The following is a 57024-nucleotide window of genomic DNA, read 5'->3' as shown; positions in this document are numbered from 1 at the left end:
TGCGTGCCTCCGACCCTGCAGAAGCCGAAGCCGCCGCCAAGATCGCCGTTGTGGGAGCCCACTGATGAAGCATGAAGTAGTCGAGAAGAATATCGGCCTGCTGGCCTTCTTCATGGTCATCGCCGTGAGTATCGGCGGCCTGACCCAGATCGTTCCGCTGTTTTTCCAGGACGTGACCAACAAGCCGGTCGAAGGCATGAAGCCGCGCACCGCCCTTGAACTGGAAGGCCGCGACGTCTACATCGCCAATGGCTGTGTCGGCTGCCACTCGCAGATGATCCGCCCGTTCCGCGCCGAAACCGAACGCTATGGCCACTACTCGGTCGCCGGCGAAAGCGTGTGGGACCACCCGTTCCTGTGGGGTTCCAAGCGCACCGGCCCGGACCTGGCCCGTGTCGGCGGTCGTTACTCCGATGACTGGCAACGTGCGCACTTGTACAACCCGCGCAACGTAGTGCCTGAGTCGAAAATGCCGGCGTACCCGTTCCTCGTGGAAAACAAGCTCGACGGCAAGGACACCGCGAAGAAGATGGAAGTCTTGCGCACCCTGGGCGTGCCCTACACCGACGAAGACATTGCCGGTGCAGCCGCAGCCGTGAAGGGCAAGACCGAAATGGACGCATTGGTGGCCTACCTGCAAGGCCTGGGCACCATCATCAAAAGCAAACGGTGATTCTTCATGGATATCGGGATGATTCGTGGCCTGGGCACCGTTGTGGTGATGGTGGCCTTTATCGGCCTGGCGTTGTGGGTGTTCAGCCCCAAGCGCAAGTCGGAGTTTGAAGACGCGACCTTGCTGCCCTTTGCGGATGATCCCGAAGCCATCAAGCACGTCGAGCAAGCTTCTAGGAGTAACAAAGAATGACTACGTTCTGGAGTCTGTACGTCACAGTCCTCAGTCTGGGTACCATCTTCGCCCTGACCTGGCTGCTGCTGTCGACCCGCAAGGGCCAGCGCGCCGAGCAAACCGACGAGACCGTTGGCCACTCGTTCGACGGCATCGAGGAGTACGACAACCCGCTGCCGAAATGGTGGTTCATGCTGTTCGTCGGTACCATCATCTTCGCCCTCGGCTACCTGGCGCTGTACCCCGGCCTGGGCAACTGGAAAGGCCTGCTGCCGGGCTACAACTACCTCGACACCGAAAAGCAAACCCCGTTCGCCAACGGCCAGACCGGCTGGACCGGCGTACACGAATGGGAAAAGGAAATGGCCAAGTCGGACGCCAAGTTCGGTCCGATCTTCGCCAAATTCGCGTCGATGCCGATTGAAGAAGTGGCCAAGGACCCGCAAGCCTTGAAAATGGGCGGCCGCCTGTTCGCCTCCAACTGCTCGGTGTGCCACGGCTCTGACGCCAAAGGCGCCTATGGCTTCCCCAACCTGACCGACGCCGATTGGCGCTGGGGTGGCGAGCCGGCCACCATCAAGGAAACCATCATGAAAGGCCGCCATGCCGTGATGCCGGCCTGGCTGGATATCCTCAAGGAACAAGGTGTCAGCGATGTCGCCGCGTTCGTGGTGACCAACCTCGACGGCCGCAAGCTGCCCGAAGGCGTGAAAGCCGATGTGGCCAACGGCGAGAAACTCTTCGCCGCCAACTGCGTGGCCTGCCACGGTCCGGCCGGTAAAGGCACCCCAGCCATGGGTGCGCCTGACCTGACCCACCCCGGTGCATTCATCTACGGTTCGAGCTTCGCCCAACTGCAGCAGACCATCCGTTGGGGACGCCAGGGCCAGATGCCGGCGCAGGAACAACTGCAAGGCAATGACAAGGTGCACTTGCTGGCGGCGTATGTGTACAGCTTGTCCCATGGGGATAAGAAGGCTGAGGAGCAGTAAAAAATAGCAATTAAAACGGCTCCCTCAGCAAACACTGACCGGGCCGTTTTAATTGCGCTGCATAGCGGTAGGCGATAAGTTTTAAGCCCTACCGATTCAAAGGGGGTCGTTCATGAGTGACAGTGACAGGATACTTCAGCAAAACGATCAGGAAGATATAGTCGACATGTTGCGCATGCCCGAAGACAGCATCGACTTCGATCCTGAGCGCGTAACCATCGTCAATCGGCCGCCGCACAATGAGTTCTGCAATGATGAAGGAACGTGTGCAGCTTCTAAATGAAGCAACGGTTTTGTGGCAAGCCCTAGTGCCAGTTAATGAAAAGAAAGACGATCACACTCTTGTGGTGAGCGGGCTTGCGCCGCTCACCACAACTGCCAAAACCGGCCATACTTCCCAAGTCAATTGATCCAGATCACTTACACCATCAATTGATTTCCCCCAACGCGACCAAAGGTCGCACCCTTTGCACAGCATCGGGGGCGTATCATTAGGCCACTGCAAGACCCCTAATTTGACCCCGGTTGGCACGTACTGGCCGAGGCAAATCTCCACCGCCGTGGGATGCAATGATGAGCGACCAAATACCGGTACATGACGTTACCCCGCCTGCCAAAACTGTCGACCTCTACGCCTCGCGAGAGAAGATCTACACCCGCGCCTTCACTGGCCTGTTCCGCAATCTGCGCATGCTCGGCGGTGCCGGTCTGTTCCTGCTCTACTTCGGCACGGTGTGGCTGAACTGGGGCGGCCACCAGGCCGTGTGGTGGAACCTGCCGGAGCGTAAATTCTTTATTTTCGGCGCGACTTTCTGGCCCCAGGATTTCATCCTGCTATCGGGCATTCTTATCGTCGCGGCATTTGGCCTGTTCTTTATCACTGTGTACGCCGGGCGTGTGTGGTGCGGTTATACCTGCCCGCAAAGCGTGTGGACGTGGATCTTCATGTGGTGCGAAAAGGTCACCGAAGGCGACCGCAACCAGCGCATCAAGCTCGACAAAGCGCCAATGGGCATCAACAAGTTCCTGCGCAAATTCAGCAAGCACAGCCTGTGGCTGCTGATCGGTTTTGTCACCGGCATGACCTTTGTCGGCTATTTCTCGCCGATTCGCGAACTGGTGTTCGACTTCTTCACCGGCCAAGCCGATGGCTGGTCATATTTCTGGGTAGGTTTCTTTACCCTCGCCACCTACGGCAACGCCGGCTGGCTGCGCGAACAGGTGTGCATCTACATGTGCCCGTACGCGCGTTTCCAGAGCGTGATGTTCGACAAGGACACCCTGATCGTTTCCTACGACCCACGCCGCGGTGAACTGCGTGGCCCGCGCAAAAAGGGCGTCGACTACAAGGCCCAAGGCCTCGGCGATTGCATCGACTGCACGATGTGCGTGCAGGTGTGCCCGACCGGTATCGACATCCGCGACGGCCTGCAGATCGAGTGCATCGGCTGCGCCGCGTGCATCGACGCCTGCGACAACATCATGGACAAGATGGAGTACCCACGCGGCCTGATCAGCTACACCACCGAGCACAACCTGTCGGGCCAGAAAACCCACAAGCTGCGCCCGCGCCTGATTGGTTATGCATTGGTGTTGCTGGCAATGATCAGCCTGTTGGTGGCCGCGTTCTTCATGCGCTCGCTGGTGGGTTTCGACGTGAGCAAGGACCGCGTGCTGTACCGCGAAAACGCCGAAGGCCGCATCGAAAACGTCTACAGCCTGAAGATCATGAACAAGGACCAGCGCGACCACACCTACGTGCTCGACGCCGCAGGCTTGCCCGACCTCAAGCTGCAAGGCCGCCGCGAAATCAGGGTGGCCGCCGGCGATATCGTCAGCATGCCGGTCGAGCTGTCGAGTGCGCCGGAACAGTTGCCGTCGAGCACCAACGAGGTGAAATTCATCCTCACCGATGCCGATGACGCCAGCGTCCATATTGAAGCCAAGAGCCGATTCATCGGCCCACAAGTTCGTTAGAAGAGAGCAGAACCATGTCCGTAGCCACTGCCGCAAGCCCCTGGTACAAGCACCTCTGGCCCTGGATCATCATTGGGATCCTGGCCTGTTCGGTGACCTTGACCCTGTCCATGGTGACCATCGCGGTGAACAACCCGGACAACCTGGTCAACGACAACTACTACGAGGCCGGCAAAGGCATCAACCGCTCCCTGGACCGCGAACTGCTGGCTCAGACCCTGCAACTGCGCGCCAAGGTGCACCTGGATGAGCTGACCGGTGAAGTCGAAGTGAACCTCACCGGCAACAGCAACCCGACCACCCTGGAATTGAACCTGATTTCCCCGACGCAGCCGGAGAAGGATCGCAAGATCAACCTGGCCCGCAGCGACAGCGAACCCGGCCGCTACATCGGCCAGGTCACCGACAAGGTCGAAGGCCGTCGCTTCGTCGAATTGCTCGGCGTCGAAGGCGACCACACCTGGCGCATGTTCGAAGAAGAACAGGTCAGCCACGACAAGGACTTGCTGCTGGGCGATGAACCGTTGCAGGGTGCTGAAGACCTGAAAAAATAGCAGCGCCATGACCAGCCCAATCCCCTGCTACCACTGCGCCCTGCCCGTTCCGCCGGGCAGCCGCTTCACCGCAGTGATCCTCGGCGAACGCCGCGAGCTCTGTTGCCCAGGCTGCCAGGCAGTGGCCGAAGCCATTGTGGCCGGCGGCCTGGAAAGCTATTACCAGCACCGTAGCGAAGCCTCGGCCAACCCCGAGGCATTGCCGGTGCAACTGGTGGACGAGCTGGCGCTGTATGACCGCGCCGACGTGCAAAAACCTTTTGTGCGCCACGAAGGCGAACTGGCCGAAGCCACCCTGTTGATGGAAGGCATCAGCTGCGCCGCCTGCGGCTGGTTGATCGAAAAACACCTGCGCAGCCTGCCCGCCGTGGCCGAGGCGCGGCTGAACCTGTCCAACCATCGCCTGCAAGTGCGTTGGGCCGACGGACAACTGCCGCTAAGCCAACTGCTCAGCGAATTGCGTCATATCGGTTACGCCGCTCACCCCTATCAGCCGGACCGCGCCGCCGAGCAATTGGCCAGCGAAAACCGCCTGGCCCTGCGCCAGCTGGGCGTGGCCGGGCTGCTGTGGTTCCAGGCGATGATGGCAACCATGGCCACCTGGCCGGAATTCAATATCGACCTGAGCCCGGAGCTGCACGTGATCCTGCGCTGGGTGGCGATGTTTCTGACAACACCCATCGTGTTCTACAGCTGCGCTCCGTTTTTCAAAGGCGCCATGCGCGACCTGCGCACGCGTCACCTGACCATGGACGTTTCGGTGTCGTTGGCCATCGGCGGTGCCTACTTGGCGGGGATCTGGACCGCGATCACCGGCGTGGGCGAATTGTATTTCGACGCGGTGGGCATGTTTGCGCTGTTCCTGCTGGCCGGTCGCTACCTGGAGCGCCGCGCCCGCGAACGCACGGCGGCCGCCACTGCGCAATTGGTGAACCTGTTGCCCGCCTCGTGCCTGCGGCTCAAGGCCGATGGCCAGAGTGAACGCATCCTGCTCCCTGAACTGGCGCTGGGCGACCGCGTATTGGTCCACCCTGGCGCCGTGCTGCCAGCAGATGGCGTGATCCTCGAGGGGCAATCGAGCATCGATGAGTCCCTGCTGACTGGCGAATACCTGCCGCAACCCCGCCAGGCCGGCGACGCGGTCACCGCAGGCACCCTCAACGTCGAGGGCGCGCTGACCGTCGAAGTGCGCGCCTTGGGCCACGACACGCGCTTGTCCGCCATCGTGCGCCTGCTGGAGCGGGCCCAGGCCGAGAAACCGCGCCTGGCGCAGATCGCCGACCGTGCCGCGCAGTGGTTTCTGTTGTGCTCGCTGATCGCCGCCGCGTTGATCGGCCTGTTGTGGTGGGAGCTGGATGCATCGAGAGCGTTCTGGATTGTGCTGGCGATGCTGGTGGCGACCTGCCCCTGCGCGCTGTCCCTCGCCACCCCCACCGCCCTCACCGCCGCCACCGGCACCTTGCACAAACTCGGCCTGTTGCTGACGCGCGGCCATGTGCTGGAAGGCTTGAACCAGATCGACACGGTGATTTTCGACAAGACCGGCACCCTCACCGAAGGGCGCCTGGCATTAAGAGCCATCCGCCCACTGGGCAGCTTGAGCACGGACCTGTGCCTGAGCCTCGCCGCCGCCCTGGAAAACCGCTCCGAACACCCGATTGCCCGCGCTTTTGGCCGTGCGCCATTGGCCGCCGATGAAGTCATCAGCTCGCCTGGGCTGGGCCTTGAAGGGCGTGTCGGCGAGCGCGTATTGCGCATTGGCCAACCGGGTTTTGTCTGTGAACTCAGTGGTTGCGCGATTCCTGCCGCGCCGGAGGTTTCTGGCCAATGGCTGCTCCTGGGCGACCGCGAAGGCGCGCTGGCCTGGTTCGTCCTCGACGACCGCCTGCGCAGCGACGCGCCGGCCTTGCTCGCTGCGTGCAAGGCGCGTGGCTGGCGCACGTTGTTGCTGTCCGGCGACAGTTCGCCGATGGTCGCCAGCGTCGCCGCCGAACTGGGCATCGACGAAGCCCACGGCGGCTTGCGCCCTGATGACAAGCTGCACGTGCTGCAACAACTGCACAAGGAAGGCCGCAAGGTGCTGATGCTCGGCGACGGAGTCAACGATGTGCCAGTACTCGCCGCCGCCGATATCAGCGTGGCCATGGGCACCGCTACCGACCTGGCCAAGACCAGCGCCGACGCGGTGCTGCTGTCCAACCGCCTGGACGCCCTGGTACAAGCCTTTACCCTGGCGCGGCGCACCCGTCGGGTGATCATTGAAAACCTGCTGTGGGCCGGGCTGTACAATGGCCTTATGCTGCCGTTTGCCGCCCTGGGTTGGATCACCCCGATCTGGGCCGCAGTGGGCATGTCCCTCAGTTCGTTGACCGTGGTGCTCAATGCCCTGCGCCTGACTCGCCTGCCGAGCGCGCCAACGGCCCGAGCCCCCTCAGTAACCCGCCCGCTGCCGGTGTGAGCCGCACGGCCATGGAGTGCAGATGCCAGCTTTATACGTGATGATTCCGGCGGCGCTGCTGTTAGTGGGCGTGGCCATCTACATCTTCTTCTGGGCGGTGGACAGCGGCCAGTACGACGACCTCGACGGCCCGGCCCATAGCGTGCTGTTCGACGACCAGGACCCCAACCACCTGGCCGGCGTCGAAGAGGCCAACCACGCCGAACAACCGCCGAAAGACCCGCCCCATGCTTGAACTGGCGCCACTGCTGGTCTCCGCGCTGATCCTCGGCCTGCTTGGCGGTGGCCATTGCCTGGGCATGTGCGGCGGGCTGATGGGTGCGCTGACCCTGGCGATCCCCAAGGAACAGCGCGGCCGCAGGTTTCAACTGCTGCTGGCGTACAACCTGGGGCGCATCTTCAGCTATGCCGCTGCGGGCGTGTTGATCGGCCTGGCCGGCTGGGCAGTGGCCAACAGCCCGGCGGCGATGTTCATGCGCGTACTGGCCGGGTTGCTGTTGATCAGCATGGGCCTGTACCTGGCTGGCTGGTGGAGCGGCCTGACCCGAATCGAAAGCCTCGGGCGCGGCCTGTGGCGCTATATACAGCCAGTCGCCAACCGTTTGCTGCCGGTGTCCAGCGTGCCGCGCGCCTTGCTGCTGGGCGCGCTGTGGGGCTGGTTGCCGTGCGGATTGGTCTACAGCACCCTGCTTTGGGCGGCGAGCCAGGGCAATGCGCTGGACAGCGGGTTGCTGATGCTGGCGTTCGGGCTGGGAACCTGGCCGGTGTTGCTGGCGACGGGGTTGGCCGCCGAGCGGGTGACGGCGTTATTGCGTAAACGCAGCGTGCGGATGACTGGTGGCTTGCTGGTCATACTCTTCGGTATATGGACGTTGCCCGGTCCGCACCAGCACTGGCTAATGGGCCACTAAATCGCCATGTGGCATAGCGCCGCTCCCCGTTGATGCAAATCAAGATGCCATCCCCGCCACGCCCCTAGACTCGGCCCACTAGCCTATCCGGGGGAACGCCCGCATGCTCGACGCCATTCGTTGGGACACCGATCTGATTCACCGCTACGACCTGGCGGGACCGCGCTACACGTCCTACCCCACCGCCGTACAATTTGACAGCCAGGTCGGCACCTTCGACCTGCTCCACGCCCTGCGCGACAGCCGCAAAGCCGTGCGACCGTTGTCGCTGTATGTGCATGTGCCGTTCTGCGCGAACATCTGCTACTACTGCGCCTGCAACAAGGTCATTACCAAGGACCGTGGCCGCGCCCAGGCCTACCTGCAACGCCTGGAGCAAGAGATCCAACTGGTGGCCTGCCATCTCGACCCGAAACAGCGGGTTGAGCAACTGCATTTTGGCGGCGGCACCCCGACCTTTCTCAGCCACGATGAACTGCGCCAGGTCATGGGCTGCCTACGCCAGCACTTCAATTTGCTGGATGACGACTCCGGCGACTACGGCATCGAGATCGACCCCCGCGAAGCGGACTGGGCCACCATGGGCCTGCTGCGTGAGCTCGGCTTCAACCGCGTGAGCATCGGCCTGCAAGACCTCGACCCCGACGTGCAACGGGCGGTGAATCGCCTGCAGAGCCTGGAGGAAACCCGCGCGGTGATCGATGCAGCGCGCACCCTGCAATTTCGCTCGATCAATATCGACCTGATCTACGGCCTGCCCAAGCAAACGCCGATCAACTTCGCACGCACCGTAGAAGAGGTGATCAGGCTGCAACCGGACCGCCTGTCGGTGTTCAACTACGCGCATCTGCCGGAGCGTTTCATGCCCCAGCGGCGCATCAACACGGATGAACTCCCCTCCCCCGCGTCAAAGCTCTTGATGCTGCAAACCACCATCGAGCAACTGACCCAGGCCGGTTACCGCTACATCGGCATGGACCACTTTGCCCTGCCCGACGACGAGTTGGCCATCGCCCAGGAAGAAGGCACCCTGCAACGCAACTTCCAGGGCTACACCACCCACGGTCATTGCGATTTGATCGGGCTCGGCGTGTCGGCGATCAGCCAGATCGGTGACCTGTACTGCCAGAACAGCAGCGACCTCAACGGCTACCAGAACACCCTGGCCGGCGCGCAGTTGGCCACCAGTCGCGGCCTGGTCTGCACCACGGACGATCGGCTGCGGCGGGAAGTGATTCAGCAGTTGATCTGCAATTTCAGCCTGGCATTCGAGACGATCGAGCAGGCCTTCAACATGGATTTTCGCGGGTATTTCGACGACATCTGGCCGCAACTGACGGCGATGGCGGAGGATGGCCTGATCGAACTCGACGCCCAGGGCATTCGTGTATTGCCGGCCGGGCGATTGCTGGTGCGTTCGGTGTGCATGGTGTTCGATGCCTACCTGGAGCACCAGAACAGGCAACGATTTTCACGGGTGATCTGAACCGACGTTACTTCGACGCCAGCCCCATGGCTTGCATCTGCGCCTCAGGTGACTCGTCTTTCAAGGCCTTGGCCAGTTGCGTCTGAGCGGTAGCGAGACCGCCCTGCAAAGCAGACACCGTGGCTTGCAAGTTACCCACCTTGATCTGGCGCTGCTCGGGCGTCATCGAAGAGTCGGCCATGGCGGCGGAAATCTCGGCCATCTTATCGGCGATCTGCTTTTTCAACTCGCGGATCATCTTCAGTATCTGTTTGATGTTGTCTTTCAGATTACTGTCGTCGATGTCCTGATTGGGATTACTGTTGGCCTTGGAGGCCTGGAACGCAGCACTGGAAATGGTCACCATTACGCCTTCGACCACTTTGGTATCCGGGCTTGCGGTCTTTTCCTCGACCTCTGCAGCCGGCTTCGCGTCCGGCACGGTCGGTACACGAATGGCAGGGTTGTAGGCAGCGATAACAGACATGAGCGGTGGCTCCGACGTGTAGAGATGCCCTTGTATCGACCCCGACACAAAAACCTTTATACCGCTGCCGGTTTTTTGTACAGGCTGGCCTCACGGCCCCCCAGTGCGTTACCCTTACGTCTTATGTGTGTTTTCCCACAAGGATTTAAGAAATGTCCGAGCCAGTCAAACTGCGCGCTCACAGCCAGGCTCATTGCAAGGATTGCAGCCTGGCCCCCCTCTGCTTGCCACTTTCGTTGAATTTGGAAGACATGGATGCGCTGGACGACATCGTTAAACGTGGCCGCCCGCTGAAAAAAGGCGAGTTTCTGTTCCGCCAGGGCGACAAGTTCGATTCCGTTTATGCAGTACGTTCGGGTGCGTTGAAGACGTTCAGCCTGAGCGACAGCGGCGAAGAGCAGATCACTGGTTTCCACTTGCCCAGCGAACTGGTGGGCTTGTCGGGCATGGACACCGAGATTCACCCGGTGTCGGCGCAGGCGCTGGAAACGACATCCGTTTGCGAAATCCCCTTCGAACGCCTGGACGAACTGGCCATCCAACTGCCACAACTGCGCCGCCAGTTGATGCGTGTGATGAGCCGCGAGATCCGTGACGACCAGCAAATGATGCTGCTGCTGTCGAAGAAAACCGCCGACGAGCGCATCGCCACCTTCCTGGTCAACCTGTCGGCGCGGTTCCGGGCCCGTGGTTTCTCGGCCAACCAGTTCCGCCTGAGCATGTCGCGCAATGAAATCGGCAACTACCTGGGCCTTGCGGTGGAAACCGTGTCCCGCGTGTTTACCCGCTTCCAGCAGAACGAGCTGATCGCCGCCGAAGGTAAAGAAGTGCATATCCTCGACCCGATCCAGCTGTGTGCGCTGGCCGGTGGCTCGCTGGAAGGTTGATGCAGACACTTGCGGCCGCGCCAACCGGCGAGGCCGCAGGTATACTTCGAGTCCGTTTCCAGCCCCAGGACTCTTCGACGATGACCTTTGATTCGTTCGACATCAAATCCCTGATCCGCCCCGTCATCGACTTCCCCAAGCCTGGGGTGATCTTCCGTGACATCACGCCGTTGTTCCAATCGCCCCGCGCCCTGCGCCTGGTGGCAGACAGCTTTGCCCATCGTTATGTCGAGGCCGAATTCACCCATATCGGCGCGATGGACGCGAGGGGCTTCCTGATTGGTTCGATCATCGCCTACCAACTGAACAAGCCCCTGATCCTGTTCCGCAAACAAGGCAAGCTGCCAGCTGACGTGCTGGCCGAGGGTTACCAGACCGAGTACGGCGAGGCCTTCCTGGAAGTGCATGCCGACAGCCTGTGCGAGGGCGATTCGGTGCTGATGTTCGATGATTTGATCGCAACCGGCGGCACCCTGATCGCAGCGGCGAACCTGGTGCGGCGCATGGGGGCGACGATCTTCGAAGCGGCGGCGATTATTGATCTGCCGGAGCTGGGCGGTTCGCAGCGCCTGGAAGACATGGGCATCCCGACGTTTTGCCTGACGCAGTTCGCACTGACCGAACAGTGATCAAAGCCCCATCTGCTTGCTGATGATTTCATTCATCACTTCACGGGTGCCACCACCGATGGACAGGATGCGGTTGTCACGATACAGCCGCTCCACCAGGGCGCCGCGCATGTAACCCTGGCCCCCGAGGATTTGCACGGCGTCATAGGTGACACGGTCGGCGGTGTCGGTGGCGAGGTTCTTGGCCATGGAAATCTCTTTGATCACGCTGATGCCCGCGGCCATCTTGACCGCCTGGCGGTAAGTGAATTCCCGTGAAACCTCCACAGCGGTGGCCATCTCCGCCAGGCGATGCTTGATCACCTGGAATTTGCCGATGGGTTTGCCGAAGGCTTCGCGCTGCGCAGCCCATTCGAGGCTTTCCTCCAGCGCCATCTGCGCCGTCATGTTGGCCATCAATGCCAGGGCCAGGCGCTCGCTTTGGAAGTTGCCCATGATGCAGGCAAAGCCCATGTTTTCAGCGCCGATCAGGTTGCCGACGGGCACGCGGCAATCGTCGAAGAACAACTCAGCGGTGTCCGACGCCCACCAGCCCATTTTCTTCAGGGGTTGGCCGACAGTAAAACCGGGGGTGTCTTTTTCGATCAACAGCAGGCTGATGCCGGCAAAGCCCGGCCCGCCCGTGCGCACGGCCACGGTGTAGAAGTCGGCGCGGCTGCCGCTGGTGATGAAGGTCTTGCTGCCGCTGACGCGGTAATGCTCGCCGTCACGAATGGCGCTGGTTTGCAGGCTGGCCACATCCGAACCGCCACCCGGCTCGGTGACCGCCAGGGCGATGATCTTCTCGCCCGACAGTACTTGCGGGGCGACACGCTGGCGAATCTCTGGACGCGCCCATTTGACGATAGGCGGCAGGCCGATATCCAACGACCCCAACCCCGCCACGACGCCACCGGAGCCGCAACGCATCAGCTCTTCGCTGGCCGCCACCTTGGCGAACAGATCGCCTTCATGGCTGCCACCCAGCGTTTCCGGATAGCCGATGCCAAGAATCCCCGCCGCACCCGCCTTGAGGTACAGCTCACGGGAAAAGCTCTCCGCCTCCTCCCACTGTTCGATGCCCGGCAGCAGCTCGCGCTCGACGAAGCGACGCACGCTGTCGCGGACCAATTGGTGGCTGGGGTCGAAGTAGTCCTGATAGGCAGACATCGGCAAGCTCCACGGTGAGGTGGAGCGAAATTACCAAGCGCTTGCTTGGTTATCAAGCCATCCGTCAGAGGGCGATAGGTTTGCGGCCTGCAAAGGAATGCGCCAGCGTCCCGCCATCCACCAACTCCAACTCGCCGCCCAACGGCACGCCGTGGGCGATACGCGAGGTGATCAGGCCTTTGTTGGTCAGCAATTGCGCGATGTAGTGCGCGGTCGCCTCACCTTCCACCGTCGGGTTGGTGGCCAGGATCACTTCGGTAAAAGTGCCCTGCTCTTCAATGCGCGCCACCAACTGCGGAATGCCGATGGCTTCCGGGCCCAGGCCGTCCAGCGGCGACAGGTGGCCCTTGAGCACGAAGTAGCGACCGCGATAGCCGGTCTGCTCCACCGCGTACACATCCATCGGCCCTTCGACAACACACAGCAGCGTATCGTCGCGGCGCGGGTCGGCGCACTGCGGGCAGAGTTCTTCTTCAGTGAGGGTGCGGCACTGGCGGCAGTGGCCGACACCGGTCATGGCCTGGCTCAAGGCCTGGGCCAACCGGGCGCCGCCGCTGCGATCACGCTCCAGCAGTTGCAGCGCCATACGCTGGGCGGTTTTCTGGCCGACACCCGGCAAAATGCGCAGGGCGTCGATCAGTTGGCGAATCAGGGGGCTGAAGCTCATGGGCGAAGGGTCCGACAAAACAACGAGACGCGGTTTATACCCGCGCCCCGGATAAGCGTCAAATGCGCACGACCAACTTGCCGAAGTTGCGCCCTTCCAACAGACCGATAAAGGCTTCGGGCGCCTGCTCCAGGCCCTCGACCACATCCTCACGGAACTTGATCTTGCCGTCACGCACCCACGGCGCCATCGCGCTGAGGAATTCGGGCTGGCGATCACCGTAGTCATCGAACACGATAAAGCCCTGGATACGCACGCGCTTGGTCAGCAAGGTCCGTTGCAGCGCCGGCAGCCGGTCCGGGCCGCTGGGGGGTTGGTGGGCGTTGTAGCCGGCGATGAGCCCACACAGTGGAATCCGGGCCTTGGGATTGAGCAAGGGCACCACGGCGTCGAACACCTTGCCGCCGACGTTCTCGAAATAGATGTCCACACCCTTGAAGCAGGCCTGGGCCAATTCATCGGCGAAGTGTTCGCTTTTGTGGTCGATGCAGGCATCGAAGCCCAACTCATCCACCACGTAGCGGCACTTGTCTGCGCCTCCGGCGATGCCGACCACGCGCAAGCCCTTGAGCTTGGCCACCTGCCCCACCACCGAGCCCACCGCGCCAGACGCCGCGGCGACGACCAGGGTTTCCCCGGTTTTGGGCTGGCCGATGTCCATCAGGCCCATGTAGGCGGTCATGCCCGGCATGCCCAGCACTCCGAGGGCCATGGACGGGCTGGCCAGGCCCTTGGGCACCGGCATCAGATTACGGCCATCGGAAATGCTGTGGCTCTGCCAACCGGTCGAGCCGACCACCAGGTCGCCCACTTCAAATTTCGGATTACGCGACTGCTCGATACGGCTGACAGCCCCGCCGGTCATCACTTCATCGATTTCTACCGGCGCGGCGTAGGACGGTGCGTCGCTCATGCGCCCGCGCATATAAGGGTCCAGGGACAGGTACAACGTCTTCAGCAGGACCTGGCCGTCGGCCAACTCCGGCAAATTCACGCGTTCCAGGCGGAAGTTTTCCGGAGTCGGTGCGCCCTGAGGGCGTGAGACCAGGACAATGCGCTGGTTCAGGGTCGGTTCTTGAGGCATGAAGGGGCTCCTTTATCGAATCCATCGGTATAGGGTGCAGACCATGCGTGCCGTGCCAGGGTTCGATCAGATTTGGCACAAACAAAAATGCCAGGCACGAGGCCTGGCATTGGAGTCTAGCTAACGCTACCGGATCAGAACGGCAGCTTCATGCCCGGTGGCAATTGCATGCCAGCGGTCACGCCACCCATTTTTTCCTGGCTGTTGGCTTCGATCTTGCGCACGGCGTCGTTGACGGCCGCGGCGAACAAGGCTTCGAGCATTTCCAGGTCATCTTCACCGACGCCAGGCAATACGCTTGGGTCGATGCTCACACGCTTGATGTCGTGACGACCGGTCATCACCACGCTGACCATATCGCCACCGGCTTTACCGGTGACTTCGGCGTTGGCCAGTTCTTCCTGCATCTTGGCCATCTTTTCCTGCATCTGCTGTGCCTGCTTCATCAGGCCGGCCATGCCACCTTTCATCATGGGAATCACCTCAAAGTACGTGGATCAAGTTAGTAGCCCGGTTTATGACGCCTGGGGCACCGGGGCTTCGACAGGTTCAATAGTATCGTGACGGACGACCGCACCGAACTGTTGCATCATTTGCTGGATGAGCGGATCACCATGGATCGAGTCCTCGGCCTCACGCTGGCGGTTGATACGCCGGCGGGTCGCGGCCTGGGCCGGGGTTTCCTGCTCGGGCTTGATCAGCTCGATGGCAATGGTCAGCGTGCGCTCATGGTACTGGTTCAGTGCGTCATTCAGGCGACGTTGCTGGGTCGCGTTGAACAGGGCGCTGTGGGCCGGGTCCAGGTGCAACAGCCAGTGATCGCCGTCGATGGAAATCAGCGTGCAGTTGGCGGCGATGCTACCGGTCATGCCGGAAATCGGCAGCTTCGGAAATAATTCCAGCCATTGCAGGGCCAGGCCGGTGGCCGGCGCGGCAGCGGGTTCCGCCTCGGGCTCGGGGGCCGGTTCGGCGGTGTGTTCGCTGGCTAGGTCGTCCAGGTAGCTGTAGGCCGAATCCATGTCCGGCTCGATGTAGTCTTCGTCCAGCGGCGGTTCGTCGTCGAGGTCGATGCCCGGCGTGGCGGCTTCCACCTGGGCCACGGTCGGCTCGGGAACCGGCGCGGACACCCATTCCGGGGCGTCCGGCACCACACTGTCCGGGGTCGGCGTGGGCATAGGGGTCAGCTCGGGCTGCTCGCCGGTGGTTTCCAGCAAAGGCTCCACGGCGGGCGCTTGCTCGGCTTCGACTTCAGCTTCAACCGGATCATTCCAGGGCAGGTCGACGACCGGCTCAGGCTCGATAACCGGTTCCGGCTCGACCACCAGCGCAGCGACCACAGGCTCAGGCTCGGGCACCGGCGCGACTGGCGCAGGCGCAGCCACCACTGGCGCGACCACCGCCGCGCCAGCCACTGGTTTGGCGGAATCAACTGTGGCCTGGCTGATCCCCACTGGCTTTAGCGGCTGTCTCGGCGCATCGGCCGAATCGGCGGGCCGGAACGCCAGCATCCGCAGCAGCACCATTTCAAAGCCGCCACGCGGGTCGGGCGCCAGGGGCAGGTCACGGCGGCCGATCAGGCCCATTTGGTAATAGAACTGCACATCTTCGGCCGGCAATGCCTGGGCCAGGGCCAACACGCGGTCACGGTCGCCATGGCCGTTGTCGACACCCTCAGGCAGGGCCTGGGCGATGGCGACACGGTGCAGCACATTGAGGATCTCCGAGAGCACACCGTTCCAGTCCGGGCCTTGCTCCGACAGGTGACGCACGGCTTCGAGCAACGCCTTGGCGTCGCCTTCGATCAACGCGTGCAGCACATCGAAAACCTGACCGTGGTCGAGGGTGCCGAGCATGGCGCGCACATCGGCAGCCATGACCTTGCCTTCACCAAAGGCGATGGCCTGGTCGGTGAGGCTCATGGCGTCACGCATCGAGCCATCGGCGGCGCGGCCAAGCAGCCACAGCGCGTCGTCTTCGAACGGTACGTTCTCGACGCCCAGCACGTGGGTCAAATGCTCGACCACGCGCTCGGGGGTCATGTTTTTCAGGGAGAACTGCAGGCACCGCGACAGAATCGTTGCAGGAAGTTTCTGCGGGTCGGTGGTGGCCAGGATGAATTTGACGTAGGGCGGCGGCTCTTCCAGGGTTTTCAACAGGGCGTTGAAGGAATGGCTGGAGAGCATGTGCACTTCGTCGATCAGGTAGACCTTGAAGCGGCCGCGACTCGGCGCGTACTGGACGTTGTCGAGCAGCTCGCGGGTGTCTTCGACCTTGGTGCGGCTTGCGGCGTCGATCTCGATCAGGTCGACAAAGCGCCCTTCGTCGATTTCCTTGCACACCGAGCAGGTGCCGCATGGCGTGGAAGTGATACCGGTTTCACAGTTCAGGCATTTGGCGATGATGCGCGCAATGGTGGTCTTGCCCACCCCTCGCGTACCGGTGAACAGGTACGCGTGGTGCAGCCGCTGGCTGTCCAAGGCATTGATCAGAGCCTTGAGCACATGGGTCTGGCCGACCATTTCGCGGAACGAGCGCGGACGCCATTTACGTGCAAGAACCTGATAACTCATCGAAAACCGTCGCAACTGGGAAACAGAAGCCGGTAATGCTAGCGGAGCAAGGGGGAAATTGCATCCGGCACGCTTGCCTAATCTGACTAAGCTCTTGTGACTGGCCCCAAAAAGGCCTGAACCCGGAGAGCTTATGCGCGCAGTCCTGGGCGTTTTATGGATGATTGCCACGGCCAGCCTTGCAGCGCCCGCACCGCTGCGTTTCTCGGTTTCCGACAGTTGGGCGATGCCCATGGTGCAGCTGGAGGACGGCCGGCCTACCCAGGGCATTTTGTATGACGTGATGTTAAGCCTGGCCACTCAGGTCGGCCGCCCGGCACAATTCCACGTGCTGGCCCGGGCGCGCATCTCCAGCGCCATGGAACACGGCGATATCGATGTGCGCTGTTATGTCACCCAGGCCTGGGTCGACGACCAGTCCGGCGACTACACCTGGAGCATTCCGCTGATGGTGCAGCGCAACCTGTTGGTCAGCACGCACATTCCGCCGCAGCCGATACACATCGACCAACTCGCGCCGCAAGCCATCGGCACCGTGCTCAATTACCGCTACGCCACCCTCGACCCGCTGTTTGCCGGCGGCCAACTCAGCCGCGACGATGCGCGCAGCGAAGAACAGGTGCTGCACAAACTGGTGGCCGGGCGTTTCAAGTTCGCAGTGATCAATGAATGGATCCTCGACCGCTTCAACCAGCGGATGCCGGTGGGCAAACGCCTGCACAAGGTGGCGGTGATCGATGAACAGAGCCTTGGCTGCACCGTGCGCAATGACCCGAACGTGCCGGTGCAGTTGATCCTGCGCACCTTGTTGCGGATGAAGATGTCGGGCGAGATCGACCAGATCATCCAGCTCTACACCGGTGAGACTCCTGACAGGAACTGACAGCACCGCCTTATAGACTCGGCTCCCTCACAACACGCCCTTCCAAGGAGCCAACATGCACACCGTCGCCCATTACTTTTTGCTCTACGTCGACAGCCCGGCCACCAGCGCCAACTTCTATAGCCGCCTGCTGGACAAGCCGCCGGTGGAGCTCAACCCGACCTTCGCCCTGTTCATTCTCGACAATGGCGTGAAGCTGGGGCTGTGGTCGCGCCATACCGTGGAACCCGCCGCGCAGCTCACGGGCGGTGGCGGTGAAGTGGGGATGTCCCTGGCCGACAAGGCCGCCGTGGATGCCCTGCACGATCTGTGGGTAGAGCGCGGCGCGACGATCATCCAGTCACCGACCACCCTGGATTTCGGCTACACCTTCGTCGCCGAGGACCTCGACGGCCACCGGCTGCGCGCGTTTTGCCTGAGCGAGTGACCGCCAGCGCCCTTCCAGGCTGATGGCGGCTACGCTGGCCAGCACGATCACACCGCCCAGCACCACTTGCAGGGCGATGTGCTCGCCCAGCAGTGTTGCCGCCATCGTCATGGCCACGGGCGGGATCAGGTACATCGCCACCGAGGCGCGGCTGACCTCAACATGTTTCAGCACATAACCCCAGGCCAGGTACGCCAGGGCACTCGGAAAGATCCCGAGCACCAGCACCGCGAGGTTTTCCGGCAACGGCGCCTGCATTACGGCGGCGGGCAGACCTGGCAGGTTCACACAGAGCATCAGCGTGCCGGCCCACACCATGTAGCACGCCATGGTCAGCGGGCTGTAGCGATGGGCGTAGTGTTTCTGGATGGCGAAGTACAGGCTCCACGACACCGCCGCCAGCAGGATCAACAGGCCACGCGGGTCGATATCGCCCAGGCCGTGATCGCCCCAGATCACCACCAGCACACCCAGCAGGCCGAGCAACACACAGCTCCAGCGCCAGAGGCTGACCCGTTCCTTCAAACAGAAAAACGCGATCAGCACGCTGAACAGCGGCGCCGATTGCGCCAACACGCTGGACGCCGCCGCCGTGACGAATTGCTGTCCGTAATTGAGGCTGGTGTGATGCAGGAACACCCCGAAAAAACTCAACACCAACAGCCACGGCAGATCCCGCAGGCGCGGCCGGCCAATGCCCATCACCAGCGCCACACTGGCCATGAACACCGAAGCGATCAAGAACCGCAGCAGCGCCAGCTGGCCAGGGCTGTAGCTGTGCAGCCCCATGTGCACGCCAATCGGCGAATAGGCCCAACAGAGGATGACGCTGGCGATGACTAGCGTAAGCTTCAGGGGTGACGGGGTGTTCATCGACGGCATCCGAAAACTGAGAAGGAATGCCGTCAGTCTTGGCCCGCACAAGGCGTAGGACAATTAAGCGTTTCTGACTTCTGAAATCACTGGAACTGAGCAATGGAACTGGCCCAACTGAAAATGGTGCGAGCCGTGGCGCAAACCGGCAGCGTGGCCCAGGCCGCCGTGCAACTGCATTGTGTGCCGTCCAACATCACCACGCGCATCAAGCAACTGGAAAGCGAGTTGGGCACGCCGCTGTTCATCCGCGCGGGCCGTGGGTTGGCGATCAGTGCGGCGGGGGAGATTTTCCTCGAATACTGCGAACGCATCCTCGCCCTGGTGGACGAATCCAAACGCGCCGTGGACGCCAACGCCATTCCCCGTGGCACCCTGCGCATCGGCGCGGTGGAGTCCAGCGCCAGTGGCCGCCTGCCGCCGCTGTTGGCGGAGTATCACCGGCGCTACCCGGATGTCAGCCTGGAATTGGTGACCGGCGCCTGGGGCGAACTGCTCGATGACCTGCAACACCATCGCCTGGATGTGGCGCTGGTGGCCGCCGGCAACAAACGCGCAAAGCTCGACCACAGCGTGGTCTACAGCGAGCGCCTGGTGCTGATCGCCAGCGCCTCCAGCGAACCGATCCGCAGCGCCGAAGACCTGGCTGGCCGCACCTTGCTGGTGTGGCCACCGGGCTGCCCCTATCGGGCGGCGTTGGAGAACTGGGTCAAGCCCCACGCCTTCAAGCCGACCATTGCCAGCTATGCCAGTTGGGGCACGATCATTGGTTGCGTGAGTGCCGGGATCGGCGTGGCGCTGGCGCCGGAAGGCATCCTGGCCCGCTATGAGCAGGCCAATCAGCTGGCGTCGTACCGGTTCGATGAACTGCAGGCGGTGGACAACCTGCTGTTCTGGCACAAGGACACCCAGCGGCATCTGGCGCGGGATGCATTTGCTGGGTTGTTGCGTGAAACCTTCGGCTGATCAGCTTTTGGGGGCCGCCAAACGCGCGTACTGGTCCTGGCTGATCCAGCCAGTAAACGAGCGGTCATCGGCATTGATGAACTCGACCTGGGCCCAGCCATCCTTGAAGGCCAGCACACCGACCACGTCATTCTTGACAATGTAGGGGCGCTTGGCGGCCTTGGCACTCGGGCTCTTCAACAGGTAGGCCTTGTCGGCGGACACCTTCACCAGGCCGATCCATTTCGTGCTGGCGGTCTGGGTCAAGTCCAGACCGGTAGCAATCTCCGGCATCAGCACATTAAGGCAGCCGGGGTGCTGACGGCCTTCCGCCACGGTCAGGGTCACGCCGTCGGATGAAGGCGCCACGCTGCCGGGATAAGCCTCATCGAGCCAAGTGGTCAGCGCGGCGGGCTTGCCTTGCAGGTAGAACGCGCAGCTGCGGGTCACGCCCTCGCCCATCGCTTCCGAGTAATAACCTTCCACCTGGTGCTCAGGCGTCACCGCCAGCATCAGCCCTTCGTACTTGCCAGAATGCAACACAGGCGAACCGGCAAATGCGGGGACAACGGCGCACAACGACAACACACCTACTGCTAGAAAACGCATCATCTTATTTTTTCCCTTCAAGTTTCTCGTAGGCTTTTTGCATAAGGACGTCATAGTTGCCGTAGTCCTCGCCGTTATAGTTACGCGCCATGCCGGTGAAATCTTTGCTTTTCATGGCTTTCATCAATGCCGGGCTCTTGCTGCAGAAACCGAGGAACGCCTTTAGTTGGTTGCCGGCATTCACTTTTAATGCCGCCGAGAATTCAAACACCGTCTTGTAACCACAGGACGCGTAGTTGAAGCCCATGATCTGAAACATGCCCCAGGACGCCGACATCAACGCGGCTTCCTGATCCAGCGCAAAGGCGGTGGCCATGGTTTCCCAGGCCTTGGCCTGGTCCTTGTTATTGGCCTGCCACTGCGGCCCGGCCTTTTTCTTGTAGGGGTAGGACAGCAGCGGATGCGCCTGGTCGTAGATGTGCTTGGTGTACTTGCGAAACAGGTGCCCTTCAAACGCGATCACCGGCAGCTTGGCCGGCCCGAACCCCGAACGCCCGCCGGACTCCACGGTGGCGAACGCCTTGATGATATTCACCGAAATACCGCCGCCCAACTGGGTGGCGGCATTCTGGAAATCGCTTTCGCTGAGGGTCATGCCCCCGTCGCACGTGGCCTGGAGCATCAACTGGCGGTTGCGCTTCTCGGCCTCGATCATCGCGCGCATGCGGTCCAGGTACACATTGACCGTGGCCTGTACCGCATCGCCCTGGTTGTTGCCGAACACATTCAGGAAAGTCGGGATGCGCATGCTCGGAAACGCCTTCACCGGCACCTTCACCGCCTCTTCGATCAGGCTGTTGAAGGTTTTACCGGTCGGGTCGATCACTCCATCGGGGTGCGCATATTTGAGATGACGGAACTGGTACTGGCTGATGCACTGCACCAACTGGCCATCGCACTTACCGTTTTCGGTCAGCGGAAAACCCAGTTTTGGAATGATCAGATTGAATAAATATTGGATGCACTGCACATCGGCGGGCAAGTTGCGGGCTTTACCGGGCGCACCTACCGAGGCACTGATAAGACGGGGCAACCCTTGCAGGCTTTTCATCAAAGACATCCTTGTTAGTTAAAGAAGTGATGGCACTTCAATATCAACTCCCCACCTTGTCATACTCTGAAACAAGTGGCTGGCGGAAACTAACAAGGTGGTTTTAGGTTGTCCAGAGCGACCGCTGAAAGTTGTGAAACAGCCGAATTAAATAAATCAGTAACCGTGGAATTCGCGGGTTTTCTGATAGGTGTGGAAATCAATCCACTCAACCACGTCGTAAGGCAGGTACAGCTGCACCCGAGCCCGTGAAATGGCGATGTACACCGCACACAGTCGCTGGTCGAACGCATAGGCGTCCTTGAACTTCACGTTGGTCAACAACTCTGGCGTCAGTAACACGCGGTCGAACTCCATGCCGCCCGCCTCCTCCGCCAACATCAGCAGGCAGTGTTTGCCGGGGACGCCGCTGAGGCGGTTCAAACGCGTGATATCAGCGACGTTGAAGCCTTTTTCCAGCTCGCTCTCGACCCACAGGAACGACTCGTCGTACTGGCTGGCATCGCGCACCTGTTGCCAGTCATCCATGTCGCTGAAGTACGCATGGGGGCCGTTGTCGTTGTGCTCGTTGCTGTAGAACTCCGGCTTGAACAGCGCGATGACGCTGATCATGAAGCGCTGCAGATCCTGTTGCGCGGCACTGTCGAAGAAGCCAAATGGGCAGTTGGCCTGTTGCAACTGGATGGCCCATTTCATGGTGTCCCAAGGGGACGCGGTCAACACCACGCAGCCTTCGGGCGGCACGAAGCCCTGAGGGTAATGCTCAATGCCGACGTCGGCATCCCGTGCGCCTTCGAAGGGCGTCTTGCCCTTCTGCGAGTGCACGCTGATCAGCGGGTTGACCAGGCGCTCGACGTTGCGGCCCGAACGCACCGAGTAATTGATATCGGTGTGCCGGACTTCACGCTTGCGCCTGACCATTACACCGCTGGCCAATTGGTACTCATCGCCAAGGGTGATCAGCACTTGGCGGCCACGCTCGATAATCTGCAACAACGAAGGCGGAATGTCCTGGCTTTCATCGATCAGCACATGGGTGTAGCGCGGCGGCACTACGCATCCATCGAGGCTTGCGCGTTTTACCAGCAACAGCGCTGCAAAGGCCGTCTGACCGGCCCATTGCGGGTTGGCTTGAACGTACGTCCACAACCGGCTGGAGTACTCCAGCAACGCCTGGGCATCCACACTGGACAGAGGCTGTTTGAAATGCGGCAAATGCCTTGCCGACAGACTGTGATGGTTGGAGTGGCAATAGCTGTCGAGCACCTTCAGGCAGATATCGAGCGTGGCCGCGCCATCGTGTCCGCGCCAGCCATGGATATTCAGGGTCTGCGACACTTCGTGTTTGCCGGGCAACCGGGCCGGCGTGGCCTGCGCGGCGGGGCGCTGCCCTTGCAAGAGTGCCTTGGCGAAGGCGGCAAAGGTCGAACCGGTCTTACTGTCCTTGGCCAGCCCCATGCGTTCACGCAAAGTCGCGAGTTTTGCCCCCGTGCGGGCCAGTATCAGGGTCTGGGCCGGCCGCAGGCACTCCATCAAAGCGCCGAGCAGGTGGCTCTTGCCAATGCCGGCGTAGCCTTGAACATGCAGGTCTTCATTGAGGTTGGCGCGGAAGGTCCGCACCAGCTTGTCCTGGGCCGGGCTGAGCCAGCGCTCGCGGTGCCGGGGCGTGACCATCTGCTGGCTGAACGGGTCGTTACTGCGCAAATGGCGGACCTTGTAGCCGATATCCCATTTACCCGTAGGCAGAAGGTAATCCCGCGTGGCGACTTCTTCAGCCGAAAGCAAGCGCAGATTGACGGTTTTAAGGGCATTGAAGCCGAAGTACAGCTTGCGCGGATCGAACAGCCGCTGGGCTTCGGACAACAACGTGGCGGCGCCCTCTGCCTGGGAATCCACCGACCAATCGAGCAACTTGGCCAAGATGCGCTCGGCAGCCGCACACGTCAGGTCCTTTTGCGCCGCCTGGGCCAGGTTCTGGATCACCAGCACGGCGGCCAGCTCGGGGTTCGTCAGGCCGACCAGGGCCTTGGCAGCGTCCGCGCCGAGCAGGGCCGTGCAGGTTTCCTCCGTGACAGGCAGGAAGACGGGGCTGGATAAATCAAAGTGTTCCGGTTGCATAACGCCTCGCCGCCAGGGAATCAGGCATTGCCCTGACCGCCCAGTTCAAACCGATACTCCCCCAGGGAGCCCGACATTCCGCCGCAATGAGGACCCGCGTCAGCCGTAGCGGCCATCGCGCTGACCTGCTGCTGGAGTTCGAAAACCGCCATATCCAGTAGCCGGCGCAGGTCTTCGGCGCTCTGTGCGGCCACATTCAATTGCAGCGTGTAGGCACCTGTAAGGGGCGGCGCTGCTGGATCGGCGGGCGGTGCGGGCTCGTTGGCCACCTCCCCCGTCCGGATCATTTCCGCCTGGCTGAGGATTTCCGCGTGCTCGTCGTCCATAAGGTCCAGCACCCGCGACAATTCCAGGGTCTGTTCAGGATGGGATTGAATGCGGTCCTTGATCTCCAGGCGCCGCATCTGCCACTCCCGCAGCTTTTCGCGCGTGAGGTCGTCGACTTTTTCCACGTGTGTTGTCTCCGGATGCCAGGCACTGGAGTATGCCGCCATGGACTGCTCGATGGCAGATGGCTTGGACGCATTTTTTGAATTGAATTTAAGGAGGTGTTGCAAGGAAGAGCGTTATGGAGGCAACCCCACCAGCCACACCCCGGCACACAATGTTCCCGCTGTGGCTGCTGCCTTCCGGCTCTGACCAGGTTCACGGGTAATCGTTGCGGGGGGACCGATGGGGTCACCATAACGACGCCTGCCTCTCGGCAAGCGGGGCCATTGTACCGATCTCATCGGAAGTTACAACCGTTGGGGGTGGATTAAAAATATGAAGGGGCTCAAGCACTTGTGCCCCTACAGAATCACCGCCTCATCGGCCCTGCCGCCCTCCTCCTGAATCACCAGATGAATGAAGTGCAATTTGGCAATCACCGCCGGTGGCAGCACAAAGGGATAGAAATCCGGCTGGCCCATGCTGCGCGACAGTTCATTGAGCATGCCGGCCAACTCGATCCAGGCGTTGACGAACGACAGGAACGCCGCGCCGCCAGGGTGTTCGGGGTCGTAGAGGGTGGTGAGTGGGAATGGCTGGTAATCCAGGTCCATCTCGCGGGCGCTCATGCCAAAGCCGAGGGCGGTGTCGACGGCGTCCATCATGTGCAGGTAATGCGCCCAGGTTTCGGCCCAGTCTTCCCAAGGGTGCATGGTGGCGTAGGCGCTGACGCAGGTTTGCTGCCAGTCCGGGCGTGGGCCGTTCTGGTAGTGCTGGTCGAGGGCCTCGGCGTAACTGGCGCGTTCGTCGCCGAACAGCTGGCGAAACGGTTCAAGCCAATGGGTATTGGCGATCAGCCGGTCCCAATAGTAATGGCCGACTTCATGGCGAAAGTGCCCGAGCAGGGTGCGGTAGGGTTCGCGCATTTGTACGCGGACTTTTTCGCGGTGGGCGTCGTCGGCTTCCTTTATATCGAGTGTGATCAGGCCGTTCGAGTGGCCGGTCATGGGGGCATTGCCCTCCAGGTCGATACCCACGAAGTCGAAGGCCAGGCCGGTGTCTTCGTCGACGCTTTTGGGCACCACTTGCAGACCCAGGCTGATGAGTTGCGCCACCAGGCGGCGCTTGGCGGTTTCGACTTTGCGCCAGCGTTCGGGGTTTTCCGGCACCGACAAGTCAGGAATGGTGCGGTTCAGGCTGCACGCCACGCACAGCGGCGCGGTGCTGTGGGCAGGGATCAGCCAGTTGCAGGCGGCCGGCGTGTCGAGGTTGGCGCAGCGGCGGAAGGCACCGGCGTCGAGGTTGCCGTCCTGTAGCCAAGTGCCTTCGACCGGGCCGGGTTGCAGGGAGGCGAGTCGACTTTGTTGGGGTTGATAGCCCAGCAGCGCCTGGCAGGCCAGGCACTGGCTGTTGCGAAAGAACAACGATTGGCCGCAGCGGCACTGCCACACCTTGCTGTCGCGGGAGGTGCCGGCTACGAAGGGTGCAGCGATGCGCGAACTGAGTTGCTCAAAGTAGCGGAACATGGCGATCTCTCCCTGGGTGACTGAGACTAGATCATTTGTTCTTCTGGATCGTTCCACATTGTTGTATGAGCGGGCTTATTGTGGCGAGCGGGCTTGTCCCGCGTTGGGCTGCGAAGCAGCCCCAATAATGACCACGAGGTGGTTCAGATAGACCGAAGTGCCTGGATTTAGGGCTGCTTCGTAGCCCAGCGCGGGGCAAGCCCGCTCACTACAAAAGCCAGCCCATCACAAAACGCTATCAGACCGTGATGTTGTGCTTGGCGAGGAAGGCGACGAAAGCCTCTTCGTCCAATACCTTCAGGCCCAGCTCGCTGGCCTTGGCCAGTTTGGAACCCGCACCCGGCCCCGCTACCACACAATGGGTTTTCGCCGAGACGGAACCCGCCACCTTGGCGCCGAGGCTTTCGAGCTTTTCCTTGGCCACGTCGCGGCTCATCAGCTCCAGGGAGCCAGTGAGTACCCAGGTGTGGCCCGCTTCGGGCAAGCCTTCGACGACTTTCTTCTCACTGTCCCAATGCATGCCGAAGTCCTTGAGCTGTTGCTCGATGGCCAGGGCGCGGCGGGCATTCTCGGCGTTGTCGAAGAACTCGCGCACGGCCTTGGCCTGCTTCTCGGGCAGGGCCTGGCGCATGTCGAGCCAGTCGGCCTTGATCACGCCTTCGAGGGTGACGAACTTGTCCGCCAGCTTCTGCGCAGCACCGGGGCCGACGCTCGGTACGTGCAGCTTGTCGAGCAACCCGCCCAAGGTGGTGCTGGCGGAGAATTCGGCACTCAGGTCGCCCTCATCCTGCAATTGCAGGCCACACTCTTGCGGCGACAGCAGCGCGCCGATCACGTCCTGGTTATGGCTGTCTTCAAAGAAACTATGAATCTCATGCGCCACTTCCAGGCCCACGTCCGGCAAGTACGTGAGCACTTCGGGCAAGGCCTTCTGCACGCGCTCCAGGGAGGCCAGGGAGCGCGCCAGCACCTTGGCGGTCTCCTCGCCTACATCGGGAATGCCGAGGGCGTAGATGAAACGCGCGAGGGTCGGAGACTTGCTGTTTTCGATGGCGGTGATCAGCTTCTTGCTGGAAATGTCGGCAAAGCCTTCCAGGTCAATGATCTGCTCGTACTTGAGCTTGTAGAGGTCGGCCGGCGAGCCGATGAGCTTTTCATCCACCAGTTGCTCGATGGTCTTGTCGCCCAGGCCGTCGATGTCCATGGCGCGGCGCGAGACGAAGTGGATGATCGCCTGCTTGAGCTGCGCGCCACAGGCCAGACGCCCGACGCAGCGGTACACCGCGCCTTCGCTGACGGTTTCCTTGCCCTTGCTGCGCTTGACCAGTTGCGTGCGTTCCACGTGGGAACCACACACCGGGCAGCGCTCGGGGATCGGCACCGCACGCGCGTTTTCCGGGCGACGCTCAAGCACCACCGAGACCACCTGCGGGATCACATCCCCCGCGCGGCGGATGATCACGGTATCGCCGATCATCACGCCCAGGCGCGCCACTTCATCCATGTTGTGCAAGGTGGCATTGGACACGGTGACACCCGCGACCTTGACCGGTTTGAGCCGTGCCACTGGCGTGACGGCGCCCGTGCGGCCGACCTGGAACTCCACGTCGAGCAATTCGGTCAGCTCTTCCAGGGCCGGGAATTTATGCGCAATGGCCCAGCGCGGTTCGCGAGCACGGAAGCCCAGCTCACGCTGGGAAGCGATGCTGTTGACCTTGAACACCACGCCGTCGATCTCATACGGCAGGCTGTTACGGCGTTCGCCTATATCGCGGTAGTAGTCCAGGCAATCCTGGATGCCCTTGGCCAGCTTCAGCTCATGGCTGATGGGCATGCCCCATTTCTGCAACTGTTGCAGGTTGCCGATGTGGGTGTCGCTGATATCGGTGGTCACACCGTAGCAGCAGAACTCCAAGGGTCGGCTGGCGGTGATCTTCGAATCCAACTGGCGCAGGCTACCGGCCGCGGCGTTGCGCGGGTTGGCGAAAGTCTTGCCGCCGACTTCCAGTTGCGAGGCGTTGAGCCGCTCGAAACCGGCCTTGGACATGAACACTTCACCCCGCACTTCCAGGGTCGCCGGCCAGCCGCTGCCGTGCAGTTTCAACGGGATATTGCGCACGGTGCGTACGTTGACGCTGATGTCTTCGCCGGTGGTGCCGTCGCCACGGGTGGCGCCGCGCACCAGCTCACCGTCCTGATACAGCAGGCTGACCGCCAGGCCATCCAGCTTAGGTTCACAGCTGTATTCCACGACCGCGCCACCGCCGAACAGATCACCGGCCGGCAGGTCGAGGCCTTCGGTGACCCGGCGATCGAATTCCAACATGGTGGTTTCATCAAACGCGTTGCCGAGGCTGAGCATGGGGATCTCATGCTTGACCTGGGTGAACGCCGACAACGCCGCACTGCCGACCCGTTGCGTCGGGGAGTCGCGCGTGACCAGGTCCGGGTGCTCGGCTTCCAGGGCCTTGAGCTCATGGAACAGCCGGTCGTACTCGGCATCCGGAATGCTCGGCTCGTCGAGGACGTGGTAGCGGTAGTTGTGCTGATCCAGTTCAGCGCGCAGTTCGAGGATGCGGGTGTGGGCGGCGGTCATGGGTGTTCTCTCAGAAAGCAAAAGAGCAGCCGAAGCTGCTCAATATGTTAGTGCGCTTATTCTATCCGACAACGCCGAGGAGCAATCCTCAGCGTTTTTGTGTCAGGGCGCGACGCTCGAACTCGACGATGCGCTGACGGTAATGCTCGATGGTCTGGGCGGTCAGGACGCTGCGTTGGTCGTCCTTGAGTTCGCCGTTCAGCTCCTGGGACAGCTTGCGGGCTGCGGCGACCATCACGTCGAACGCCTGTTTCGGGTGACGCGGGCCTGGCAGGCCGAGGAAGAAGCTCACCGCCGGGGTGCTGAACAGGTCGATATCGTCCAGATCGAAGGTGCCCGGCTTGACCGCGTTGGCCATGGAGAACAGCACTTCGCCGTTACCGGCCATGCTTTCGTGACGGTGGAAGATATCCATCTCGCCGAAACGCAGGCCGCTTTCCAGAATATTTTGCAACAAAGCCGGGCCCTTGAAGCCGGCGGCATCGCGGCAGATCACGCTGATCACCAGCACTTCTTCGGCGGCAGGCTGGTCGTTCACGGATTGGCGCGGGGCATTCTTGCCAGCGTTTTCATCCGGGAAATCATCGTCGCGGCTGCTGAAGCTCGGGCCGTCATCGACGTCCAGGTCCAGGTCGGCCTGGCGCGGCTCGGCCACCACCGGCGCGGCGCGCTTGCCACGCTTGGAAGACGGCTCGCGGGCTTCACGCACCGGCGCGCTCATCGACGGCAAGTCGTGCTCGTCCAGTTGCGGTTCTTTATGGGTATCCAGCACACGGGGCGGCCCCAGCAGCTCGGCGCTGCCGTCGTCGTCAGGCAAGTTGGACAGGTTGCGGTCCAGACGGAATTTGAGCTTGCCCTTGCCACCGCGCATGCGGCGCCAGCCATCAAAAAGAATACCGGCAATGACAATAATGCCGATGACGATCAGCCACTCGCGCAGACCGATTTCCATGTAATCCCGTGCCTCTAATAAAAAATGCTGAAAAATAAGGGGTTTAGCAACGTGCAAACCGCTTTAAAACGTGGCGCCAACTCTATGTTCTGACTGACGTTTTGCCCACGCATACGAAAATTTGACATTAAACTAGCACGACCAAAGATAACTTTACACCGTCTGTCAAAATGCCTTGAACAAATATGTCCATTTGCCACTTTCGCCAGACCGGTAAAGCGTCTTACCGCGCACTATAAAAATTCTGTCCCGGCATGGATCAAGACTCCACCATCGCCATCGCTTCTTCCACATCCACCGCAACCAAACGCGAACAGCCCGGTTCGTGCATCGTCACCCCCATCAATTGATCCGCCATCTCCATGGCGATCTTGTTGTGGGTGATATAGATGAACTGCACGGTCTGGGACATCTCTTTAACCAACCGTGCGTACCGTCCAACGTTAGCGTCATCCAGCGGGGCGTCAACTTCGTCCAGCATGCAGAACGGCGCCGGGTTCAACTTGAAGATGGCAAATACCAGGGCCAACGCGGTCAGGGCTTTTTCGCCGCCGGACAACAAATGGATGGTGCTGTTCTTCTTGCCCGGAGGCCGCGCCATGATCGTTACCCCTGTATCGAGTAGATCTTCGCCCGTCAGTTCCAAGTAAGCGCTGCCACCGCCGAAAACTTTTGGGAATAAGGCCTGTAAACCGCCATTAATCTGATCAAAGGTATCTTTGAAGCGGTTGCGGGTTTCCTTGTCGATCTTGCGGATCACGTTTTCCAGGGTGTCCAGGGCTTCGACCAGGTCGGCGTCCTGGGCATCCAGATAACGTTTACGCTCGGATTGTTGCTGGTACTCGTCGATGGCCGCCAAGTTGATCGCGCCCAGGCGTTGAATACGCGCAGCAATCCGCTCAAGTTCTTCTTCGGCGTCTTTCTCGTTGGCCTGGGCGGTCAGGGTATTGAGCACGCCGTGCAGGTCGTAGCCGTCTTCCAGCAACTGGTCTTGCAGGGTCTTGCGGCGCACGGTCAGGGCTTGCCATTCCATGCGCTGCTGTTCGAGTTGGCCGCGGATCAGCTGGGATTGCTGCTCGGCCTGGGTCCGGCGCTTTTCGGCGTCGCGCAGTTCGCGGTCGGCGTCTTCCAGGGCGATCTGCGCGGTCTTGAGCTCTTCATCGACGGTCATGCGCTTGTCGAGCAATTCTTCGAGCTTGAGGCGCAGCTCTTCCAGCGGCGCTTCGCCCTCTTCCAGGTTGAGGCTCAGTTGTTCGCGCTTTTCGGTGAGGCGTTCGGACTGCATCTCCAGGCGTTCAAGGGCCTGGGCGGTGGACGCGTGCTGGGCCTTGAGCGAGCCCAGGCGCACCGCCAATTGGTGGGCATGGTCTTTGTGCTGACGGGCTTCCTGGCGCACGCGGTCGAGGCGTTCGCGCAGGCTGTCACGCTGGGCCAGCAGCAATTCGCGCTGCTCGGTGTCCAGCGCCATGCTGTCGAGGGCCTCCTGCAATTGCAGGCGCGCTTCGCCAATCTGTTCGTGTTCCAGGGCGCGTTGCTCGCCCATCTCCGCCACTTCCTCATCAAGACGGGTGCGACGCAGAGTGAGTTGTTCGACCTTGGCTTTGCTCGCGGAAAGCTGGGCTTTCAGTTCGCCTTGCTGGCGCGCTTCGTCCTGCAACAAGCGGCGCAGGTGTTCGCGGCCGGTCTCTTGCTGGCGCTGGGTGGCGCGCAGGGTTTGCAGTTCGGTTTCCAGGCTTTCGAGGGTGGCTTCGCGTTCTTCGCGTTCGGCGATCAGGTTGACGATTTCCTGGCCACGGGCCAATACGCCGCTTTCGGCTTCACTGGCGCGACGTACACGCAGGAAATGCCGGCCGACCCAGTAGCCGTCGCGGCTGATCAGGCTTTCACCGGCGCCAAGTTGGCCGCGTTGCGCCAAGGCCTGCTCCAGTGATTCGACCGGTTTGACCTGGCCCAACCAGGGCGACAGATCAATCGCAGCCTCTACTTTATCCAACAGACTGCCCGGCACCCGCGTGCCGTCGGCGGCCGGGCTGAGCAAACGCAAATCGCCCTGGGCAAAACCGGCCAGGTCGAACCCGCCAAAATCATCCACCAGCACGGCTTGCAGGTCGGCGCCAAGCACGGTTTCTACCGCCAGTTCCCAGCCCGCTTCCACTTTCAAGCCTTCGGCCAATCGTGGGCGCTCGGCCAGATGCTGATCACGCAGCCATTCGGCAGTGCCGGTGCCCGGATCCAAAGCGGCTTGCTGCAAAGCTTCCAAGGATGCCAATCGACCATTGAGCCGCTGCAAATCACCCTGGGCCTGCTGCTGCGCCTGGGTCGCCTGTTGCAGTTGCTGACGCAATTGCTCCAGGCGCTCCACTTGTTGTTCTTCGCTGGCTTCCAGCTCTTCCAGCGTCATTTCGCTTTCGGCCAGTTGCTCGCTCAGTTCCATGATCGCCGCGTCTTCCGGGTCGGCGGACAGCAATGCGCGTTCTTCCTGCATCCGGCGCTGGCGCTCGGCCAGACGCTCCATGCTGGTTTCCAGTTGCTGGATGCGCGACTGCTGCACCTCGGCCTGACGGCGTGGCTCGGCAGATTGCAGGTTGAACGTGTCCCACTGCTCCTGCCAGCCATGCATGGTGGTTTCGGATTCTTCCAGGGCGGCAGCGGCTTCTTCCGCGGCGGCGCTGGTGATTTCCTGCTCGGGGGTGAGCATGTCCAGCTCTTCGCCGAGGGTCAGCAGCAAGGTGCGGTCGTGACCCAGGTGCGATTCGGTTTCCAGGCGTGCGCGTTCGGCTTCCTTCAAGTCATCCTGCAATTGGCGCAGGCGTTGCTGGCCGTGCTGGATGCTCTGCTCGACGCGGGCAATGTCGCCGCCCACCGAATAGAAGCGGCCCTGCACCAGATTGAAGCGCTCGGACAGGTCATGGTGACCGTCACGCAGGCGTTCGATGCTGGCGTCGGCGTTGCGCTGCTCGGCCACCAGGGCTTCAAAGCTGATTTCCTGGGTGCCGATGATTGCTTCGCGCTGGCCGACCTGGTCATTCAGCGCCTGCCAGCGCAGGGCCGAGAGTTGTGCCTTGAGCTGGCGTTCTTCACCCTTGTATTCCTGATACTTCTCGGCGGCCTGGGCCTGGCGGTGCAGGCGCTCCAACTGACGCTCCAGCTCTTCGCGCAGGTCGGTCAGGCGGGCGAGGTTTTCATGGGTGCGGCGGATACGGTTTTCGGTCTCGCGGCGGCGCTCCTTGTACTTGGAGATGCCGGCCGCTTCCTCGATGAAGTTGCGCAGGTCTTCGGGCTTGGCTTCGATCAGCTTGGAGATCATGCCCTGCTCGATGATCGAGTAGCTGCGCGGGCCCAGGCCTGTGCCGAGGAAGATATCGGTGATGTCACGGCGCCGGCACTTGGTGCCATTGAGGAAGTAGCTGTTCTGGCTGTCGCGGGTCACTTTGCGGCGAATGGAAATTTCCGCATAGGCCGCGTACTCACCAATCAAGGTGCCGTCAGAGTTATCGAACACCAGTTCGATGCTGGCCTGGCTCACCGGCTTGCGGCTGGTGGAGCCGTTGAAGATGACGTCGGTCATCGACTCGCCACGCAGGTTCTTGGCCGAGCTCTCGCCCATCACCCAACGGACGGCGTCGATAATGTTCGACTTGCCGCAACCATTGGGCCCGACCACCGCCGCCATGTTACTGGGGAAGTTCACCGTGGTCGGGTCGACGAAGGATTTGAACCCCGCCAGTTTGATGCACTTGAGCCGCACGCTTAGGCGTCCGCCAACGCAGCGATGACCAGCGAGCAACTGCGCTCGCCGTAGGCCGACAGCACTTGGCGGATCTGCGGCAGGTCACGGGCCAGTACGGCGGCGAGCAGTTGCTCGAACAGCGCCAGGTACTCGCTCATGGACGCCTTGCGTTGATCCAGCGCTAGGTAGTAGGCGCGGTTCATCGCCGGTTGCAGGTTCTCGACGGTTTCCTGCAGGTACGGGTTGTTGGCGAAGGGGTACGCGGCGCGCATCACATTGAAGCTTTCTTCGACGAAGGCGCGGATGTCCTGGCGCTCGAAGCTGGCGATCAGGCGCTGCTGGATCTGCATGAACGGCGCCATGTCGGCCTGGGTCTGCCAGCCCTGGGCCACCGCGTTGCCGAGCAGGATGTACAGCTCGCCCATCAAGGTGCACAGGCTCTGCACCTTGTGCGCCGTGAGTTCGGTGACGTGGGCGCCACGACGCGGCAGGATCGCGATCAGGTGGCGGCGTTCGAGGATCAGCAAGGCTTCGCGCACGGAACCACGGCTGACATTGAGTGCCAGCGTGACCTTTTGCTCCTGGATCCGCTCCCCAGGCTTGAGATCGCCGCGAATGATGCGTTCGGCGAGGTGGTGAGCAATTTGCTCGGCGAGACTGTCCGGCGCCTTGAACGTCATGTTTTCCCTTCAAAATCTTCTATCGGTACAAGCGCGGCAGTGTAGCGCATTGGCTGGCTGATGGCGCTACGCCCACCCTGCAGAATTTGGCACGGAATAAGCAGCGATGAACACCCACAAGCCCCCAAAAACGCCGGTTCCAGAAGACTGGACCATAATTGAAAGTGTTGCGACTGCATTTTCTTGACCTTCTGGTCAGAAAATCGTTGACCGAAAAGTCAGACATGACTAGATTCGGCGCAAAGCGGTTAACAACAATAATGAGTCTGCGAGGCCTTCCGTGATCCAGTTTTTACTTAACCAGGAACTCCGTAGCGAGCACGCCCTGGACCCCAACCTGACGGTGCTCAACTATCTGCGTGAGCATCTGGGCAAATCCGGCACCAAGGAAGGCTGCGCCAGCGGCGATTGCGGTGCGTGCACCGTGGTGATCGGTGAGTTGCATACGGATGCTCAAGGCGCCGAGCAGATCCGCTATCGCAGTCTCAATTCGTGCCTGACCTTTGTGTCGTCGTTGCACGGCAAACAACTGATCAGCGTCGAAGACCTCAAACACCAGGGCCAACTGCACAGCGTGCAACAAGCCATGGTCGAGTGCCACGGCTCGCAATGCGGCTTTTGCACCCCCGGCTTCGTGATGTCGTTGTTCGCCCTGCAAAAGAACAGCGACGCGCCCGACAGCCAAAAAGCCCACGAAGCCCTGGCCGGCAACCTGTGCCGCTGCACCGGTTATCGCCCCATCCTTGCCGCTGCCGAACAGGCCTGCTGCAACAAACCCCAGGATCAGTTCGACAGCCGCCAGGCCGAGACCATCGCTCGCCTCAAAGCCATCGCACCAACACAGACCGGCGAACTCAACAGCGGCGACAAACGCTGCCTGGTGCCGCTGACCGTCGCCGACCTGGCCGACCTTTATGACGCCTACCCGCAAGCCCGCTTGTTGGCGGGCGGCACCGACCTGGCGCTGGAAGTCACCCAGTTCCACCGCACGCTGCCGGTGATGATCTACGTCGGCAACATTGAAGAAATGAAGCGCATCGACAACTTCGACGACCGCCTGGAAATCGGCGCCGCCACCGCCCTCTCCGACTGCTACATCGCGCTGCACCACGAATACCCGGATTTCGGCGAACTGCTGCACCGCTTCGCCTCCTTGCAGATCCGTAACCAGGGCACCCTGGGCGGCAACATCGGCAACGCCTCGCCGATCGGTGATTCGCCGCCACTGCTGATCGCCTTGGGCGCGCAGATCGTCTTGTGCAAAGGCGAAACCCGCCGCACCTTGGCGCTGGAAGATTACTTCATCGACTACCGCGTCACCGCGCGCCAGGACAGCGAGTTCATCGAGAAAATCATCGTGCCCAAAGGCCACACGCTGTTCCGCGCCTACAAGGTCTCCAAGCGCCTGGACGATGATATTTCCGCCGTCTGCGCCGCGTTCAACCTGAAGATCGAAAACGGTGTGATCAACGAGGCCCGCGTGGCGTTCGGCGGCATGGCTGCCACGCCAAAACGCGCCAAAAGCTGCGAGGCTGCGTTGGTGGGTGCTACCTGGAATTCCGCCACCGTGGAAAAAGCCTGCGCCGCCCTGGCCGTGGATTTCACGCCCCTGTCGGACTTCCGCGCCAGCAAGGAATACCGCCTGCTCAGCGCGCAGAATTTGCTGCGCAAATACTTCATCGAGCTGCAAACGCCGCACATCGAGACTCGGGTGACCGCTTATGTCTAACCATCACGCCGTCGTTAAAACCCAGGCCGAACTCGCCGAGCTGTTCGCCCAGGACCTGACCTCCGGGGTCGGTCGCAGCGTCAAGCATGACAGCGCCGCCAAGCACGTCTCCGGTGAAGCGCAGTACATCGATGACCGCCTGGAATTCCCCAACCAACTGCACCTGTATGCGCGCATGTCCGACCGTGCCCACGCCCGCATCCTCAGCATCGACACCGCGCCCTGCTATGTCTTTGAAGGCGTGCGCATTGTCATCACCCATGAAGACGTGCCGGGGCTGAAAGACATCGGCCCGTTGATGCCAGGCGATCCATTGCTGGCCATCGACACCGTGCAGTTCGTCGGCCAGGTCGTGCTGGCGGTTGCCGCCCGCGACCTGGAAACCGCGCGCAAGGCCGCCATGGCCGCGGTGATCGAATACGAAGACCTGGAGCCGGTGCTGGACGTGGTCGAGGCCTTCCGCAAGAAGCATTTCGTGCTCGACAGCCACACCCACCAGCGCGGCGATTCAGCCGGCGCCTTGGCCACGGCGAAAAACCGTATCCAGGGCACCCTGCATATCGGCGGCCAGGAACACTTCTACCTGGAAACCCAGATCTCTTCGGTGATGCCCACCGAAGACGGCGGCATGATTGTCTATTGCTCCACGCAGAACCCCACCGAAGTGCAGAAACTGGTGGCCGAAGTGCTGGACGTGTCGATGAATAAAATCGTCGTCGACATGCGCCGCATGGGCGGTGGTTTCGGCGGCAAGGAAACCCAGGCCGCCAGCCCCGCATGCCTGTGTGCGGTCGTCGCGCGCCTCACCGGCCAGCCGACCAAGATGCGCCTGCCGCGCGTCGAAGACATGCTGATGACCGGCAAGCGCCACCCCTTCTACATCGAATACGACGTGGGCTTTGACGACACGGGGCGCCTGCACGGGATCAACCTGGAACTGGCCGGCAACTGCGGTTGCTCGCCGGACCTGTCGAACTCGATTGTCGACCGCGCGATGTTCCACTCCGACAACTCGTATTACCTGGGCGATGCCACGGTCAACGGCCATCGCTGCAAGACCAACACCGCGTCCAACACCGCCTATCGCGGTTTCGGTGGCCCACAAGGCATGGTCGCCATCGAGGAAGTGATGGACGCCATCGCCCGCCATCTGGCGCTCGACCCGCTGGCGGTGCGCAAGGTCAATTACTACGGCAAGACCGAGCGCAACGTCACCCACTACTACCAGACCGTCGAGCACAACATGCTCGAAGAGATGACCGCCGAACTAGAAGCCAGCAGCCAATACGCCGAACGCCGCGAAGCGATCCGCCTGTACAACGCCCACAGCCCGATCCTGAAAAAAGGCCTGGCGTTGACCCCGGTGAAGTTCGGCATTTCGTTTACCGCCAGCTTCCTCAACCAGGCCGGTGCGCTGATCCATATCTACACCGATGGCAGCATCCACCTGAACCATGGCGGCACCGAGATGGGCCAGGGTTTGAACACCAAGGTCGCGCAGGTGGTGGCCGAAGTGTTCCAGGTCGAAATCGACCGCGTGCAGATCACCGCCACCAACACCGACAAGGTGCCCAACACCTCACCGACCGCCGCTTCCAGCGGTGCCGACTTGAACGGCAAGGCTGCGCAGAACGCTGCCGAAACCATCAAGCAGCGCCTGGTGGAATTCGCCGCGCGCAAGTACGACGTGAGCGAAGCGGACGTGGAATTCCACAACGGCCATGTGCGCGTGCGGGATCAGATCCTCACCTTTGAGGCGCTGATCCAGCAGGCCTATTTCGCCCAGGTTTCGCTCTCCAGTACCGGCTTCTACAAGACCCCGAAAATCTTCTACGACCGTAGCCAGTCGCGCGGTCGGCCGTTCTACTACTTTGCGTTCGGCGCAGCCTGCTGCGAAGTGATCGTCGACACCCTGACCGGCGAATACAAGATGCTGCGCACCGACATCCTCCACGACGTCGGCGCCTCGCTGAACCCGGCCATCGACATCGGCCAGGTCGAAGGCGGCTTTATCCAAGGCATGGGCTGGCTGACCATGGAAGAGCTGGTGTGGAACAACAAGGGCAAGCTGATGACCAACGGCCCGGCCAGCTACAAGATCCCGGCCGTGGCGGATATGCCGCTGGACCTGCGAGTGAAGCTGGTGGAAAACCGCAAGAACCCGGAAGACACGGTGTTCCATTCCAAAGCCGTGGGCGAGCCACCTTTCATGCTCGGCATTGCGTCGTGGTGCGCGATCAAGGATGCGGTGGCGAGTTTGGGTGACTACCGCCATCAGCCCAAGATTGATGCGCCGGCGACACCGGAGCGGGTGTTGTGGGGGTGTGAGCAGATGCGCAAGTTGACGGCGGCGAAGGCTGTCGAAACCGAAAACGAGTTGGCCTCACTCTGAGCCGAGGTGACTATGAACAACTGGATCAGCGCCCTCGCCGACCTGCAAAACCGGGGTGAACCCTGCGTATTGGTGACCATCATCGAAGAGCTCGGCTCCACGCCGCGCAACGCCGGTTCGAAGATGGTGATCAGCGCCGCGCAGACCTTCGACACCATTGGCGGCGGGCACCTGGAATACAAGGCGATGCAGATCGCCCGCGACATGCTCGTACGCGGTCAGCAGAACACCCATCTGGAGCGCTTCAGCCTGGGCGCCAGCCTGGGCCAGTGCTGCGGTGGCGTGACCGTGCTGCTGTTCGAACCCATGGGCCAGGTGCAGGCGCAGATCGCGGTGTTTGGCGCCGGCCACGTCGGCCGTGCGCTGGTGCCGTTGCTGGCTAGCTTGCCGTGCCGGGTGCGCTGGATCGATTCGCGGGATCAGGAGTTTCCGGAACATATCCCACAGGGCGTGCGTAAAATCGTCAGCGAAGAGCCAGTCGACGAAATTGCCGACCTGCCAGTGGGCAGTTACTGCATCGTCATGACCCATAATCACGCGCTGGACCTGGAACTCACCGCCGCCCTGCTCAAGCGCAATGACTTCGCCTACTTCGGCCTGATCGGTTCGAAGACCAAGCGAGTCAAGTTCGAACACCGGCTGCGTGATCGCGGTTTCGATACCGCGCAGTTGCAACGCATGCGCTGCCCCATGGGCCTCACCGAGGTGAAGGGCAAGTTGCCGGTGGAAATCGCCATCTCCATCGCCGGCGAAATCATCGCCACCTATAACGCCAATTTCGGCCAGCACACCGCCAGCGCCGAACCTATTGCCAAACTGCTGCCGGCTTCACGTCGCAGCCAAGCCCTTTGAATTGAGATCACCATGCCTTTGACTCGCAAAGCCTACCGTGCCGCCCTTCTGCACAGCATCGCCGACCCTGCTGAAGTGGGGATCGAAGCCTCCTACGACTATTTCGAAGACGGCCTGCTGGTGATCGAAAACGGTCAGATCAGTGCCCTTGGCCATGCCAGCGATTTGCTGCCAACCCTGCCTGCCGACATCGAAATCACCCATTACCAGGACGCGCTGATCACGCCCGGCCTGATCGACACCCACATCCACCTGCCGCAAACCGGCATGGTCGGCGCCTATGGCGAGCAGTTGCTGGACTGGCTCAACACCTACACCTTCCCGTGCGAAAGCCAGTTCGCCGACAAGGCCCACGCCGAAGAAGTCGCGGATATTTTCATCAAGGAACTGCTGCGCAACGGCACCACCACCGCGCTGGTGTTTGGCAGTGTGCATCCGCAGTCGGTGAATGCGTTCTTCGAGGCTGCCGAGAAGCTCGACCTGCGCATGATCGCCGGCAAGGTGATGATGGACCGCAATGCGCCGGACTACCTGACCGACACCGCTGAATCCGGCTACCAGGAAAGCAAGGCGCTGATCGAACGCTGGCACGGCAAGGGCCGCCTGCACTACGCGGTCACCCCACGTTTTGCACCGACCAGTACACCCGAACAACTGGCGCTGGCGGGCCAGCTGTTGGGGGAATACCCGGACCTGTACATGCAGACTCACATCAGTGAGAACAAGCAGGAAGTCGAGTGGGTGAAGGAACTGTTCCCGGAGCGCAACGGCTATCTGGATGTGTACGACCACTACAAACTACTGGGCGAGCGCTCGGTGTTTGCCCATGGCGTGCACCTGTGTGATGACGAGTGTGCACGTTTGGCGCAGACCGGTTCGGCGGTCGCGTTTTGCCCGACCTCGAACTTCTTCCTCGGCAGCGGTTTGTTCAACCTGCCGATGGCCGAGAAACACAAACTGAATGTGGGCTTGGGCACGGACGTGGGCGGCGGCACCAGTTTCTCGCTGCTGCAAACCCTGAACGAAGCCTACAAGGTCATGCAATTGCAGGGTGCGCGCTTGAGCCCGTTCAAGTCGCTGTACCTGGCAACATTGGGTGGTGCGCGTGCATTGCGTTTGGAAGACAAGATCGGCACGTTGCAACCGGGCACCGATGCGGACTTCCTGGTACTGGACTACAACGCCACGCCGCTGCTGAGCTATCGCTTGAAGCAGGCGAAGAACATTGCCGAGACGTTATTTGTGCTGATGACGCTGGGGGATGACCGGACGGTGTTGCAGACCTATGCAGCCGGGCAGCTGGTGCACCAGCGCTAATCCCGGAAACAAAAAATCCCCGGTTCATTACACATGAACCGGGGATTTTTTTGACTGTTACAACTTGATCGAAGAACGACCCGGCTTCTTGGTCTGCAACAAATGCGAAAACACCGCATGCAGATCATCCGACGCGCTCTCTTCATCGAGGTTGAGCTTGCTGTCGATATGGTCCATGTGATGCATCATCAGGTTCACCGCCAACGCCGCGTCCCGCGCTTCGATCGCATCGATCAATTGGGTGTGCTCGTCGTAGGAACAGTGCGAGCGGTTGCCGCTTTCGTACTGGGCGATGATCAATGAGGTCTGGGACACCAGGCTGCGCTGGAAGCTGATCAGCGGCGCGTTCTTCGCCGCTTCGGCCAGCTTGAGGTGGAATTCGCCGGAGAGGCGGATACCGGCGCCACGATCGCCACGGGAGAAGCTGTCGCGCTCGTCGTTGACCATCTGGCGCAGCTCGGCCAGTTGTTCGGCCGTGGCGTGCTGGACGGCCAGTTCAGTGATCGCCCGCTCCACCAGACGCCGCGCAAGGAACACCTGGCGGGCTTCCTCGACGCTCGGGCTGGCCACCACCGCACCGCGATTGGGTCGCAGCAGTACCACGCCTTCATGGGCCAGGCGCGACAGGGCGCGGCGAATGATGGTGCGGCTCACGCCAAAGATTTCGCCCAGTGCCTCTTCACTCAATTTGGTGCCGGGTGCCAGGCGTTGTTCGAGGATCGCCTCGAAGATATGCGCGTAGACGATATCGTCCTGGGTTCCGCTGCGACCGGCCTTGCCGGCTCGCGGTTGTTTCTTGAGAGGTTGCAACTGTTCGTTCATGGGCACTCGGGTTTGGAGAACGGCGGCGAATTAACGGTAATACGTCAACAGCGGGTCGCTGGCAAGTATCACCTAAAAACAGGGCACATTGTACACAACCGGATGCGCCAACACACTGTACGGCTGTTTGCGCCGTCGGCTGTATTGCAATGAGTCGTTACGTTTGAGTTTAGGCTTGAATCCGTGCCGACAACGGCAAAAATCCAGGTAAAAGGAACACCTCTCCATGAACGACGCCACCCAAGCGCCTTTGCGCCCGCTGGCTGACACTTCTCCCTCGGCCATTGTCGCCGGCTTCATCGCCATGATGACCGGCTACACCAGCTCCCTGGTCCTGATGTTCCAGGCCGGGCAAGCCGCCGGTTTGACCACGGCGCAGATTTCTTCATGGATCTGGGCGATTTCCATCGGCATGGCGGTGTGCAGCATCGGCTTGTCCCTGCGCTATCGCACGCCGATCACCATTGCCTGGTCGACGCCGGGCGCGGCACTGCTGATCACCAGCCTGGGCGGCGTGAGTTATGGCGAGGCCATCGGTGCCTACATCACCTGTGCGGTGCTGGTGACGATCTGCGGGCTGACCGGCAGCTTTGAAAAACTGGTCAAGCGCATTCCGGCGTCACTGGCGGCGGCCTTGCTGGCGGGGATTCTGTTCAAGATCGGCAGCGAGATCTTCGTCGCCGCGCAGCATCGCACCGGGCTGGTACTGGGGATGTTCTTCACTTACCTGGTGATCAAGCGCCTGTCGCCACGCTATGCGGTGCTGGCGGCGCTGGTAATCGGCACCGTATTGTCGGGGTTGATGGGGCTGCTGGACTTCAGTGGTTTTCACCTGGAAGTGGCGACGCCGGTGTGGACCACGCCGCACTTCTCACTGGCCGCAACCATCAGCATCGGCATCCCGCTGTTCGTGGTGGCGATGACATCCCAGAACATGCCGGGCGTCGCGGTGCTCAGGGCCGACGGTTACAACGTGCCCGCCTCGCCCCTGATCACCGCGACCGGCCTGGCCTCCCTGGTGTTGTCGCCGTTCGGCTCCCACGGTATCAACCTGGCGGCGATCAGCGCGGCCATCTGCACCGGGCCCCATGCTCATGAAGACCGTAACAAACGCTACACCGCCGCCGTGTGGTGCGGAGTGTTCTACGGGATTGCCGGGGTGTTCGGCGCGACCTTGGCGGCGTTGTTCGCAGCCTTGCCCAAGGAACTGGTGCTGTCGATTGCGGCGTTGGCGCTGTTTGGCTCGATCATCAATGGCTTGAGCATCGCCATGAATGAGCCGAAGGAACGGGAAGCGGCGCTGATCACCTTTATGGTCACGGCGTCCGGCTTGACGCTGTTTTCCATCGGGTCGGCGTTCTGGGGGATTGTGGCGGGGGTGTTGACGTTGCTGATTCTGAACTGGCGCAAGGCATAAAAAAACGGCGACCCTGAGGTCGCCGTTTTTTTTAGTATCACTTAGCCGCGTTGATCGGCTTTTCCGGATACCACACGTCCAGCAGTGGGCTGACTTCAGCGCTTTTCAGTTCGCTGCGGCCTTTGAGCCAGCTTTCAACCGCTACGCGCTGCTCTTCGTTGACCGAGCCACGCTTCTGCAGGCAAACCAGACCGAAGTCATCGCCGCCAACATAGCCCAGACCATTGGCTTCCATGGCTTCTTTGATGAATGCTTCGAGGAAAGCGTCGGTAGCTTCTTCACTCAGGTCTTCTTTGAAGTCCAGGTTCAGTTCGAAACCCAGCTCTTGAAATTCATCAACGCACAGTTTTTTGCGCAGACGCTGGGAACGGTTAGTCGCCATTGGAACAATCCTCATAAGTAATAACGGGCGGCACTTTAGCAGTTTAAGGCGGCGATTGCCCGACTCTCTGGGACAGGCGGCAATTTGCCTGCAAAAAAAACGCAGAATACCAGCTATGGTTCAGCTACAAGTGGCTCCACCTTGGGGCATAATGCCGACACTTTCATGACCATTGAGGGATTTTTCTTATTTACCCCTCGCCTTTTTCACCCTCCTCAGCAGTAGGGTTTTACTTCTTATGATCAAATCTTTGCGTTCTGTGTTTTTTGCCGGTCTTATTCTGCCACTGGCCTTTTCCGTCTCCGCTGCCCCCGTCAACAACACCCTGCCGCCGAATGTTCAACAGGCGCTGGCCAAAGCCAAACTGCAAAACACCGCGCTGTCCCTGGTGATGATCCCCCTGAACGGCCCGGGCACGCCGACCGTGTTCAACGCCGACGTCTCCGTGAACCCGGCCTCGACCATGAAACTGGTCACCACCTACGCGGCCCTGGAAATGCTCGGCCCCAACCACCAGTGGAAAACCGAGTTCTACACCGACGGCACCCTCAGCGGTGGCGTGTTGCACGGCAACCTCTACCTCAAGGGCGGCGGCGACCCCAAGCTGAACATGGAAAAACTCTGGCTGCTGATGCGCGACCTGCGCGCCAACGGCGTACAGCAAGTCACCGGCGACCTGGTGCTGGACCGTGGCTTCTTCAACCAGCCGCTGTTGCCGGAGTTCAATGACGATGGCAATGACGAGAACAAACCGTTCCTGGTCAAGCCGGACGCGCTGCTGGTCAACCTCAAGGCCCTGCGTTTTGTAACGCGCAATGACTCCGGCCGCGTACTGGTGTCGGTCGAACCGCCGATTGCCAGCATCCGCATCGACAACCAGGTCAAGGTCTCCAACGCCAAGCAGTGCACCGGTGATGTGCGCTACAACCCGGTCACCGCCGCCGATGGCAGCGTGACGGTCACGGTCAGCGGCCAATTGGCCGATGGCTGCAGCTCGCAGACTTATCTGTCATTGCTCGACCACGCCACCTACACCGCGGGCGCCGTGCGCGCGATCTGGCAGGAACTGGGTGGCACCATCCAGGGCCGTGATATCCAGGCGCCAGTGCCCAAGGATGCCAAGGTACTGGCCCGGGCCTTCTCGCCGGACCTGGCGGAAATCATCCGCGACATCAACAAATACAGTAACAACACCATGGCCCAGCAGCTGTTCCTGAGCCTGGGCGCGCAGTTCCGCAACGACGCCGACGGCGACGATGCCAAGGCAGCCCAACGTGTGGTGCGCCAGTGGCTGGCGAAGAAAGGCATCACCGCGCCGCACCTGGTGATGGAAAACGGTTCCGGCCTGTCACGTGCCGAACGCGTCAGCGCCCGCGAAATGGCGGCTATGCTGCAAGCCGCGTGGAAGAGCCCTTACGCTGCGGAATACATCAGCTCGATGCCGATCGCCGGCACCGACGGCACCATGCGCAAGCGCCTGAAGACCACGGCCATGCGCGGCGAAGCCCACGTCAAGACCGGTACTTTGAACACCGTGCGTGCCATCGCCGGGTTCAGCCGCGACAACAACGGCAATACCTGGGCCGTGGTGGCGATCCTCAACGATCCGAAACCATGGGGCGCTTCGTCGGTGCTGGATCAGGTGTTGCTGGATTTGTATCGTCAGCCGAAGGTGGTGGCGGCAGCTCCGGTACTCTGATTTATTGAACGGGACCGCTGCGCGCTCCAGCGGGAGCAAGCTCCCTCGCCACAACTTCCACCCGGTCCCTGCCCGCCTGCTTGGCCACATACACGGCCGAGTCGGCGCGTAGCAGCAACCCGTCAATGCCTTCATCCACCCGCCAGCTGGCCACGCCAAAGCTGGCGGTGACGATGCCCACCGGCTCCATCGGCGCACTGCGCAGCGACGTCCACAATTCCATCGCCAGGCTGTAGGCCTGTTCGCCATCGGTGTGCGGGCACAGCACCATGAACTCCTCGCCACCCAGGCGACAGAACACATCGGTGCGGCGCAGGCGCTGGCTGATGCGTTTGCACAACTCCTGCAGCACCCCATCGCCGACAGCGTGTCCGTGCTGGTCATTGATGCGTTTGAAGTGATCGATATCCAGCATGATCACCGACAAGTTGCCCGACGTGCGGTTGAGCCTCACCATCTCGGCCTTGAGGCGATCCTGGAAATAGCGACGGTTATGGATGCCGGTCAAAGAGTCGGTGATGGACAGCGCACGCAGTTCTTCTTCCACCCGCTTCAGATCGGAAATATCCGACACGTAGCCATGCCACAACGTACCGCCTGCGGGTAACTCTTCCGGGGTCGCCTCGCCCCGAATCCAACGCAGGCCGCGTTGCGGCAACAGCACGCGGTATTCCTCGCGCCAATGGCTCAACTGCAACGCTGACAAGCGGATCGAAGCACGCACCCGCTCCGCATCCAGCGGGTGGATGCGCTCGAAGACCTGCTTCGCATCCTGCTGCAACACATTCGGTTCGATTTCATAGATGTCGCGCATGCCGTCGCTGGCGTAGATGAATTTCCAGTTGTCCTGGGGTTCCAGGGTGAACTGGAAGATCCCGCCGGGCACATGGGCGCTGAGTTTCTTGAGCAGGCGGTCGCGGGCCGCCAAGGCCTCGTAGGCGCGTTTCTGTTCGGTAATGTCCAGGTAGATCGCCAGGTGGCCGATCCACAAACCATGGTCGTCCAGCAACACCGTGGCCAGCATGTTCACAGTCAACTGGGTGCCGTTTTCGCGGATCAAAGTCCATTCGCGGGCTTCGTGCAGCGTGTCCGGGCTCTCTACCAGCATCGCCTGGCTGGCGGGAATACGCTTGCCCAACGCCACACTCAGGCTGGCCGCGCGCGCCTCCAGCTCAGGCGCCAGGTGCAGGCTTTCCAAGGTGTGCGTACCCACTACGTGATCGGCCTTGAAGCCCAACATCTGCTCGGCGCCGGCGTTGAAGGTATTGATCACGCCGCGCAGGTCGGTGGCAATGATCGCCACCTGGGTCGCGGCATTCAGCACACTGCGCAATTGGCCGTGGGCGCCACGCAATTCCTGTTCACGCAGGCGCAACTGGGCAGTGCGTTGTTCCACCAGCTTCACGGCGCGCTGGCGTTGGCTGACCAGCACATAAAGCAAGGCACTGAGCAGCAGGCTGAGCAGGCCGCCCATGGTCAGGATGGTGTTCAGCGAGGAATGGTTGGCCTGGTCGAACACCTGGCTGGGGCGCAGTTTCAGGGCGTACACATGGTCACCCAGCGTGAGGCGGCGCGCGCCGACCAACTCGCTGCTGCCTACCTCATTGCTGGACTCGAAGAGCACGCGTTTCTGCAGATCGGACGTGTCGATGATCTGCATCACCAGGTTGTCACGGTCCGGCTTGGGCAAGCCGTCGGCTACCAGCTGGCGCATGCTGATCACGGCCATTACATAGCCGTAGGGCTCGTTCTGCGACTGATCCGAGGTGGGCAGGTGACTCACCGGCGCGACCAGTAAAACCCCGGTGGCATAGGCCGGCTCCACCCCCACCAATTGCATGGGCTGGGACACCGCCAGCTTGCCGGTCTTCTGCGCGCGCTCAAGGGTTGAACGCCGCAGGGGCTGGGCCAGAAGGTCAAAACCGAGGGGGGCGCCCAGCAAGCTTTGGGTCTGGCTGTACAGCACCGGCACGTATTCGTCGCGCTCGGGCGCCGGGGCCAGTTCGCCAGCCGAATTCAATTCACGGATGAAAAAGGGTGCACCGCGTTGGCTGGACACCTCTTGTTCGAACTGGCTGCGCTGTTCGCGATACACCCGTGGCGCCCAGGAGTAAGCACGGGCGCGCAACAACAAGGGCTGGGCAAAACCGTCGAATTCTTCGCGGGACACATCATCGGAATTAACGAAGAAGCGCCGCAGGCTGTTCAGCCGTTGCTCCTGGTCTTCGAAACGTTCCTGCAGGCGGGTGTAGCGCTCATTGACCAGCAATTGAAAGCGCTGGCGCACCTGTTGCTGATAGAGGTCGGCAGCCGCCCAGGCGACAACCGCGGTCAAGGCAAACCCTGCCAGTAACACCACCAATGCCACCAGCCAAGCCGACGCCTGCTCACTGATAAAGCCTAGGATTTTCGGGCGAACGGCTTGCAACGGCATAGGCAACACTCACAACGCCAGCGTGCGGGGGGTGTCACTTTGGCTAGGCCTTAAGTTATAGCCATCGGCCCTGGGTTTGACCAGCGTAAAAAAGCCGCAAGCCCGGAATAATCCAGGCTTGCGGCTTTTTGGTGCAGCAATCAGCGTGCGGTGATTTTCCACGCCCGGTGGATCTTGGCATTGCGCGCAAAATCCGGGTCGATGGTCTTGTCGCTGATCTCCTCGACCGCATAGCGTTCGCTGAGGTTGTCCTCCAGCGCGAACTTGCGGAAGTTGTTCGAGAAATACAGCACGCCGCCCGGTGCCAGGCGCGCCATGGCCAGGTCGAGCAACTGCACGTGGTCGCGCTGTACGTCGAAGATGCCTTCCATGCGCTTGGAGTTGGAGAAGGTCGGCGGATCGATGAAGATCAGGTCGAACTCATCGCGGCTGGCCTCCAGCCACGCCATCACGTCACCCTGCTCCAGACGGTTCTTGTCGGAGAAACCGTTGAGGGAGAAGTTGCGACGCGCCCAGTCCAGGTAGGTCTTGGACAGGTCGACACTGGTGGTGCTGCGCGCGCCGCCCTTGGCCGCGTGCACACTGGCGGTGGCGGTGTAGCAGTACAGGTTGAGGAAGCGCTTGCCGGCCGCTTCTTTCTGGATGCGCATGCGCATGGGGCGGTGGTCGAGGAACAGGCCGGTGTCCAGGTAGTCGGTGAGGTTGACCAGCAACTTCACGCCGCCTTCGCTGACTTCGGTGAACTTGCCCTGGGCGCTCTGGCGCTCGTACTGCTTGGTGCCGCTCTGACGCTCACGACGCTTGACCACCACGCGGCTCTTGTCGATGTTCAGCGCCTGGGGAATCGCGGCCAGGGCATCGAACATACGCGCGGAGGCTTTTTCCGGGTCGATGGATTTCGGCGCGGCGTATTCCTGCACGTGGACCCAATCGTGGTACAGGTCGATGGCCATGGAGTATTCCGGCATGTCGGCGTCGTACACACGGTAGCAATCCACGCCTTCACGCTTGGCCCACTTGCCCAGCAGCTTGAGGTTCTTCTGCAGGCGGTTGGCGAACATCTGCCCGCCTTCGCTCAGGCGCGCCTGCTCAACCACGGGGGCCGGAGCAGGTTTGATCGGGTTGCCGTTCTTGTTGTACTGGCGCTCTTGCGGCTCGGCCGGGGCTTGATCGTAAGCGGCTTGCTCACGTTCGGCCTGGCGCTGTTCCGGGGTGCGACGCTCGCCGGTGACGAACTGGTCTGGATTGACCTTGATCAGCAGCAGCTTGCACGGCAACGCGCCGTTCCAGAACGAATACTGTTTGTGGCTGCGGATGCCCATGCGCTTGCCCAGGTCCGGCGCGCCGGTGAACACCGCCGCTTCCCAGCCCATGCACGCCTGGCGCAGGCGCTCGCCGAGGTTCTGGTAGAGGTACAACAGGCTGGCTTCGTCACCCAGACGCTCGCCGTACGGCGGGTTGCAGATGACCAGGCCTTTCTGGTTCTGGTCCGGACGCGGTTCGAAGGTGCCGACTTCGCCCTGGTACACCTTGATCCAATGGCTCAGGCCTGCGCGTTCGATGTTGTTGCGTGCGGGTTGGATCAGGCGGGGATCGGCTTCGTAGCCTCGGATCCACAGGGGCGGCTTGTTCATGCCGATGGCGGCGCGTTCGGCAGCCTCTGCGTGCAGCTTCTTCCACAGCGCCGGGACGTGGCCCAGCCAGGTGGTGAAGCCCCACAGTTCACGATTCAGGTTGGGCGCCATGTCGGCGGCGATCATCGCGCCTTCCACCAGGAAGGTGCCCACGCCGCACATCGGGTCGCTCAGCGCGCCGCCTTCAGCAGCAATGCGTGGCCAGCCGGCACGGATCAGGATCGCGGCGGCCAGGTTTTCCTTCAACGGTGCCGCGCCTTGCTGCAGGCGGTAACCGCGCTGGTGCAGGCTGTGGCCGGACAAGTCGAGGGACAGGATGGCTTCGCCACGGTCCAGGCGCAGGTGGATGCGCAGGTCCGGGTTGATCTTGTCGATGGACGGGCGTTCGCCGGTCGGCGTGCGCAGCTTGTCGACGATCGCGTCCTTGACCTTCAGCGCGCCGAAGTGGGTGTTGTCGATACCCGAGCCGTGGCCGCTGAATTCAACGGCCAGGGTACCGTCCGGCACCATGTGGTCGGCCCACTCGATATCCAGCACGCCGTGGTAGAGGTCTTCGGCGTCCTTCATCGGGAAGCGCTTGAGCACCAACAATACGCGGTTGGCCAGGCGCGACCAGAGGCACAGGCGGTAGGCGGTTTCCATGTCGGCCATGCCGCGCACGGCCGAGGTGTGCTCGCGGGCTTCCTCAAGGCCAAGCCCGACGGCTTCCTCGATCAGCAGGCCTTCGAGGCCCTTGGGGCAGGTGAGGAAGAGTTCAAAACGGTCCGACATGGGGCATTCCAGGCTTTTCAGCAATAAATGAACGGGCGACGCATCGCCGGCTCGGTTTTCAATCAAGCACTTTTCTTGAAGAGTGCTCGCGTGGCACGAATGTGCCGTCCCACCCCGTCCGACAGGCGTTTGGGCCTTTATTGACGGGGCAGATAAACAATTAGCTGTAACAAAAAGAAATATTCCGACCCTTCGTCGAATAATAACCGACTGCAACGGGCGGGCATTCTCACTAAAGGATTAAACCCATCCTCTATGCAGGGTGCATCATAGCTGGCTTTGCCCCACAAATGGGACGAAAAGCCATCCCAGCTTATGGCTATAGCATCGTTATCGTTACGTGCTTATGACAAAACGATCATTGAATCCATGTGACCTATTGGTTAGAACTCAACACAGGTTGGCGCCGTAACGACGCCGACACATAGGCTCGCCACGCCGGCAGCGAGCCCACCAACGGCAGAAAAACTCTGCCCGGCCCCAAGCGGGGCCGAAGGATATCAAGACAGTCAACAAGTGAGGGAAACACCCTATGAGAAGACTTAAGCGTGATCCGTTGGAAAGAGCATTTTTACGCGGATATCAATATGGCGTTCATGGCAAATCCCGTGAGCTTTGCCCATTTACTCTACCGTCGGTACGCCAAGCCTGGATCAACGGCTGGCGAGAAGGACGCGGCGACAACTGGGACGGTATGACTGGCACTGCGGGAATCCACAGACTCAACGAACTTCACGCCGTCGGCTAATCAAGGGCAACTAATTCCGACATCACCACCGATGAAGATTTAACGACTTAACCACGCACGCCCCATCCGGGCGGCGGGCTTCGGCCCAGGGGGCTCCTTGATGGAGCCCTTTTTAATGGGTGCAGTTCAGGCTTTTGGCAGTGCTGCGATAGCGTCCACCGACTGGCGGATCAGCGCCGGGCCCTTGTAGATAAAGCCGGAGTACAACTGCACCAGACTGGCACCCGCAGCGATCTTCTCGGCCGCGTGCTTGCCTTCGGTGATGCCTCCTGCGGCGATGATCGGCAAGCGCCCAGCCAGCTCGGCGGCCAGAACCTTGACGATATGGGTGCTCTGCTCGCGTACTGGCGCACCCGAAAGACCGCCCGCCTCATCACCATGGGCCAGGCCTTCGACACCGACGCGGCTGAGGGTGGTGTTGGTCGCGATCACCGCGTCCATGCCCGCGTCCACCAGGGCCTGGGCGACCAGTACGGTTTCTTCGTCACTCATGTCCGGGGCAATCTTGATCGCCAGCGGCACGCGCTTGCCATGGCGCACGGCCAGGTCTTCCTGGCGCTGGCGCAGGGCTTCCAGCAGTTGCTTGAGGGAATCACCGAACTGCAGGCTGCGCAGGCCCGGGGTGTTGGGCGAACTGACGTTGACCGTGACATAGCTGGCGTGGGCGTAGACCTTGTCCAGGCAGATCAGGTAATCGTCGACGGCACGCTCGACCGGCGTATCGAAGTTCTTGCCGATATTGATACCGAGAATGCCCTTGTACTTCGCCGCCTGAACCCGCGACAGCAGATGATCAACGCCCAGATTGTTGAAGCCCATGCGGTTGATGATCGCCTCGGCTTCCGGCAGGCGGAAGATGCGCGGCTTGGGGTTGCCCGGCTGTGGACGTGGGGTGACGGTGCCGATTTCGACAAAACCGAAACCCAACTGCGCAAAGCCATCGATGGCCGCACCGTTTTTATCCAGGCCAGCCGCCAGGCCGACCGGGTTGGGAAAATCGAGCCCCATCACCGAGACCGGCATTTTTGCCGGAGCCTTGCATACCAGGCCATTGAGCCCCAGGCGGCCACCGGCACCAATCAGGTCCAGGGACAGATCGTGGGAAGTTTCCGGGGAAAGTTTGAACAACAGCTGGCGGGCCAGGGTATACATGGGCGGGCTAGACTCGGAGGCGGCGAAAGGTGACGGCGATTATAGCCGGGGTGACAGGTAAGGCGCGAGGCGTGAACCCCAATCGTCAGTAACGATGCGCGACCAACTGCTCGTAATACGCCCAGATTTTCTGCGCATACTGCAGGCGCAATGCCTCACGCTCGGGCCCGGCGCCTGTCCCCACATTGTACGAACCCACTGCCGTCCAGTTGTACCCAAAGCGCTGGATGAACTCGGCCAGTATCGAAGCCCCCACCTCAACCGACAGGCATGGCTCGTTGATCAAGCGATCCTCGGTGATGCCCTGCTTGAGCAAGCGTGGCAGATGAATGCTGTTGATCTGCATCAGGCCGATGTCCCGGGTGCCATTACGGTTGGCATGATTCATCGCTTGCGCGCGGTTACCCGACTCCACGACGGCGATCGCCTGCAACAACTCCGGCTCGATATTGTAGTGACTGGCGGCCTCCTCCCAGCAGTAGGCCAACGCTTGATGACTGACCATCAGCGCACCCAGCACCCAGCCCTTGCTCCAGAACCTAGCCACGTTTCAACAAACCCTGGCTGACGTGCCCGCAGGCGGCACACACCTGTTGCGCACGCCCCGACACAGCGCGCACCGGACAGGTAAACCGATACCCCCGGCCGTAGATCGTCTTGATAAACCCCTTGTCGGCACCGAGGTACTTGCGCAGCGAGTAGATGCAGCGTGTCAACGACTCCTCGGCAACCTCTCCCTGCGGCCAGCCCAGTTCCAGCAAGCGATCCTTGGTCATCAAGGCACCGTCAGACACCAACAACAGCCGCAACACCTGGCACTCCTTGGGTGGTAATTGTACATCCGAACCCTCACCGGTCAGGCGACCGTGGTGATGCAGGGTCCAGCGTGCGAACACCAGGGAAGTCGCTGTCCCTCCATCATCCCTGACGGCCATGCGTACCTCGGCATCCGACTGCTGACATTGAAGCCCTCATTTCAATCACTGACTCATGCACCCATGTCACGACTATAAAAACCTGGCTCACGACTCACGCTAGGAAAAAGCCCATACATCCAGCGGCTTTTGAAAACATGCTGTAAGACGTTTCGCTACCCCTCTTCCACAGGCAGCCACGCTTGATACACCTCATGCAACTCAACCCCCAGCCGGTCCTCCAACTGCACCAGCTCGCCCAAGGCCAGCAGTTGCCCGTTCACCCGGACTTCCACGCTGTGGATGATCTCCGGTGCCAACGGCAGCACCTTTCCGGGTGCAAAGGCCGCCAGCCGCCTGCGGCTGATCAGTTGTTCCTGCAGAAGAATTTCCAGATGCATGGGTTAACACCTTGTTTACGGTGAGACATCGCGCTGCGGTCGCACAAACGCACGCTGGACACGCTCGTATTGCGCCGCAGTCATAGGCGGTGGCCCTCCCGCCTCTTCCTGCCCCTTCAATTCACTAGCCACCGCCCTGGCCTGGATCACAAACAGCCGTACTTGGGCTGCACGACCTGCCGCGCGTCCTTCTGATTCCCGTTGAAACGCACCCAGCCATAAGCGCCTGCCCTGAGGCACTCGGACCACGCTGTTGATGCCGATCCGCCCCACCGCCGCATTTTTTTCACGCTGCCCCGGCTCACTCATCTGGCGCCCTTCGTCCACCTCCAGGCGCATCTCAATCTGGTTGCCCTCGCCAAAACGCGGCAGCACGCTGACCTGGGTGCCATAACGCATCGGTTTCCAGTCAGCGCGATCATCTCCGCGGGGCGGCATATAAAATGTGTGATTGTCCTGAAACACCGCCGGCACATTCTCCTGGGTGAGGATCACCGGCAACGTCACCACCTTCGCCCGTCGACGGCGCTCCAATGCACCTACCTTCGCCATAAGCTGGCTATCGTCCAGGGGAGCCAAGACGCGCGTCGTCGACGCCTTCGGTTCTTCGTCCGAATCCAGGCCCAACTTCTTCAGTTCATCGCGCTCAACATCCACCAGCCACAGCGAAACCTCGATCGCTCGCTTGGGCACGTCGAGCTCCGCCACCAGTTTCTGGATGAAGCTCACCTGGGCCGGCTTGCCCTTGATCAACAGGCTGTTGCTGTCCGGGTAAGCGATCACGCCCAGGCTCTTGTCCGAGAGCAAGCCCTTTTGCTCGCTGGCCAACAAGGTCTCGATCATCGACGCCATCCCCGGCATGGTGACCGGGTTGTCGCGCGTGCCGTACTGTCGATCCACCACATCGGTGTTGAGCACCTGGACGACGGCAAAAGACTGAGCGCCCACCCGCAACTCCGCCCGTTGCCGGTCCATCAACTGAGCCAGACGCAGCACCTGGTCGATGTAATTCGGTGGGCCGGAGACAGAGAACGTGCGAGCTCCGCTTTCGCGCAACGGATAGCGTGACTCATCGAGACCGGAGCGCCGCATGAGGCTACGCAGCCTGTCGACGGAGATATGCCGCAAGGTCACCGCAGAGCTTTTGGCTTCACCCGCGTCATAGACATACAACGCTTGCCCGTCGCTGTACCAGATCAACCCTTGTTCAACTGCAAGCGCCTCCAGGGCCTGTTGTGGCGCATCAAAATCCAGTGCTGCGCTGAGGCGTTTGCGTGCAACTTCGCGACTGACAACGATGGGCAGCCCAAGTGGCACCGACAGCGCAGTGAACACGGTCTGCAGGCTTTCGTCCTGCGCTTGGTAAAGCTCGCCCCAGGCCAGCGTACTGATCAGTAGCAGCACGACAAACAACAGTCGGCGGTGTAGCCAGAGGAGAGGCATCGTTGCTGGGACTTCGGCGTACACCGTGGGTTTTCCTGGGCGGGCTGGCAGTGGGAGAGTCGCCATACTGAGAGCCCACCCGCTTTCAATCTTGATGGAAAGTTGATGACGCTCCAGGCCCAACCAGCCGTGGCATGTGCCTTGCTATGAAGTCTGTATCAGAGCACGCACCAACGGCGGAGCGGGCTTACGGACAAAGGCGTCGTTACCCGCGTTGGCTTACATCGCCATCTGAGGGAACGACGCTTTTTTTTGAAAGAAAAGGTAGGTGTTGATGAACGATTCGGTTGGCAACAGCCCGATGAACGACCCGCTGGCCTGGGTCAACGGCAGTGATGCCCCGGAAAAGAGCAGCCTCGACCTGGGCTTCATGGCCTTGAGCGACTGCGCCTCGCTGGTGGTGGCGGCCACCCAGGGCTTCGCGCAACCCTATGGCCTGACCTTGAACCTCAAGCGCCAATCGTCCTGGGCCAACCTGCGCGACAAACTGGTCAGCGGCGAACTCGACGCCGCCCACAGCCTGTACGGGCTGATCTACGCCGTGCACCTGGGTATCGGCGGCGTCGCACCCACTGACATGGCTGTGCTGATGGGGCTCAACCAGAACGGCCAGAGCATCAACCTGTCCCACGGCTTGCAACAACAGGGGGTGATCACTCCTGAGGCACTGGACCGCCACGTGCACCAAAGCCGAACAAAACTGACCTTCGCTCAGACGTTTCCCACAGGCACCCATGCCATGTGGCTGTATTACTGGCTGGCGAGCCAAGGCATTCACCCCTTGCAGGATGTGGACAGCGTGGTGGTCCCGCCGCCGCAAATGGTGGCGCACCTGCAAGCCGGGCGCATCGACGGGTTTTGCGTGGGCGAGCCCTGGTGCGCCAGCGCGGTCAAGCAAAACCAAGGATTTACCCTGGCAACCACCCAGGCGATCTGGCCGGATCATCCGGAAAAGGTCCTCGGCTGCACCCAGGCGTTCGTCGACCAGTATCCAAACACGGCACGCGTGCTGGTGAGGGCGATCCTGGAGGCCAGTCGGTTTATCGAAGAAAGCAGCGAAAACCGCCGCTCCACCGCGCAATTACTCAGTGGCCGCGACTACCTCGATGCCCCGCTCGACTGCATCGAGCCGCGCCTGCTGGGGACTTATGACGACGGCCTGGGCAATCAGTGGCAGGATCCCCACGCGCTGCGCTTTTTTGCCGACGGTAAAGTGAACCTGCCCTACCTCTCTGACGGCATGTGGTTCATGACCCAGTTCCGGCGCTGGGGCCTGCTGCGCGAAGACCCCGACTACCTCGGCGTCGCGCGCCAGGTGCAACAACTGGCGCTGTATCGCCAGGCCGCCGATGGGCTGGGTATCGCCACAAACGACCAGGACATGCGCAGCAGCCAGCTGATCGACGGCAAAGTCTGGGACGGTTCCGACCCCGCCGGCTATGCCCGCAGCTTCCGCCTGCATGCGCTGGCCGACACCAACCACCGCCAAGCCTTGCGCTGACAGGAGGACCTCCATGCTGCGAATCCTGCTGATCAACGACACGCCGCGTAAAGTCGGCCGACTGAGGACGGCACTGATCGAAGCCGGCTTTGATGTCATCGATGAGTCCGGCCTGACCATTGACCTGCCCGCGCGCGTCGAAACGGTGCGCCCGGACGTCATCCTGATCGATACCGAGTCACCGGGCCGCGATGTGATGGAGCAAGTGGTGCTGGTCAGTCGCGACCAACCCCGGCCCATTGTGATGTTCACCGACGAACACGACCCGAACGTGATGCGCCAGGCGATCAAGTCCGGCGTCAGCGCCTACATCGTCGAAGGTATCCAGGCCCAGCGCCTGCAGCCGATCCTTGATGTCGCCATGGCCCGTTTCGAAAGCGACCAGGCCTTGCGCGCGCAGCTTCAAGCCCGCGACCAGCAGTTGGCCGAGCGCAAGCGCATCGAGCTGGCCAAGGGCATGCTGATGAAAATGAAAGACTGCAACGAGGAAGAGGCCTACACCCTGATGCGCCGCCAGGCCATGAGCCGCCAGCAGAAGCTGATCCAGGTGGCGGAGCAGATTATCGCCATGAGCGAACTGCTCGGCTGATTTGGCGCAGCTCTTGCTAAGCATTCATCACAGGTAGCCAACGGCGGTTGCCCCTCCCCGACAAAGACGTCGCACACCCGGTTTGCCCTCGCGAACCCGGTGGCGGCGTTTTTTCGTTTTGGCCTTCTTGCAAGACTCCCAACCGTTGAGGTGCGTGATGAAATCAAGCTTCTGGAAATCCGGGCACACCCCGACCCTGTTTGCCGCGTTCCTGTATTTCGACCTGAGCTTCATGGTCTGGTACCTGCTCGGCCCCTTGGCGATACAGATTGCCGCCGACCTGCACCTGACCACTCAGCAGCGTGGCCTGATGGTGGCGACGCCGATCCTCGCCGGTGCGATTCTGCGCTTTTTGATGGGCATGCTGGCAGACAAGCTGTCGCCCAAGACGGCCGGGCTGATTGGTCAGGTGATTGTGATCTGCGCCTTGTTCGGCGCCTGGAAACTCGGAATCCATAGCTACGAACAGGCGCTGTTGCTGGGCGTGTTCCTCGGCATGGCCGGTGCCTCGTTTGCCGTTGCGCTGCCCCTGGCCTCCCAATGGTATCCGGCGGAACACCAGGGCAAAGCCATGGGCATCGCGGGTGCAGGCAACTCCGGCACGGTGTTCGCCGCGTTGCTGGCGCCGGTTTTGGCGGCCGCGTTTGGCTGGAGCAACGTGTTCGGTTTCGCGCTGATCCCTCTGGTGCTGACCCTGATTGTCTTTGCCTGGCTGGCGCGCAATGCCCCGGAACGCCCGAAGGCCAAGTCCATGGCCGACTACTTCAAGGCGCTGGGTGACCGGGACAGCTGGTGGTTCATGTTTTTCTACAGCGTGACCTTTGGCGGCTTTATCGGCCTGGCGAGCGCCCTGCCCGGCTATTTCAATGACCAATACGGCCTGAGCCCGGTGACCGCTGGCTACTACACCGCCGCCTGCGTGTTCGGCGGTAGCCTGATGCGCCCATTGGGCGGCGCGTTGGCGGACCGTTTCGGCGGGATTCGTACCCTGCTGGGCATGTACAGCGTGGCGGCGATCTGCATCGCGGCGGTGGGTTTCAATCTGCCGAGTTCCTACGCAGCACTGGCGCTTTTCGTCTGCACCATGCTGGGCCTTGGCGCAGGCAATGGTGCGGTGTTCCAACTGGTGCCGCAGCGTTTCCGCCGTGAAATCGGCGTGATGACCGGCCTGATCGGCATGGCCGGCGGTATCGGCGGCTTTGCCCTGGCAGCCGGCATGGGCGCGATCAAACAAAGCACCGGCAGCTATCAGATGGCGTTGTGGTTGTTCGCCAGCCTGGGCGTGCTGGCCTGGTTCGGCCTGCATGGCGTGAAGCGTCGCTGGAGAACCA

At 61.4% G+C, this 57024-nt stretch carries 51 protein-coding genes and 1 other RNA gene (2 of these 52 cut by a window edge); 26 read left to right on the top strand and 26 right to left on the bottom strand.

Annotation, left to right across the window (positions count from 1 at the left end; translation table 11 throughout):
- The 11 genes from ccoN to hemN form a co-directional block, all read left to right on the top strand.
- Positions 1–65, top strand: partial view of a cytochrome-c oxidase, cbb3-type subunit I gene (gene ccoN / locus ACP7BX_RS10775; RefSeq protein ID WP_426126387.1) — the 3' portion only. Its footprint begins 1378 nt before the window's first position; 65 of the gene's 1443 nt are visible here — the last part of the coding sequence; its start codon lies beyond the left edge, outside the window; the stop codon is at positions 63–65.
- Complete coding sequence (gene ccoO, locus ACP7BX_RS10770) at positions 65–673, top strand: cytochrome-c oxidase, cbb3-type subunit II (protein WP_003193167.1); 609 nt, start codon at positions 65–67, stop codon at positions 671–673. The genes ccoN and ccoO overlap by 1 nt, the downstream gene beginning before the upstream one ends.
- A gap of 6 nt (positions 674–679) precedes the next feature.
- The gene (locus tag ACP7BX_RS10765; protein WP_003175465.1) at positions 680–865 is read left to right on the top strand and encodes a CcoQ/FixQ family Cbb3-type cytochrome c oxidase assembly chaperone; all 186 of its coding nucleotides are present in this window, start codon (positions 680–682) and stop codon (positions 863–865) included.
- Entirely contained in the window at positions 862–1839 is a 978-nt protein-coding gene (gene ccoP / locus ACP7BX_RS10760) for a cytochrome-c oxidase, cbb3-type subunit III (protein WP_061449227.1), read from the top strand. The genes ACP7BX_RS10765 and ccoP overlap by 4 nt, the downstream gene beginning before the upstream one ends.
- Before the next feature lie 112 nt (positions 1840–1951).
- Positions 1952–2122, top strand: a complete 171-nt coding sequence (locus ACP7BX_RS10755) for a hypothetical protein (RefSeq protein WP_177113756.1) — start codon at positions 1952–1954, stop codon at positions 2120–2122.
- Between the two features lie 290 nt (positions 2123–2412).
- A complete protein-coding gene (gene ccoG, locus ACP7BX_RS10750) occupies positions 2413–3816 on the top strand; it encodes a cytochrome c oxidase accessory protein CcoG (RefSeq protein WP_426126384.1) in 1404 nt (467 codons plus the stop codon).
- Positions 3817–3830: 14 nt separating this feature from the next.
- Positions 3831–4370, top strand: coding sequence for a FixH family protein (locus ACP7BX_RS10745; RefSeq protein ID WP_426126382.1), 540 nt, complete (start codon positions 3831–3833; stop codon positions 4368–4370).
- A gap of 7 nt (positions 4371–4377) precedes the next feature.
- Positions 4378–6828 carry a heavy metal translocating P-type ATPase gene (locus tag ACP7BX_RS10740; protein ID WP_426126380.1) on the top strand — a complete coding sequence of 817 codons (2451 nt, stop codon included), beginning with the start codon at positions 4378–4380 and terminating at the stop codon, positions 6826–6828.
- 22 nt (positions 6829–6850) lie between these two features.
- A complete protein-coding gene (ccoS, locus tag ACP7BX_RS10735; RefSeq protein WP_038847971.1) occupies positions 6851–7063 on the top strand; it encodes a cbb3-type cytochrome oxidase assembly protein CcoS in 213 nt (70 codons plus the stop codon).
- A complete protein-coding gene (locus ACP7BX_RS10730) occupies positions 7056–7739 on the top strand; it encodes a sulfite exporter TauE/SafE family protein (protein ID WP_038847970.1) in 684 nt (227 codons plus the stop codon). Before ccoS ends, ACP7BX_RS10730 begins: the two co-directional genes overlap by 8 nt.
- A 103-nt stretch (positions 7740–7842) precedes the next feature.
- Complete coding sequence (hemN, locus tag ACP7BX_RS10725; protein WP_426126378.1) at positions 7843–9225, top strand: oxygen-independent coproporphyrinogen III oxidase; 1383 nt, start codon at positions 7843–7845, stop codon at positions 9223–9225.
- 7 nt (positions 9226–9232) lie between these two features.
- On the opposite strand, the gene ACP7BX_RS10720 is transcribed toward hemN, so the two are convergent.
- Positions 9233–9691: a hypothetical protein gene (locus ACP7BX_RS10720; protein ID WP_426126376.1), complete on the bottom strand. Its 459-nt coding sequence runs from the start codon at positions 9689–9691 to the stop codon at positions 9233–9235.
- A 152-nt stretch (positions 9692–9843) separates the two neighbouring features.
- Here ACP7BX_RS10720 and fnr point away from each other — a divergent pair, with 152 nt between their 5' ends.
- Both fnr and ACP7BX_RS10710 read left to right on the top strand, forming a co-directional pair.
- Positions 9844–10578: a fumarate/nitrate reduction transcriptional regulator Fnr gene (fnr, locus tag ACP7BX_RS10715; RefSeq protein ID WP_033900561.1), complete on the top strand. Its 735-nt coding sequence runs from the start codon at positions 9844–9846 to the stop codon at positions 10576–10578.
- A gap of 80 nt (positions 10579–10658) precedes the next feature.
- Positions 10659–11207, top strand: a complete 549-nt coding sequence (locus ACP7BX_RS10710; RefSeq protein ID WP_016979301.1) for an adenine phosphoribosyltransferase — start codon at positions 10659–10661, stop codon at positions 11205–11207.
- On the opposite strand, the gene ACP7BX_RS10705 is transcribed toward ACP7BX_RS10710, so the two are convergent.
- The 5 genes from ACP7BX_RS10705 to dnaX all read right to left on the bottom strand — a co-directional run bounded on the left by ACP7BX_RS10705 (position 11208) and on the right by dnaX (position 16677).
- On the bottom strand, positions 11208–12356 hold the full coding sequence (locus tag ACP7BX_RS10705; protein WP_426126373.1) for an acyl-CoA dehydrogenase family protein: 1149 nt from the start codon (positions 12354–12356) through the stop codon (positions 11208–11210). It lies immediately after the preceding gene.
- A gap of 64 nt (positions 12357–12420) precedes the next feature.
- Positions 12421–13023 carry a recombination mediator RecR gene (recR, locus tag ACP7BX_RS10700; RefSeq protein ID WP_028617479.1) on the bottom strand — a complete coding sequence of 201 codons (603 nt, stop codon included), beginning with the start codon at positions 13021–13023 and terminating at the stop codon, positions 12421–12423.
- Positions 13024–13081: 58 nt separating this feature from the next.
- Positions 13082–14107, bottom strand: a complete 1026-nt coding sequence (locus tag ACP7BX_RS10695; RefSeq protein ID WP_033900558.1) for an NADP-dependent oxidoreductase — start codon at positions 14105–14107, stop codon at positions 13082–13084.
- A gap of 134 nt (positions 14108–14241) precedes the next feature.
- Entirely contained in the window at positions 14242–14580 is a 339-nt protein-coding gene (locus ACP7BX_RS10690) for a YbaB/EbfC family nucleoid-associated protein (RefSeq protein ID WP_003175481.1), read from the bottom strand.
- Between the two features lie 42 nt (positions 14581–14622).
- Positions 14623–16677 (bottom strand): DNA polymerase III subunit gamma/tau, encoded by a 2055-nt coding sequence (gene dnaX, locus ACP7BX_RS10685; RefSeq protein WP_426126371.1) that lies wholly within the window; start codon positions 16675–16677, stop codon positions 14623–14625.
- Between the two features lie 133 nt (positions 16678–16810).
- Between dnaX and ACP7BX_RS10680 the strand changes: the two genes are divergently transcribed.
- A complete protein-coding gene (locus ACP7BX_RS10680; protein WP_269131639.1) occupies positions 16811–17560 on the top strand; it encodes a substrate-binding periplasmic protein in 750 nt (249 codons plus the stop codon).
- 55 nt (positions 17561–17615) lie between these two features.
- A complete protein-coding gene (locus ACP7BX_RS10675; RefSeq protein WP_426126369.1) occupies positions 17616–17987 on the top strand; it encodes a VOC family protein in 372 nt (123 codons plus the stop codon).
- Here the strand turns inward: ACP7BX_RS10675 and ACP7BX_RS10670 are convergent.
- On the bottom strand, positions 17901–18860 hold the full coding sequence (locus ACP7BX_RS10670; protein ID WP_426126367.1) for a DMT family transporter: 960 nt from the start codon (positions 18858–18860) through the stop codon (positions 17901–17903). The two genes, ACP7BX_RS10675 and ACP7BX_RS10670, sit on opposite strands and share 87 nt — an antisense overlap.
- Positions 18861–18962: 102 nt before the next feature.
- On the opposite strand from ACP7BX_RS10670, the gene ACP7BX_RS10665 reads away from it, so the two are divergent.
- Positions 18963–19826 (top strand): LysR family transcriptional regulator, encoded by an 864-nt coding sequence (locus tag ACP7BX_RS10665; protein WP_178951814.1) that lies wholly within the window; start codon positions 18963–18965, stop codon positions 19824–19826.
- Here ACP7BX_RS10665 and ACP7BX_RS10660 read toward each other — a convergent pair whose 3' ends face one another.
- The 10 genes from ACP7BX_RS10660 to ACP7BX_RS10615 form a co-directional block, all read right to left on the bottom strand.
- Entirely contained in the window at positions 19827–20417 is a 591-nt protein-coding gene (locus ACP7BX_RS10660) for a hypothetical protein (RefSeq protein WP_426126364.1), read from the bottom strand.
- Between the two features lies 1 nt (position 20418).
- Positions 20419–21465: an N-acetylmuramidase family protein gene (locus tag ACP7BX_RS10655; RefSeq protein ID WP_033900550.1), complete on the bottom strand. Its 1047-nt coding sequence runs from the start codon at positions 21463–21465 to the stop codon at positions 20419–20421.
- A gap of 156 nt (positions 21466–21621) precedes the next feature.
- The gene (locus ACP7BX_RS10650; protein WP_426126362.1) at positions 21622–23583 is read right to left on the bottom strand and encodes a hypothetical protein; all 1962 of its coding nucleotides are present in this window, start codon (positions 23581–23583) and stop codon (positions 21622–21624) included.
- 20 nt (positions 23584–23603) lie between these two features.
- Positions 23604–24035 carry a hypothetical protein gene (locus tag ACP7BX_RS10645; protein WP_426126360.1) on the bottom strand — a complete coding sequence of 144 codons (432 nt, stop codon included), beginning with the start codon at positions 24033–24035 and terminating at the stop codon, positions 23604–23606.
- 126 nt (positions 24036–24161) lie between these two features.
- Positions 24162–24258: signal recognition particle sRNA small type (ffs, locus tag ACP7BX_RS10640), an RNA gene on the bottom strand.
- 116 nt (positions 24259–24374) lie between these two features.
- Entirely contained in the window at positions 24375–25538 is a 1164-nt protein-coding gene (locus ACP7BX_RS10635; RefSeq protein WP_426126358.1) for a zinc-binding metallopeptidase family protein, read from the bottom strand.
- 238 nt (positions 25539–25776) lie between these two features.
- Entirely contained in the window at positions 25777–28134 is a 2358-nt protein-coding gene (gene ligA / locus ACP7BX_RS10630) for an NAD-dependent DNA ligase LigA (RefSeq protein WP_314529286.1), read from the bottom strand.
- Between the two features lie 88 nt (positions 28135–28222).
- Positions 28223–29086, bottom strand: a complete 864-nt coding sequence (zipA, locus tag ACP7BX_RS10625) for a cell division protein ZipA (protein ID WP_016979286.1) — start codon at positions 29084–29086, stop codon at positions 28223–28225.
- 259 nt (positions 29087–29345) lie between these two features.
- Positions 29346–32834 carry a chromosome segregation protein SMC gene (gene smc / locus ACP7BX_RS10620; protein WP_426126356.1) on the bottom strand — a complete coding sequence of 1163 codons (3489 nt, stop codon included), beginning with the start codon at positions 32832–32834 and terminating at the stop codon, positions 29346–29348.
- 2 nt (positions 32835–32836) lie between these two features.
- Positions 32837–33496 carry a GntR family transcriptional regulator gene (locus ACP7BX_RS10615; RefSeq protein ID WP_028617494.1) on the bottom strand — a complete coding sequence of 220 codons (660 nt, stop codon included), beginning with the start codon at positions 33494–33496 and terminating at the stop codon, positions 32837–32839.
- A 280-nt stretch (positions 33497–33776) separates the two neighbouring features.
- Here ACP7BX_RS10615 and xdhA point away from each other — a divergent pair, with 280 nt between their 5' ends.
- Genes xdhA through guaD form a run of 4 tightly spaced genes read left to right on the top strand, consistent with a single transcriptional unit; the run spans position 33777 to position 39786 of the window.
- Positions 33777–35225 (top strand): xanthine dehydrogenase small subunit, encoded by a 1449-nt coding sequence (gene xdhA, locus ACP7BX_RS10610; protein ID WP_426126354.1) that lies wholly within the window; start codon positions 33777–33779, stop codon positions 35223–35225.
- On the top strand, positions 35218–37617 hold the full coding sequence (gene xdhB / locus ACP7BX_RS10605; RefSeq protein WP_426126352.1) for a xanthine dehydrogenase molybdopterin binding subunit: 2400 nt from the start codon (positions 35218–35220) through the stop codon (positions 37615–37617). The genes xdhA and xdhB overlap by 8 nt, the downstream gene beginning before the upstream one ends.
- Before the next feature lie 12 nt (positions 37618–37629).
- Positions 37630–38469, top strand: coding sequence for a xanthine dehydrogenase accessory protein XdhC (gene xdhC / locus ACP7BX_RS10600; RefSeq protein WP_314529297.1), 840 nt, complete (start codon positions 37630–37632; stop codon positions 38467–38469).
- Positions 38470–38481: 12 nt separating this feature from the next.
- Complete coding sequence (gene guaD / locus ACP7BX_RS10595) at positions 38482–39786, top strand: guanine deaminase (RefSeq protein ID WP_426126349.1); 1305 nt, start codon at positions 38482–38484, stop codon at positions 39784–39786.
- 57 nt (positions 39787–39843) lie between these two features.
- Here guaD and ACP7BX_RS10590 read toward each other — a convergent pair whose 3' ends face one another.
- The gene (locus ACP7BX_RS10590; RefSeq protein WP_015885332.1) at positions 39844–40608 is read right to left on the bottom strand and encodes a GntR family transcriptional regulator; all 765 of its coding nucleotides are present in this window, start codon (positions 40606–40608) and stop codon (positions 39844–39846) included.
- Positions 40609–40834: 226 nt separating this feature from the next.
- Here ACP7BX_RS10590 and ACP7BX_RS10585 point away from each other — a divergent pair, with 226 nt between their 5' ends.
- Positions 40835–42025, top strand: coding sequence for a benzoate/H(+) symporter BenE family transporter (locus ACP7BX_RS10585; protein WP_269131661.1), 1191 nt, complete (start codon positions 40835–40837; stop codon positions 42023–42025).
- A gap of 37 nt (positions 42026–42062) precedes the next feature.
- Here ACP7BX_RS10585 and ACP7BX_RS10580 read toward each other — a convergent pair whose 3' ends face one another.
- The gene (locus tag ACP7BX_RS10580) at positions 42063–42407 is read right to left on the bottom strand and encodes a YggL family protein (RefSeq protein WP_033900540.1); all 345 of its coding nucleotides are present in this window, start codon (positions 42405–42407) and stop codon (positions 42063–42065) included.
- 238 nt (positions 42408–42645) lie between these two features.
- On the opposite strand from ACP7BX_RS10580, the gene dacB reads away from it, so the two are divergent.
- Entirely contained in the window at positions 42646–44106 is a 1461-nt protein-coding gene (gene dacB, locus ACP7BX_RS10575) for a D-alanyl-D-alanine carboxypeptidase/D-alanyl-D-alanine endopeptidase (protein WP_038847815.1), read from the top strand.
- Position 44107: 1 nt separating this feature from the next.
- Here dacB and ACP7BX_RS10570 read toward each other — a convergent pair whose 3' ends face one another.
- Both ACP7BX_RS10570 and rlmKL read right to left on the bottom strand, forming a co-directional pair.
- Positions 44108–46540, bottom strand: coding sequence for a sensor domain-containing diguanylate cyclase (locus ACP7BX_RS10570; RefSeq protein WP_426126346.1), 2433 nt, complete (start codon positions 46538–46540; stop codon positions 44108–44110).
- Between the two features lie 140 nt (positions 46541–46680).
- A complete protein-coding gene (gene rlmKL, locus ACP7BX_RS10565) occupies positions 46681–48945 on the bottom strand; it encodes a bifunctional 23S rRNA (guanine(2069)-N(7))-methyltransferase RlmK/23S rRNA (guanine(2445)-N(2))-methyltransferase RlmL (protein WP_016979274.1) in 2265 nt (754 codons plus the stop codon).
- Positions 48946–49477: 532 nt separating this feature from the next.
- On the opposite strand from rlmKL, the gene rmf reads away from it, so the two are divergent.
- Entirely contained in the window at positions 49478–49693 is a 216-nt protein-coding gene (gene rmf / locus ACP7BX_RS10560) for a ribosome modulation factor (protein ID WP_002553055.1), read from the top strand.
- A 126-nt stretch (positions 49694–49819) separates the two neighbouring features.
- On the opposite strand, the gene ACP7BX_RS10555 is transcribed toward rmf, so the two are convergent.
- From ACP7BX_RS10555 to sctC, 5 genes are all read right to left on the bottom strand, one after another.
- Positions 49820–50845: a quinone-dependent dihydroorotate dehydrogenase gene (locus tag ACP7BX_RS10555; RefSeq protein WP_033900535.1), complete on the bottom strand. Its 1026-nt coding sequence runs from the start codon at positions 50843–50845 to the stop codon at positions 49820–49822.
- Between the two features lie 85 nt (positions 50846–50930).
- On the bottom strand, positions 50931–51392 hold the full coding sequence (locus ACP7BX_RS10550; protein WP_038847164.1) for a transglycosylase SLT domain-containing protein: 462 nt from the start codon (positions 51390–51392) through the stop codon (positions 50931–50933).
- Positions 51385–51780: a winged helix-turn-helix domain-containing protein gene (locus ACP7BX_RS10545; RefSeq protein WP_269131663.1), complete on the bottom strand. Its 396-nt coding sequence runs from the start codon at positions 51778–51780 to the stop codon at positions 51385–51387. Before ACP7BX_RS10545 ends, ACP7BX_RS10550 begins: the two co-directional genes overlap by 8 nt.
- Positions 51781–51935: 155 nt before the next feature.
- On the bottom strand, positions 51936–52160 hold the full coding sequence (locus ACP7BX_RS10540; protein WP_033900531.1) for a FliM/FliN family flagellar motor switch protein: 225 nt from the start codon (positions 52158–52160) through the stop codon (positions 51936–51938).
- Between the two features lie 15 nt (positions 52161–52175).
- On the bottom strand, positions 52176–53603 hold the full coding sequence (gene sctC / locus ACP7BX_RS10535) for a type III secretion system outer membrane ring subunit SctC (RefSeq protein WP_426126831.1): 1428 nt from the start codon (positions 53601–53603) through the stop codon (positions 52176–52178).
- Between the two features lie 274 nt (positions 53604–53877).
- Between sctC and ACP7BX_RS10530 the strand changes: the two genes are divergently transcribed.
- The 3 genes from ACP7BX_RS10530 to ACP7BX_RS10520 form a co-directional block, all read left to right on the top strand.
- On the top strand, positions 53878–55104 hold the full coding sequence (locus ACP7BX_RS10530) for a CmpA/NrtA family ABC transporter substrate-binding protein (RefSeq protein WP_426126341.1): 1227 nt from the start codon (positions 53878–53880) through the stop codon (positions 55102–55104).
- A 13-nt stretch (positions 55105–55117) separates the two neighbouring features.
- On the top strand, positions 55118–55693 hold the full coding sequence (locus ACP7BX_RS10525) for an ANTAR domain-containing response regulator (RefSeq protein WP_010208501.1): 576 nt from the start codon (positions 55118–55120) through the stop codon (positions 55691–55693).
- A 157-nt stretch (positions 55694–55850) separates the two neighbouring features.
- On the top strand, positions 55851–57024 hold the 5' portion of the coding sequence (locus ACP7BX_RS10520; protein ID WP_016979267.1) for a nitrate/nitrite transporter. It continues 38 nt past the right edge of the window; only the first 1174 of its 1212 coding nucleotides appear in the window; it begins with the start codon at positions 55851–55853; its stop codon lies beyond the right edge, outside the window.

It is taken from the genome of Pseudomonas sp. DWP3-1-3b3, assembly GCF_049896305.1.
Taxonomy (GTDB): domain Bacteria; phylum Pseudomonadota; class Gammaproteobacteria; order Pseudomonadales; family Pseudomonadaceae; genus Aquipseudomonas; species Aquipseudomonas azotoformans_A.
Note: the sequence above shows the minus strand (reverse complement) of the source record. Positions and strands in the feature narration are given on the sequence as shown.

Bases quoted from the DNA above. Each gene is read 5' to 3' on its own strand.
- ACP7BX_RS10705 (WP_426126373.1), bottom strand. From the start codon at position 12,356: ATGTCTGCCTATCAGGACTACTTCGACCCCAGCCACCAATTGGTCCGC.
- ACP7BX_RS10570 (WP_426126346.1), bottom strand. From the start codon at position 46,540: ATGCCGTTGCAAGCCGTTCGCCCGAAAATCCTAGGCTTTATCAGTGAG.
- ACP7BX_RS10745 (WP_426126382.1), top strand. From the start codon at position 3,831: ATGTCCGTAGCCACTGCCGCAAGCCCCTGGTACAAGCACCTCTGGCCC.
- ccoO (WP_003193167.1), top strand. From the start codon at position 65: ATGAAGCATGAAGTAGTCGAGAAGAATATCGGCCTGCTGGCCTTCTTC.
- ACP7BX_RS10590 (WP_015885332.1), bottom strand. From the start codon at position 40,608: ATGAACGAACAGTTGCAACCTCTCAAGAAACAACCGCGAGCCGGCAAG.
- ACP7BX_RS10690 (WP_003175481.1), bottom strand. From the start codon at position 14,580: ATGATGAAAGGTGGCATGGCCGGCCTGATGAAGCAGGCACAGCAGATG.
- ACP7BX_RS10660 (WP_426126364.1), bottom strand. From the start codon at position 20,417: ATGATGCGTTTTCTAGCAGTAGGTGTGTTGTCGTTGTGCGCCGTTGTC.
- ACP7BX_RS10695 (WP_033900558.1), bottom strand. From the start codon at position 14,107: ATGCCTCAAGAACCGACCCTGAACCAGCGCATTGTCCTGGTCTCACGC.
- ACP7BX_RS10525 (WP_010208501.1), top strand. From the start codon at position 55,118: ATGCTGCGAATCCTGCTGATCAACGACACGCCGCGTAAAGTCGGCCGA.
- zipA (WP_016979286.1), bottom strand. From the start codon at position 29,086: ATGGAAATCGGTCTGCGCGAGTGGCTGATCGTCATCGGCATTATTGTC.
- ACP7BX_RS10635 (WP_426126358.1), bottom strand. From the start codon at position 25,538: ATGTTCCGCTACTTTGAGCAACTCAGTTCGCGCATCGCTGCACCCTTC.
- ACP7BX_RS10670 (WP_426126367.1), bottom strand. From the start codon at position 18,860: ATGAACACCCCGTCACCCCTGAAGCTTACGCTAGTCATCGCCAGCGTC.
- ACP7BX_RS10540 (WP_033900531.1), bottom strand. From the start codon at position 52,160: ATGCATCTGGAAATTCTTCTGCAGGAACAACTGATCAGCCGCAGGCGG.
- recR (WP_028617479.1), bottom strand. From the start codon at position 13,023: ATGAGCTTCAGCCCCCTGATTCGCCAACTGATCGACGCCCTGCGCATT.
- ligA (WP_314529286.1), bottom strand. From the start codon at position 28,134: ATGACCGCCGCCCACACCCGCATCCTCGAACTGCGCGCTGAACTGGAT.
- ACP7BX_RS10720 (WP_426126376.1), bottom strand. From the start codon at position 9,691: ATGTCTGTTATCGCTGCCTACAACCCTGCCATTCGTGTACCGACCGTG.
- ccoG (WP_426126384.1), top strand. From the start codon at position 2,413: ATGAGCGACCAAATACCGGTACATGACGTTACCCCGCCTGCCAAAACT.
- ACP7BX_RS10755 (WP_177113756.1), top strand. From the start codon at position 1,952: ATGAGTGACAGTGACAGGATACTTCAGCAAAACGATCAGGAAGATATA.
- ACP7BX_RS10740 (WP_426126380.1), top strand. From the start codon at position 4,378: ATGACCAGCCCAATCCCCTGCTACCACTGCGCCCTGCCCGTTCCGCCG.
- guaD (WP_426126349.1), top strand. From the start codon at position 38,482: ATGCCTTTGACTCGCAAAGCCTACCGTGCCGCCCTTCTGCACAGCATC.
- ACP7BX_RS10585 (WP_269131661.1), top strand. From the start codon at position 40,835: ATGAACGACGCCACCCAAGCGCCTTTGCGCCCGCTGGCTGACACTTCT.
- ACP7BX_RS10580 (WP_033900540.1), bottom strand. From the start codon at position 42,407: ATGGCGACTAACCGTTCCCAGCGTCTGCGCAAAAAACTGTGCGTTGAT.
- rlmKL (WP_016979274.1), bottom strand. From the start codon at position 48,945: ATGTCGGACCGTTTTGAACTCTTCCTCACCTGCCCCAAGGGCCTCGAA.
- ACP7BX_RS10650 (WP_426126362.1), bottom strand. From the start codon at position 23,583: ATGCAACCGGAACACTTTGATTTATCCAGCCCCGTCTTCCTGCCTGTC.
- ACP7BX_RS10655 (WP_033900550.1), bottom strand. From the start codon at position 21,465: ATGAAAAGCCTGCAAGGGTTGCCCCGTCTTATCAGTGCCTCGGTAGGT.
- rmf (WP_002553055.1), top strand. From the start codon at position 49,478: ATGAGAAGACTTAAGCGTGATCCGTTGGAAAGAGCATTTTTACGCGGA.
- xdhB (WP_426126352.1), top strand. From the start codon at position 35,218: ATGTCTAACCATCACGCCGTCGTTAAAACCCAGGCCGAACTCGCCGAG.
- ccoP (WP_061449227.1), top strand. From the start codon at position 862: ATGACTACGTTCTGGAGTCTGTACGTCACAGTCCTCAGTCTGGGTACC.
- ACP7BX_RS10555 (WP_033900535.1), bottom strand. From the start codon at position 50,845: ATGTATACCCTGGCCCGCCAGCTGTTGTTCAAACTTTCCCCGGAAACT.
- ACP7BX_RS10680 (WP_269131639.1), top strand. From the start codon at position 16,811: ATGCGCGCAGTCCTGGGCGTTTTATGGATGATTGCCACGGCCAGCCTT.
- ACP7BX_RS10730 (WP_038847970.1), top strand. From the start codon at position 7,056: ATGCTTGAACTGGCGCCACTGCTGGTCTCCGCGCTGATCCTCGGCCTG.
- dacB (WP_038847815.1), top strand. From the start codon at position 42,646: ATGATCAAATCTTTGCGTTCTGTGTTTTTTGCCGGTCTTATTCTGCCA.
- ACP7BX_RS10710 (WP_016979301.1), top strand. From the start codon at position 10,659: ATGACCTTTGATTCGTTCGACATCAAATCCCTGATCCGCCCCGTCATC.
- ACP7BX_RS10665 (WP_178951814.1), top strand. From the start codon at position 18,963: ATGGAACTGGCCCAACTGAAAATGGTGCGAGCCGTGGCGCAAACCGGC.
- fnr (WP_033900561.1), top strand. From the start codon at position 9,844: ATGTCCGAGCCAGTCAAACTGCGCGCTCACAGCCAGGCTCATTGCAAG.
- ccoS (WP_038847971.1), top strand. From the start codon at position 6,851: ATGCCAGCTTTATACGTGATGATTCCGGCGGCGCTGCTGTTAGTGGGC.
- ACP7BX_RS10545 (WP_269131663.1), bottom strand. From the start codon at position 51,780: ATGGCCGTCAGGGATGATGGAGGGACAGCGACTTCCCTGGTGTTCGCA.
- ACP7BX_RS10765 (WP_003175465.1), top strand. From the start codon at position 680: ATGGATATCGGGATGATTCGTGGCCTGGGCACCGTTGTGGTGATGGTG.
- ACP7BX_RS10675 (WP_426126369.1), top strand. From the start codon at position 17,616: ATGCACACCGTCGCCCATTACTTTTTGCTCTACGTCGACAGCCCGGCC.
- dnaX (WP_426126371.1), bottom strand. From the start codon at position 16,677: ATGAGTTATCAGGTTCTTGCACGTAAATGGCGTCCGCGCTCGTTCCGC.
- ACP7BX_RS10615 (WP_028617494.1), bottom strand. From the start codon at position 33,496: ATGACGTTCAAGGCGCCGGACAGTCTCGCCGAGCAAATTGCTCACCAC.
- ACP7BX_RS10530 (WP_426126341.1), top strand. From the start codon at position 53,878: ATGAACGATTCGGTTGGCAACAGCCCGATGAACGACCCGCTGGCCTGG.
- hemN (WP_426126378.1), top strand. From the start codon at position 7,843: ATGCTCGACGCCATTCGTTGGGACACCGATCTGATTCACCGCTACGAC.
- xdhC (WP_314529297.1), top strand. From the start codon at position 37,630: ATGAACAACTGGATCAGCGCCCTCGCCGACCTGCAAAACCGGGGTGAA.
- sctC (WP_426126831.1), bottom strand. From the start codon at position 53,603: ATGCCTCTCCTCTGGCTACACCGCCGACTGTTGTTTGTCGTGCTGCTA.